Raw genomic sequence first — 57,671 nt, forward strand, 5'->3', positions numbered from 1 at the left:
AAATAGCTGACCTACATTTGTTATTACAATCTATTTTTATTGCAAGCTCTATTCCAGTTACAAACTATAAACCAGTTGCGGCCTAATATCCATTGCAACGCCTTGAAAATAAATACCTTAAAACTTTATTCGTAATACTATTTTATTGAGATAGATCAAGGTGTTTAGTTTACTTGCTAAGCTAAGCGGCAATAAATTGGCATCCCTAAAAACAAAAGCGGCAAACTCTTAAAGTTTGCCGCTTAATTAAGCGTGTTTATTAACTGCTAAAATTAAAGGTAATTAGCTATTAATTCCTCAGCTATTTGTACGCTATTTGTTGCAGCACCTTTGCGGGTATTGTCACTCACAACCCACATATTTAAGCCATGCGGATGTGAAATATCAGCACGAAGGCGGCCAACATACACAGTATCGTTACCACTGGCATCCGATACAGCGGTAGGGTAATCCCCTTCGTCTTCAATAAGCTCTACACCTGGTGCATCGTTTAGTAATTGTTTTACGTGTTCAAAATCGTATGGCATACGAGTTTCAATGTTAATTGACTCTGAGTGGCCAAAAAATACAGGTACACGCACACATGTTGGGTTAACCGCAATGGTAGTATCGCCCAAAATTTTATGTGTTTCGTTTACCATCTTCATTTCTTCGCGGGTATAGCCGTTATCTTCAAAGGTATCGATTTGCGGAATAACATTAAACGCTATTTGCTTAGGAAAAATCTCGTTTTCCATTGGGCGTGCATTCATTAAATTAGCAGTTTGTTTTGCCAGCTCGTCTACAGCTTGCTTACCTGCGCCCGATACAGCTTGATAAGTAGATACATTAATACGGTCAATACCGTAAGCGTCGTAAATCGGTTTAAGCGCTAGCATCATTTGTATTGTAGAGCAGTTAGGGTTAGCAATAATGTTGCGGTTTCTAAAATCCGCTAGGCTTGATGCATTTACTTCAGGCACTACCAGCGGTACTTCAAAATCGTTTCTAAAGTGTGATGTATTATCAATTACAACACAGCCAGCATCGGCAGCAATTGGTGCGTACTTTTGTGAAACACTGCCACCTGCCGAAAACAAACCAATATGCGCTTGGCTAAAGTCAAAGCCTTCAACGTCTTGTACTTCAATTACTTCACCACGAAACTTTATGTCTTCACCCGCGCTGCGGCTGCTTGCCAGTAAAAAAAGTTGATCAACTGGGAACTTACGATCTTCTAATGTTTCAATGATCTGACGACCAACTAAACCTGTGGCGCCAAGTACGGCAACGTTATATTTTTGCGACATATTTTATCCTCTTTAAGCACTGTTAAAACAACACTGCTAGTTAAATTAGTTTGCGGTATTAAAGCCAAGCTGAGCTAATGAGTTTAATTGCTCTTTGCTGCCATGCACTTTTAAAGTGCTAAACTCGCGTCTTACAGGATAGTTTTTACGTAAACTATCAAAACCGTCATTAGCTAAATTACGTAGTAAAATGCCATCATCTCGTCGTACGTCATAAATTAAATGAACTAAACGGGCAATATCGGCTTCAGTAAAACTAGGCTCAAGTGTTATTGAAGTAATAGCGGGTGTAGGTAAAAAATCAGCCAAAGACTTTTCACCCGTTACCTCTTTTAAGTTGCATAAAGCGTGGTACAACATTTGAGTACCTCGCGCTTTACCCTCAAGGGTATGCCCTGCAATATGCACGCTTGCATAACGAACATGATCAAGTAACGACGTTAAAATATTAGGCTCGTTTTCCCATACATCGAGCACTAAGTCTAAATCGGCCCCTTGCTCCATTAAGGTCAATAAAGCCTGGTTATTTATTACTTCACCACGGCTAGCATTAATAACGGTTAAACCCGGTTTTAGCGCACTTAGTCGCTTTTCATCCATTAGGTGCAGTGTTTTATGCTCGCCAGATTTAATAAGTGGCACATGAAAACTCACTGCATCAACACGCTCAAGTAGCTCATCTAGCGCTACATGTTCTGCTAATAAGCCTTGCTCATGTTTAATTGGGTCACATAATAAAACATCAACATTAAGCGCTTTAAGTTTTTTAGCTAAGCAGCTGCCAATATTACCAACCCCAACAATGCCTATTGTTTGCCCACTAAGTGGCTTAGCGTTCTCTTGGCTTAATGCAAATAAGCTACTTATTACATACTCTGCAACGGCTATAGCGTTACAGCCTGGCGCACTACTAAAAGCAATGCCTTTGTTTTCAAGTAGCTGTGTATCAATGTGATCGACACCAATAGTGGCCGTGCCTACAAAACTTAATTTGTTAGCCTGCGCAAGCAAGCTACTATTTACTTTAGTCACTGAACGCGTAAGTAGCACATCTACATCTACTAGCTCTTGAGGCGATAAATTTCGACCATCAAAGCGTGTTACCTCACCAAAGTCTGCAAAATACTGCTCAACTAAAGGCATGTTTTGATCGGCAAGAATCTTCATTGGGGAGTCCGTATGACAAAATGAGGCGCTATTGTAACGAACAACTTAGTCTTTACACAAACTAAAAAGCCGAGCAATGCTCGGCTTTTTAACTATAAAGAGAAAACAAATTAATCTTTATACTTACTCATAACTAATGTGGCGTTAGTGCCACCAAAACCAAAGCTATTAGACATAACAGTATTTAGCTTTGCGTCACGGCGCTCAGTTACAATATTAAGGCCTTGTGCTTGTTCATCTAGCTCATCAACATTAATTGATGGCGCTACAAAATCGTTTTCCATCATTAAAATAGAAAAAATTGCTTCATGAACACCCGCAGCACCTAACGCATGACCTGTTAATGATTTAGTCGCGCTAATTAGCGGCGAATTACCACCAAACACTTCTTGAATTGCGCCTAGCTCTTTAACATCACCTACTGGCGTAGATGTACCGTGGGTGTTTAAATAATCAATTGGCGCATCAACACCTTGCATTGCTTGGCGCATACAACGAACCGCACCTTCACCTGACGGCGCTACCATGTCGTAGCCATCAGATGTTGCACCATAACCAACTATTTCAGCGTAAATATGTGCGCCACGAGCAAGTGCATGCTCAAGTTCTTCAACAACAACAATACCGCCACCAGCAGAAATAACAAAACCGTCACGGTTAGCATCGTAAGTGCGCGAGGCTTTTTCTGGTGTTTCGTTATATTTAGTAGAAAGTGCGCCCATTGCGTCAAATTCCATGGCCAGTGTCCAGTGTAGTTCTTCACCGCCACCAGCAAAAATAACATCTTGTTTGCCAAGTTGAATTTGTTCAACAGCATGGCCAATACAATGTGCAGACGTTGCACATGCAGAGCTAATTGAATAGTTAACACCTTTAATTTTAAACGGTGTTGCTAAACACGCCGATGTTGTGCTCGCCATAGTACGCGGTACCATGTATGGACCTACACGCTTTACGCCTTTTTCGCGTAAAATGTCAGCAGCCTCTACTTGCCACTTTGAAGAACCGCCACCAGAGCCTACTAATAAACCTGTGCGCTCATTAGATACTTGCTCTTCAGATAAACCGGCATCTTCAATCGCTTGCTTCATAGAAATATAAGAATAAGCAGCAGCATCACCCATAAAGCGCATTGCTTTACGGTCTACGTGTTCTTTGACGTCAATATCAATTTTGCCAGAAACATTACTACGTAAGTTGTAATCTGCAAATTCTTGGTTAAAAGCGATACCACTTTTACCCGCTTTTAATGATTCTAATACTTCTTCTTTATTATTACCGATGCTTGATACAACACCGATACCCGTAATTACGGCTCTTCTCATGGGTAATTCCCTTAGCTTGATACTAAATTACTGTTTATTTTACGCTGTTTTTACTCACTAAGTGGTCAGCTTTCTAGCGTACACCTGTACTCTGAATTTATTAGCTTATAAATAACGCCAGACTATTTCAAAGAAAACCCGTAAAATAATTAAAAAATACTGTCTAAAAATTTAAAAAAGTCATGATCAAAAACGCCCAAATACACTTTAATGAAGTAGGCACGCCCGTAGCCGATAACTTTGACGATGTTTATTTTTCAAATGATGACGGCCTCGCTGAATCTCACTATGTGTTTTACCAACAAAACAATATACAGGCGCGGTTACAAAATCATGACCAAGCACATTTTGTTATAGCCGAAACCGGTTTTGGCACGGGCTTAAATTTTTTAAATGCGTGGCAACACTTTAATGACCACATTGGCAGTCAACAAGTTCAAAATCAAGTCGCTAAATCAGTAAAGCGCTTGCATTTTATTTCATTTGAAAAATACCCACTAAGCGCAAACGACTTAGCAAAAGCATTACGTGCATGGCCTACATTAAAAAACTTAAGCAAAGAGCTTGTTAGTTCCTACCCTATTAATTTAGCTGGCTGTCACCGGGTAGAGTTTAATAATGGGCAAGTTATTCTCGATTTATACTTTGGCGATGTACTTGAGTCTATCAACACCATGAGCTACCCGCAGTCGGGAGTGGTAGATGCGTGGTTTTTAGATGGTTTTGCACCGAGCAAAAACCCAGATATGTGGCAACAAAGTGTGTTTAATGCCATGGTAGATATTTCGCGCAAACACGCAACACTTGCGACATTTACCGCCGCAGGCTTTGTAAGGCGTGGTTTAATCGCTGCAGGCTTTAATATGCAAAAAGCCAAAGGCTTTGGCCGCAAACGAGAAATGCTTATAGGGCAACTTGGTTCAGCAAATAGCGCACACTCATCACCCCCGTATTTTGAACAAAGTACAAGTGAACTTACCCATGTGGCGGTAATTGGCGGCGGCATTGCAAGCAGCTGTATTTTACAAAGCTTAGCAAAACGCGGTATTTCAACTACCTTATTTTGCCAGGACGAAAAGCCTGCCATGGGCGCATCGCATAATATACAAGGCGCTGTATATCCGCACTTACAAGCTAAAAACTCACCGCACAGCGAACTATTTGCACACAGTTTTTTATACGCAAAACGCACCTACGAACAACTATTAAATAATGGATTTAGTTTTGATCATGATTGGTGCGGTGTTTTACAGCACGCAGTAAAAAAGCCATTAGCAGATAAACACCAAAACCTTGAGCAAAAGCAGCTTTGGCCAGAGCAGTTAATGCGCAATGTGACAGCCTCACAAGGTGATAAATTAGCAGGTGTAGAAACAGGTTATTCAGGCGTATTTTTTGAACAAGGTGGCTGGGTAAACCCGCCACAATTAGTAGAGGCAATGTTAAAAGCAGCCGACTCTGTTAACCCATTTACTCACCATTTTAATTGCCGCATTGAACAGCTCAATAAAACAGTAGATGGCTGGTACTTAATCGCTAATAATACACAGTACGGACCTTTTAGTGATGTAATTGTGTGTGCCGGCGAGCACAGCGATGCATTTGAGCAAACTAAGGCACTCCCTATCGTTGGAGTACGAGGGCAAGTATCCCATATTCAAGCAAGCGAGCAGTCAAAACAGTTAAAAACGGTGCTGTGCCATAAAGGTTACTTTACCCCAGCTTATTTAGAGCAGCATTGTATGGGCGCGACATTTGAAAAAAACACCAAAAGCCGCACTGTAACTGAAAAAGACAACCAACTTAATCATCAGCAACTACTTAGCTTTTATCAACAAAGTGAGTTTGCCACTACACTTGGCAGTATACACTCCGCTAAAGCCGCCGTGCGCTGTACATTTATAGATCACCTCCCTATGGCTGGCCAATGGTGTGAGCAAAGCGACTACACCACCGCATTTGCCAACTTGCGTTTGGGCAAGCGTTATCAATACACACCACTAAATAAGCCACAACAAGGGCTGCACATATTTACCGGTTTTGGCGCTCGGGCTTTATGTAGCGCCCCTTTGCTAAGTGAGCACTTTATAAGTACTTTAAATAACGAGCCACGCCCTTTAAGCGAGCGTGTAAGCCAAGCTATTCACCCTGCACGATTTATAGTTAGGGACTTAATACGCAATAAAATTTAAATGACAACATAATATTTTCCCGTAAAATAAAGCATGAAAAAGGAATTTATATATTTTAAAAGGATGAAAATGAAAGCTTTAATCTGTGTAATAGCATTTTTGTGCTTAATACCCCTAAACGTATTGAGCCAAACCGTTACCGAAGTTCCGCTGCCAGAAGAATTTATTACAACCATGGATGTAACTGGCGAGTATCCATTGGTACGTACTGGGTATTTGGCCTCTTCTATTGCTGCTATCTCAACGTTTTATCAGCAAACACTGGGAGAGCCAATCAAAACTACTGGCGGTAACACCTACCAAACCCTCTATTACGATTATCAAAATCATAAAGTGCGCATTAGTCTGTACCATCATAACTTTGTTACCGAAGTCAGTATTATGGTTGAATAAAACACCAAATAACTTCATATTTTAATGCCCAGTTCAGGCTCTTATTTTATTTGTAATTAATTTACTTTTTTCAAGACAAATTAATTACTTTACCCTTTAAAACTCTATGAGTACCCCAAGGTCTATTTGTACACACCCTTTACACTAAATTGAGAAGGAATTGATTATGAGTAAGACTTTAATTATTGGCGCAAGTGGTCAAATTGGTAAAATGGCTACCGAACTACTTTTAAAAAACGAGCAAAGCGTTGTTGCACTTGTCAGAGACAAAAGCAAACTAAGCGATTTAGATAGCTCTTTTTTAAGCATTGTTGAACAGGACTTAGAAGGTGACTTTTCACATGCGGTTAATGGCTGCGACCAAGTGATTTTTGCTGCGGGGTCAGGTGGTAGTACAGGCACAGACAAAACAGTACTTATTGATCTATGGGCTGCAACAAAAGCAGCAACATACGCCAAAGAGCACGGCGTTAAGCACTTTATTATGGTTAGTTCAATTGGCGCCGATGATCCCGATTCGATTGAAAGTGATTTAAAACCATACCTAGTTGCAAAACATATGGCAGATGAGCACCTCATAAATAGTGGGTTAAACTACACTATTGTTCGCCCGGGCACATTAACCGACGAAAGTGCTTCATTAAAAGTAACAACAGAGCGTCCAACCGACCGTTCAAATGCAAAAATTAGCCGTGAGAATGTAGCTAACGCACTATTACACATTTCCACTAACGCATTTAATGGTAATCGCATTTTTGAGCTATTTGATGGTGAAACCCCAATTAAAGCCGCTGTTAAATAATTTACTTTGCCCCTTATAAACGTGTTTGTAAGGGGCATTATTCAACCTGTACAACGACTACCCCACACTCTGCAAATTTAACGCAACCACCCTAAAGCATGTAAACAAAAAGTATATATTCTAAACCTACGACAAACCCCACCCGTTCCTATTAAAATAACAAGAAAAACAAACACTTCTTCTACAATTTAATAAAAAACAATATGTTAAATTTATCAGCGGGCAATTTTTATTCAGACTTTTTTACTAGTTCTATAGCGTAAAATGCTAGAAACCCCTTATTTTATCTGGTAAATTAGTGCGGTGTATAAAACAATAATAAAAATTCCATAATGGAAATTACACGATTAAGGACATAGCGTGAGCGCCTCGTTTAAAATTATTTTTAATGGTCAGTTACATCAAAATGCTGACATTAGCACTGTTCAAGATCAACTTTGTCAGTTTTTAAAAATCCCCCATAACGTTGCTGTAAAATTATTTGATGGAAAAGCTTATGCCCTCGTTAAAAACCTATCGAGTATTGATGCAGTTAAAACTGAGGTTCAATTAAAAAACTTTGGCTTAATCACTAAAGTTGAGCCACATGCAAAAATCACCGCGGTTGAAAAACCAGCCCTAAGTAAACAGCTGATTGTTACAAAAAACGACTCTGCCATAAAAGCCGCAACGAGCAAGATTAAAAGCATAAGCCCGCTTATTAATAGCCCAGCTAAATTGCCAAAAATAGCATTACAAAGTGCATTATTTTTTTGTTACAGCTTATTGTTTATCTGTATTATTTGCGCAGCTGTTATAAGTGTAAATACACTGCAAAAAAATATAATTAGTAAACCTGTCGATGTGCTTCCGACATTAAGTTACTCAAATTACAAACAGTACCTTAATAATCAAAATAATCGCACCGAGGTTGCTATAGAAAATAAAGACGATATAGAAAATCTTCAAAAAGAGCCGCAACAGCATGTTAATAGTTACTTTGCGAGCTTTTCATCACTAATAAATAACTACGCAGATATATTAAATCAGCCCAACATAGAAAGTATGGGGGGTGAGAAGTTGAAGCAGCACCTGCAAGAAATTGACGCGCTCGGAGACACACATTTATTTTGGCAACAACTAATAAGCTTAGCGAAATCGCTTAATAACGATGCCCATTTAATGAGCCTACTTGCTAATAATGACCCAAACAAAATTCAGTGGATTAATGCCGTTGACTGGATAAGTCAAAGCTATATTAGACAACAGCAAAATCAGCCAAAGGCAATACAATCAACGCCTACTGACACAATGCAAACCGATTCGCCCATTCTCGATCTCACTCTACTCATTAGCTTAATGTCGTTTTTAACACTCATTATTATTAGTATTAAAATGAAAGTAAGATCGATAAAAATGAAGCTAGCCGCAATAAGCACAGAATAAATTAAACCCATAAAAAAACCGCCAACTTGATTGCTCAAATTGGCGGTTTTTTATGATTTTTAAGTAACGAGCTTAAAAACCTGTATTGGTGGAGCTGGGGGGATTTGAACCCCCGTCCGAAAAGCCTCGACCGTCGGTACTACATGTTTAGTATTGTCATTTAATTAACCTTTAAGTCCCGGACAAACACGGTAAGTAAAGGCGAGGCTGCTTAGTTTTAACGCTTCAACCCCAGCCAGGGTTTCCGTCGCGATCAGGTGTTAGGGTGACACTCCAAAATCCAGTCCACAAGAATACATGGAAGGAGCGCTAGCCAGCCTAAGCTGCTAGAGAGTAGTTATCGTCGTTTGCGATTACTTTAAATTGCGGCTTTTTTACGAGGCAAACCGCACCTCGACATGCACCTCAGGCTTCTTGAATTCCGTCGAATCCTAATCAGCCCCTGAAATATGAATTTCTTTCAGTGAGGCCAGTATAACTGAGTAAACTACTGATATTCAAGGGGTGCGGCACTTTTATTTTAACTAAGTAAATCAACTGAACAGTAAATAAGCACAAACGCGTGAAAATGCAAACTAATGATGAACATTTACTTAACAAGTCGATTAAGTTGTGCTCAAATAAGGAGTTAAATTTTCGTAAAGGTTTGAGCCTTTAGTTGTAAAATTAAAAAAATAATAACAGGCATATTGTGTAGGGAATAAATAAATGTCGGTGTTTTTACTAAATAAGCAAACAGGTGAAGTGTCGCTCTCTTCACACCCAATTGATAGTGGGTTTCCTGTTACGGGAGCTCAACTTATAGAGCTCCTCGAGCAATCAGATTACTGCGAGTTTGAAGTGCTCTCTGGTAACATCGGTAAGTTATTTTCTCCCAGCAAAAATTATCAGCAAGAATCATTAGTTATAGCCAAGGCAGCGGACGCAACAATAGCTATTAGTGTTGATGAAAAAAACATGGTTGCAGAGGCCATTATTACTACAGCCAAGGGCGGTGCGCTTTTGTCTATGGAGGCTGCTCAAGCTGCTTTGGCTGAAGCAGGCGTAAAAAAAGGGATCAGTCCGCGAGCACTAGATACTTGTTTAGGCCAGCAGTTTTCTCACTCATCGGGTACATCTTATCGTGCAATCGTGGCGCATGGCCGCAATCCTAAAGAAGGCACAGATGCAAAATTTGTTCGCCTTTGTTCTACCGCGCAAGACCGAGTACTAAGTCCACAAGCTAAAGAAGGTGGTAAGGTTGATATGAAAGACCTTGGCGCTATTATCACAGTAAAGCCAGGTACGCCTTTAATGCAGCGCGTTAGTGCTACCCCCGGTGAAGATGGCTATACAGTTTTTGGTGATATGATTAAAGCAACGCCAGGTAAAGAGCATCAACTTCAGCCATTTGACGGCACTAAAATAGACCCAAATAACCCGAATATTCTCATTGCAGACTGTAAAGGTGTACCTGTAGCCTTACCTCGCGGTATGCGTGTTGATGATGTTTTATGTTTTCATAATGTTGATGTTAGCACCGGCCATGTTGATTTTGATGGTAGCGTTATTATCTCTGGTGATATTAAAGATGGCATGCGCGTAAAAGCAAATGGCGATATTACCGTATTAGGATTTGTTGAGTCAGGCATAGTAGAAAGCCAAAGTGCTGTCACTATTATGCTTGGCGCTATTGGCAGAAACCGCGAAAACGAAGAAGCATTTACCTGTAAGATAACAGCGCAGCGTACTATTTCGATAGGTTACGCTCAATATTGCCACATTAAAACAGCGCAAGATTTGTTTATTGAGCGCCAAGCTCTGCACTGCGATTTAAGTGCTCGGCGTTTAATTCGTGTAGGCAAAGCAGGTAACCCGCGCGGTAAAATTATTGGCGGTAATATACTTGATGCAATGCGTATTGAAACGGGAGAGTTAGGCGCGCCAGCGGGTACCAAAACCCGTGTGTTTTTAGCTCAAAACTGGCATGAGTTGCGCTCAAAACAATCGCAAATAATTGATTTTGAGAAGGTACTAGCTAGTAAAACCTCAGCCCTTAAACAAGCCAGAGAAAAAGCGGTAAAAATTCCTGCTCCTGCTCAACGTCAACAATTATTAGATAAAATAACAGTTAATGAGCAACACATTAAAACTCGGGCTTTACATGTACAAAGGCAAAAAAGATTGGTGAAACAAAAAATTGCTCAACTGCTAGCAACTAGCCGCCTAAAAATAAATGAAATAATGCACCCGGGTGTGGAGCTTAAAATAGCAAAAGACACAAAGCAGTTTTCGCGTATTTACCCGCCCCACTTAGTTAGGCTCTCAGAGGGAAAAATTACTCAGTCGTTTTAACTTCTGAGGTAGTTTCATCCTCTTGTGCGTCACTTTCTGGCAGTGGCGCTAAAGGCCAGCCGCCCAGCTCTTGCCATCTATTTACTATTAAACAATACAGCTCGGCGGTACGCTCTGTATCGTAAAGAGCAGAATGCGCTTGGCTGTTATCAAATTCAATTCCGGCAGCTCTACATGCTTTAGCAAGTACCGTTTGACCCAGTGCTAACCCCGCTAGCGATGTGGTATCAAAGCTCACAAATGGATGAAATGGCGTACGTTTAATATTATTACGTTCAATGGCTGCATTTAAAAAACCGTGATCAAATGCGGCATTATGCGCAACCACAACTGAACGTTGGCAGCCTGCTGCTTTTTGCGCTTTGCGTACAGCTTTACATATTTCTTTTATTGCTTCGTCTTCAGGTACTGCACCACGTAATGGGCTAAATGGGTCTATGCCATTAAATTCAATAGCCGCTTGTTCAATGTTTGCCCCTTCAAAAGGCTCTACGTGAAAGTGCACGGTATGATCTATGCTGAGTAACCCTTCGTCATCCATTTTTAATATTGATACAGCAATTTCTAGAAGTGCGTCGGTTTCTTTATTAAATCCGGCCGTTTCTACATCAATAACAACAGGGAAAAAGCCACGAAAGCGTTGTGCGAAAAGTGTTTGCTCAGTATTTGCCATAGTCTTCTTGGTTTATGAGGATAAGCTCACTATTATGTCAAAAGTGGGGCCTACTCGGCTAGGGCTTTATAAATTATTTAATTTATATATTGTAGGCATGCTATTTGCTTTTAAAATATTGCTACCCATATTGGTTATTAATTTAGCCTAACTTTTGTAGCACGCCAAAATATTGGCTTAGTTGATTAAGTGGAGCATTTTATGAAGTTTAAGTTGTTATTTATTAGCGTTAGCCTAGGCACAGCTTTATTAAGTTGTAGCTCACACGCGGCTATGCGCCAGTACAGTGCAACTCAAGATAACTCAAATTGGGAAGTTGTAAAAACAACCCGCCTACAATGCCAGTTAAATCACGAAGTTCCCTACTACGGGGAAGCAATATTTAAAGCATCTGCAAGTAAAAATAAAAACTTAACCTTTAATTTAGATATGGTTGTTCGCCCCGATAATTATAATATTGCTGGGTTAAAAGCAGTGCCGCCGGCATGGCGTGCAGGCTTGCCAGCTCGTGATATTACCAATATGAAGTTACTTAAAAAGTTTGACGGTGAATTAGCTAATAAACCCGCATGGGAAATGCTGACTGAGCTTGAAAAAGGGTTCCACCCTACTTTTTATTACCAAGACTGGCAAAATAGTGCCGATAAAATTGCCGTGGGTATTTCAAGCGTTAATTTTAAGCAAGCTTACTGGGCTTTTTTGCAATGTCGCGATGAATTACTGCCATACAGCTTTGAAGATATTTCATTTACCATAATGAATTACCAGTCAAATAGCAGTAAGCTCACTAAAGAGTCGCAAAAACGCTTAGACAAAATTGCTGAATATTTAAAAAATGATACAAGTATAGAATCTATAAGTATTGATTCTTACACCGATAGCTATGGCGGACGATGGAATAACCTAGACTTATCACGTAAGCGCGCAAAAGCGATTAAAGACTACATGGTAAGTATTGGTGTTGACGAAGCAAAAGTAAAAACAACTGGCTTGGGCGAAAAACGCTTTGTTGATACAAACGAAAACATTTTAGGGCGCGACAAAAACCGCCGATTAATTATTCAAATTGCAAAAATGTAATGCTGCTATTTTAATTTGCTTCGTTTTAATACTGTATCGCCAAATTGAAATAGCGCTAAACTTAAAAATATAATTACGGCCCCAATAATAAGCTCTTGGCTTAAAGGTTCATTATTTAAAAACGCACCTAGTGCTAATGCAAAGCTAGGCGTAATTAAGCTGCTTAGTGCAACGGTACTGGCATTTAAATTTTGCAGTACATGAAAATACGCCAGCGCCCCTACAATTGAGCCAAAAATGCCTAAGTAAGCAATACTCCACAACGAACGTGCATTCCAAAGCGTTACACTAATTTGCCCATCCACCAGCCACCATAAAACAGCAAATAATGGAGTTACAAATACCAATGCGCCGAAAGTAGTCGCCATAGGGTGAATCGCTATTTTTACGCGCTTGATCATAACGCTGCTTAAGCTAAATAAGGTGACCGCCAGTAGCACGTATAGCAAGCCAACCCCTTGCGTTTGAGAGGTTTGTAATTGGTTATAACTAACAAAATATAATCCAATTAAAGCAAAGCTAAGCCCAATTAACTTACTAGGGCTAAATTTAGGCTCGTTAAGTAACCTTTGAGCTAAAAAGCCAGAAAGGATTGGCGCTAAACCAAATACCAGGGAAATAATACCAGAGGGCACAGAAGTAGCCGCCATATAACTAAGCGACATCCCGCCAAATATACCCACACTCGAATACGTATAAAGCACACAGGCGTTTTTATTCCACGGCACACGAATATTAGCAATAGCCACTATTAAACCTGCTACAAATAAGCCTATGATCATTCGCATTAAAACGGCAAGAGTTGGCGCTACTGTTTCGCTACTCCAAACAATACCAAGTGGTGTAGTGCACCAAATAATAACGAGCAATAGATAAGATAGTTTTACTGGCACACGCCATTCCTTTGCACTTTTAAATAGCCTTATTAGGTAAATTATACGTCTGTAGCTAACAGCGAGTACATATATAAAACGCTAAAATACAGCTGTACATTCAAACTTACATATAAATGACAGGCAATTATGACAAAACTATTTATGTTTAGTGAAACTAGTTATATCTTGAGTGCCTCTCACACATTTTAGGATAGTTAAGTGCTTAAAAATAAAACAATAGGTAGCATGTTAATTGTTGCAGGTACCACTATTGGCGCAGGAATGCTGGCGTTACCAATAGCCTCTGCAGGACTTGGATTTAATACTGCACTCGCGCTAATAATAGCGAGCTGGTTATTAATGACCTACACCGCCTTACTCATGTTGGAACTTCATCAACATGCGCCAAGAGACGCAACGCTCAATACTTTAGCTAAAAAGTGGCTTGGAAAACGAGGGCAATACATTGCTAACTTTTCAATGGTATTTTTATTTTATGCACTGTGCGCTGCATACATTGCAGGTGGCGGAGCGCAGTTACAATCGCGTATAACCACTGATTTAGATATAAACATAGCCCCACAAGTTACCTCTATTTTTTTGGCGTTTGTTATAGCCGTTGTGGTAACACTGGGTACCAGTAAAGTAGATAAGTTAAACCGTGTACTATTTAGTATAAAAATTATCGTGCTAGGCAGTTTGTTTTATATGCTCACTCCCTATGTACAAGGTAAACACTTACTAGAAATGCCTGTAGAACAAGGGCTTATTTTATCAGCATTACCGGTTATTTTTACTTCGTTTGGGTTTCATGGGTCTATTCCTTCTATTGTTAAATATGTAGGCCTTGAAACTAAAGTACTGCGTAAGGTCATGATTGCAGGTGCCGCTTTACCGTTAGTTATTTATATTTTTTGGCAATTGCTAAGCCAAGGCATCATGCAGCAAAGCGACTTATTAAGCAGTAATGGCTTAACAGGTTTTGTAAGCAGCGTGGCAAATATTGCGCATAACCCACATGTTACTACGGCTGTGACCTTATTTGCCGACTTAGCTTTAGCGACCTCTTTTTTAGGCGTAAGTTTAGGGTTATTTGATTTTTTTGCCGATGCCCTTAAAAAAGGTGACAACACGTCTGACAGAATTAAAACAGCGCTAATTACGTTTATTCCGCCATTGGGGTTTGCACTATTTTACCCGCAAGGATTTATTATGGCACTAGGCTACGCCGCGATTGCACTTGTTGTACTTGCAATCTTTTTGCCGGTATCTATGGTGTATAAACAACGAAGTGCAGGCACCCTCTCAGGCTATAAAGTTCGCAGTGGTAATGTTGGATTAGCTATTGCTGGCTTGTGTGGCGTAGCAATTATTTCAGCCCAGTTATTACAAATGATGGGAGTTATACCCGCTATTGGTTAATAACGTAGCCCCTTAAACGTTAAGGGGCTATATTTAACCGTTTAAAATACGATTGATTTACCCCGCCCAGATTTTTCAGATGCAGCATCTAGCTGCCCATTTTTATTAATAATAACCTGCAAATCACCAAAACGACGCTCATCTAGGGTGTAACCCATTTTTATAAGCTCTGCTTTTGTATTTTCACTAAGTCCTGCATGTGTTCTGATCACATTTTTAGGCCATAATTGATGGTGAAATCGAGTACTGTTCACAATATCAGCTGCGCTCATATTAAATTCAACCGCATTTAAAATAGATTCATACACAGAGCTAATTATGGTTGTGCCGCCCGGTGAACCGGTGACCATTTTTACGGTGTTGTTTTGTAGTAAAATTGTTGGTGTCATAGAGCTAAGCATACGCTTATGTGGTTGTATTTCGTTTGCTTTACCGCCAATAGCACCAAATGCATTCATAGCACCTGGTTTGGCACTAAAGTCATCCATTTCATCATTTAAAATAAACCCAGCGCCTTCTACTACAACCCCACTGCCAAATCCTAAATTAATGGTGGTTGTGTTTGCTACGGCATTGCCCATTTTATCAATAATTGAAAAATGCGTAGTTTGCTCGCTTTCTTTAAGGCCTGGTTTTATATTTTCGGTGGTAGAAATAGCCGTTAAAGAAATACTTTCACTACGTTGCTCAAGGTAATTAATATCTGTAAGTGCTGACACTGGCACATTAAAAAAGTCGGGATCGCCCAAGTACTCGGCTCTATCGGCAAATACGCGCTTACCTATTTCAGCAAGTAAATGCACATATTGCGCTGAGTTATGAACTACACCCATGTTTGGCTTTTTAAGCTCATACATTTTTAGCCACTGCAAAATAGCAATACCACCTGAGCTTGGTGGCGGTGATGTTAATACTTCATAACCATTCCACTTGGCCTTAATTGGTATGCGTGATTTTGCGGTATAGTTTTTTAAATCAGCTTGGGTAATGATTCCACCGTGCTGCTGCATAAAGTTCGCGATAATACGCGCAGTTTCGCCTTTATAAAACCCATCTTGGCCTTTGTCTCTTATGCGCTTTAATGTCGCTGCTAGCTCCGGCTGTTTAAATACTTTATTCGCTTTTATGCCTGCAAAATATTTTTCAAAATTCACGTTTATTTTTTGCTTTTGCAAGTTAGCAATATACCGCTCTACTCCATTGGCTAACTTAGGTGGCACCTTAAAGCCCTGCTCTGCCAACGTAACCGCAGGCTGTACCAAGGTTGCCCATTTTAAAGTGCCGTGTTTTTTATGGGCGAGCCACATACCTGCTACGCTGCCTGGTACACCACTGGCATGAATGCCATAAATAGATTTATTTTTTATTACATCACCTTGTGCATCTAAGTACATATCGCGGTGAGCTGCTTGCGGGGCTGTTTCTCTGTAGTCTATAAAATCGCTTTTACCCTCTTTTTGAATAAGCATAAAGCCACCACCACCAATATTACCGGCTTCGGGTAAAGTCACAGCAAGTACAAATTGCGCTGCAATTGCGGCATCTACTGCATTACCACCTTGTTCTAATATATTTTTAGCTGTATCGGCGCTAAATGAATCTGGCATTGCCACTGCGCTTTGGCTTACTTGCTCAGCCTGTAAAGTAAAAATACAGAGCTGGAATAAAAATACACTTTTGGTAAGTAACTTAACTGGTGAAAAAAATAACCCCATACAACATCCCTAATTTTATTTTATATTTTTAAAACCACATTTATGCACACCACCAAAGGCTAGGTCAATGTTTATACAACTAAAGTTTATTTAAAGGTTAGAGGTTTTTGCTATACATAACGGCCTCTAAATTACCGTGTTCATCGGTATGCGCGTAGCTTTTTACAAATACCATACCTAGCTTTTGCATTACCTTAATTGAGCCGGCGTTTTGAGCAATTGCAATGGCAGTTATCGTTTTTATATCGGGTTGTTTAGCAAGTTCATTACATAAAGCGGTGGCGGCCTCAGTTGCATAACCATATCCCCAACTGGCTTGTTTAAAACGCCAGCCTATTTCTATGTCGCTAAAATCTGGAGTTTGTGTAAAAAAATGCATGGGCCTTAATAATACCCAGCCTATAAATGCGTTATCTTCTTTTAATGTTACTTTCCAAAGACCCCACCCTTTGTTTTCATTCCTATAGGCGAGCATTCTAGGAATCCCTATTGTTTTAATTTGCTCTTGTGTTGTGGGTATACCCCGGTTTATATATTTCATAACAGCAGAGTCTTGGTCTAGCTCAAACAATAGCGGCCAGTCGTGTTCGTTCATTAATTGAAAATTTAATCGCTTTGTTACAGGTGTGTTCATTTTCATTGTTCTATAGTTAACGTGAATTAATTATTTGTCTCTAAGGAGAGATAGCACATGAACAAATTAGCAGGTTTAGCTTTATTAGGCACTTTAATTACACTTACCGGTTGTGAAGACGCACAAGAAGTGAAAGAAGATGCAAAAGATAAAAGCGCTCAAATGCAAGAGCAGCTTGGTGATACATGGGATGACGTAAAAGATAAAGCCAATGAGCTTAAAAATGACGAGTCATTAAATGAGCTTATGGAACAAAGCAAAGCTATGGGCTTAGACATGTATGACGATGGCAAAGAAATTGCGGTTGATGCATGGATAAAAAGTAAAGAAGCCGCTGGCGAACTAACTGAAAAAACTAAGCAAAAAGCACAAGAAATTGCACAAGAAATTGAAGAAGCACGCGAAGCGCATTCTCAAGAGCAATAAGCTTTAATAGTTTTATTATTAAAAAATTAGTGCTTTACAAAAAAGGCTGTAAATATAACTATTTGCAGCCTTTTTAGCTTTATATACAAAGATGTTTGAGCTATAAAATTAAATTGCTTCTTCGTCTTCTTCAGCGGTACGAATACGTACTACACGCTCCACATCAGTGACGAAAATTTTACCATCGCCAATTTTGCCTGTTTGAGCTGTTTTAACAATAACTTCAATAGCACGCTCTACGTCTTCATCTGTTAATACAATATCAAGTTTTACTTTAGGTAAAAAATCAACCATGTACTCAGCACCGCGGTAAAGTTCTGTATGGCCTTTTTGACGACCAAAACCCTTTACTTCGCTTACTGTCATACCCGTTATACCCACATCTGATAAGGCTTCGCGTACGTCGTCTAATTTAAATGGCTTGATGATGGCTTCTATTTTTTTCATGTTCACTACTTTTTAAAGCTTTAGTTGCCTCGATTTTAGACAATCATGGAGTTCATAGCAAACAAAGCGATTGAATTCGATGATAAAACAATCAGTCATGGTATAATTAAATTAATAAACCTAGCTATAATAACAAGCGCAGTAAGAGAGAATACGATGAAAAAGTACCAAAACGGTTTAACTTTATTAGAGCTAATGGTAACAGTGGCCATAGTTGGTATTATTGCCTCAATAGCACTTTGGGACAGCAGTGATATGCTTGAGGAAAACAGAGCGGAAAATTTTTTACTCGAGTTAAAAAGAAATATTGCATATGCACGCTCACAAGCAGCGAGCACAGATGAAATAGTAATTGTATGTCCTGTTCCCAGAGCAAAAACACTTGGCACTTCCAATCTCACATGTCAAAGTGGTTGGGGCTCAACTAATACTGTGATCTTATTTATAGATGCTAATAATAATGATAACTATGATAGTGCAAATGATAGCCTGCTGCGAGTAATGCCGGATGTGTCTTCTAATGACAAAATAAAATTCACTGGTGATAGCTATCTTCGTTTTGATACTAGCGGACGAATTACAACAAATCTTACCGACCCAAAAGTTGATAAGCTGACCGGTTTTATTTATTGTCCGAATAGTGATAACAAAAACAATAAAGCACTTAACGTATCGGTCTCTGGTACAGCTTTTTATCGTGGTGACACTGACGAAGTCTGTGTAAAAAACACACAGGGTTAGCTTGTTATATTTGTGTCATTTACTAGACTGAGTTAATCATTTATTAATTCAGGTCTTCAGGGATGAGATTATCAATATCAAAAAATAAAGGAATAACACTTCTCGAATTAATGGTATCGATGGCTGTTGTTAGTGTTGTCAGTCAATTATCTATGTGGTTTTACCCAGATTTTTTAGCTAAAAACCGCTTAGATAACCACGTAAACCTTCTACACCGAAACATAAATTATAGTCGTTTATATGCTATTGAGAATGGCACTTACGTCACGCTTTGCGCACTAAAAGGCAGTCAATGTACAAAGGACGAATGGGATGGTCAAATGTCACTGTTTATCGACAAAGATAAATCAACGACCCTAGATGATGACGAGTTACTCTTAAGTACTATCGAGGATGTCCATGATGCTGATACTTTAGAGTACCCCCGTAGCGCTATTACTTTTCGCCCGGATGGGTCTTTAAATGGCTTTCAAAATGGGACTTTTATATATTGCCCCAATAGTGATAAAGCCAATCTCGAAGGATTGGCTTTATCTGTAAGTCAAACGGGTAGAATTCGTATTAAATCAACTGATAAATGCCAAAAAAAGTAATTTAAATTATCTTCCCCAGCAGTAGTCAATATCTGCTCCCTTGTTTGTTTTTGCCCCTTGCGCGCCTTTAGTACCTATATCAGTTATAGATAATGCAGTGCAATCACCATCTCCTTCTACCGGCCCTGCCACAGGTTTTGCAGTGATTGTAAAAGCATTCTTATTCATCACTTTAATCGTTAATTCAAAATGTTTATTCTCGGTTTTACTTTGTAGACCTAAATCAGTAAATTCCTCTGTATATTCCCTATTATCAACAAAATACTGTTCTTCCTTGTTTGCTGCATCTAATAATGCTGCAACTGCCTCCGCACGCGAGGCACGCTTTACATACTCTGTATAATTAGGCAGCGCAATTGCTGCAAGTATGCCGACGATAGCAACGGCTATCATCAGCTCAATTAAGGTAAAACCACGTTGTTTTTTTATCATTTAAGCCACCTTAATCATCTTCATTCTGTATGTTTTCATCATTTTCTTCACGTTTATAAATATAGGTCTGCTGAGTTTTAAAGCCAAAGCCAACTGTGTCATCGTCATTAACTAATTGTACTGTACCATCTACAACGGTTAAACCCGGGCCCATAATCTCAACTGGCTTCATTGGGTTTTCGGCATTTTCACCTTTAATACCAGGGCCAATAAGGTAAAACTGGCTTTCTTGGGTTACTTCGATCGTAGGGTTATCGTCACACATACCGTCACCATTTCCATCAGCACACGATGGGCCTTCGCCAAAATAAAGTTGGGGCGTATCTGGCACCTCAGTACTTGTAGCGAATTTCAAATCGTCGTAAACTTTAGTACCGTAGTGCAAATGAAATGCATAAAGGGAGCCTCCTCCTCCACTGAGTGAACATTGATTTTTAGTTGATGATTCAGATGCAGGTGTGAAAGATGTAAAATAAGCAACTCCACCAACAACGTTTGCCGCAGCTAACGACTTTTCTCCAGCTGCTAGACTGTAACGCCACCCTTTAAACTTTCCACCTAACTTGGCTTCTAGTTCAATAAAACTTGCTTTATTGTCTAGCGCATTACCAAATGGGTCATCATTCATATTCATTAAGTCAGCTGGCTTGATAACGGAAGGCTCTGTGCCTTTAAATGATTGCGTAACCGTATTTTCATCTCTTATCATAAACAATTGATCTGAGGTTTTAGTATCATTAGGGTTCGTTCTTTTACCACTACCAATGACAATAGCATCATAAGGGGTATCTAAGCGGGTAGTTTCACCCCCTTTTATTGTCACCTTACTAAACATAGTTCTAGCAACTAAAGGCTTGTAAAAAAAACGCCTATCGACTCCAACACCTAGCTCAGCCAATTTATGATGGCTAAAGTTTGCGGTTTTATCACCAGGCATATCGATGCGCCAGATATCCCCCCCAGTGTCTGCTGCATATATTCTATCAATATAGCCATCATAATCAGAATCCAATAAAGTTACATCGGCTGCCATGCTATGTTTACCATTAAAATTGCCATCATCAAGCAAAGACCATAATCTATTTCCATTGTTTGCATCAACAATATATACATTATTGCCCACAGAATCTTCACCTGAACCTGTATCTTTATTCTCATCGTACCCACCACCAAAAACGAGTACTGGTTTATCCCCAAATGCTCTAATAAATGCTACCTGTGGTTTAGACCAAGTTTGGCCAAGCTTAGCAAATTTTCCTTCACCACCTTGTATTGTCCATTTTAGTTTAGGGTCATCTGGGTCAGTAATATTAAAGCCGTAATAGTTTCTTCCACCACGTCGCATGCCAGCAAAAGCCCATACATTATCTCCTTTTGTCGCATCTACAATACCATCGTTAACATTATCACTATTGAGACTATCATTTTTAGAGTACACACTAATAGGCCCGTCCATGCCATAAAGCTTACCTGTATCCTCACTACGTAAAGGCTTAATAATATAGTACAGCTCAGAGGGGATGAACGCCCAGCTTTCAGTTACTTTATTATTGTTATTATCGTCTTTAAACATATGTAAAAAGCCGGCATTAGTACCAATCAATATACGTATGTCGCCATTACCATAGTCGATTGCCACGGGCTTAGAATGCAAAGGATCGCCAAAAATATCACTACGTTGATCTGTGTTAGAGCCATCGTTATCTTCATCATCAACATCGATCCCCATAGCCCACTTTATATCTGAACTGGCTAGGCTAATAGGGTTATTGCTGACTAAATCTAAAATATCACTCACAGTGCTGGTCGTAAGTTCAACTATATCGCCTTGCTTGTCTGTATAGAGGTTACGCCTATCTTCAGCAGGTGATCCTGTTAGTGAAGACAATTGGTAGTTTACCCCCCCTTGTGCTACTGAGTTACCATCAGCAGATTGGCCATCAGGTAACCAGAAAGTTTTGGCATCAGTGTCAATTAAACCATCATCACCTAGTGCGGGGTTGTTTTTAGCGTCTATTATAGTATTACCAGACACTTTTAATTTTTTTAAGTTACCACGCCAACGTGTAGATTTATCGGGGTAAAACATAGAAAAATAGATTGCATCCCCGCTTCGGGTTTGATCAACATTATTGCTACTAAATGAGGGTGCTATGAAAGTAGCGTTTTCTTTTCTAATTTGAGAAATTGTATTTGTTAGCGCAGAGGAAAGTGCAGTCGCTGATTTTGCTTCAAAATAATCCCCCCCTCCAACTTTAGCTGCTTCTTCTAAAAGTTCGAGTGCATTTTCACCCATTCCATCACCAAAACCTATAGTGAATAGCTTTCCCGTATCAAGAGTTTCAGAAGTTTCAGGGTATAAGTCAACAGATGTAGTCTTTGTACCATATAAAATTTTTGCTAATGCTACTAAATAACTTTTGTAACTTCCAAAAGAGCTCCCATTACTTCCAAATACATCTTTATGTTCATTTTTTATACTGTCGTCCGCTTCATCATCATTTTGAGGTTCACCATCTGTTATAAGGATAATATTGATGGAATTGTCACAGCGCAGTGGACTTCCTTGATCCTGTTCGAAAGGTGATGTGTACCGGTTATTTTTATCAATGCTTTTATCTCTGTCGTTAATACTCTTCGCAAACCTAAGCCTTTGTCCTGTAATATATAAATATGCTTCCCATAAAGTTTCTGTTAATGGAGTTGAGCCGTTCGCAGGAAGTTTATCGATTTCATTGATTAGCTCCCCTTCATTTGCCCCTATTCCTGCAAGTACATAGCCCCCACCTGGTTCTTTACCTGCATTATAATTAAAACGCATTAAACCGAAATCAATATCTTCATTACTCTCAATTAAACTTTTTACAGCACTTTTCGCAACCTCAAGCCTTGTACTACCTCCATCAACACAACTTGGTTGATAGTTTGGGTTGTTTCTACTCCCACTATTAATATAGCATTGTTCGTTATATTCTCTGTACCTACTTTTACTTTCATAACACGCCCCCAATTGCTCATATGAAGCATAATATCCAAACCTCCAGCTCCATTTCAGCCTCTTTATATAACATTGTTGGCTTGTACCTGGTGAAGAAACCTTCTCGTCCATGCTTCCGGAAGTATCAAAAATTAATAATACTCGCGGTTTTTCATCTAACTCTACATTTTTATTTACGTAAATTTCGATATCCTCAGCAGTAGCTAGTGAACTAAAAGTGAAAACCAATAAAGTAAATATATTCCTATACATAATTTCCATCTTAAATCCCCTTTCCTATACTCGCCATTTCTTGCGCAATTCCTGTAACTATAGTGAGAGAGTGCTTACTTTTAGAGCCATACTCTATAGTAGTAGCCACTTGAATCATGTTGCACGAAACCCCTGCAGTATAACTATAGCTACGAGGGCAATTAAGCTCTAAGGAACCACGATTCATGTTCGTCATTATGCTTTTCATATCGTGTCCTGCCTCTGTAATGTCTTTCTCGAGTATATATTTTTTATTACCGTCACTATCAAACTTACCGGTATCTGTTTTTGTTTCATCTCGAGTAAGAAAAAAGTTACTATCAGCACCCTTTTTAGCTTCTGACGCAATCACTCTTAGCACTTCCCCAATCAATTGGTTTTCAGCAACTTCTCGCTCTTGCGCTGCATTGGTAATTTTTATATCAACCGTACTACTACTCATAAGAGTAACTGCGATACCGGTAACAGCTATCACCATAATTAATGCTGTTAAAAGCACAACTCCTTGCTGCTTACTTGGTAACAACTTTAAATCTTCCATAGATTACCTCCAACATTACTTAAACGAATAGTTGTTGTAAAAACAGTTCTTCTATAATTATCATTAAAATTTAACTCTCGCTTTCCAGCTCCCTCACCTAAAATATATTTTTGATTTTTAAGTTTAATCCCCGGGTCTGGTTGAAGTGCACGGATTAATAAAAAAACTTGCACCGTCAAAATACCTTTGCGATTTTCCCATTCAGCAGCAGTGATTGTGCTGGCGCTTTTATAAATATCAACTCGACTGTCGCTATTCGTGTCTAATCCAAACAAAAAACGCATATTTTCGACCCCTTCCATTATCGTTTCAGAGGTCATTTTTCCATTTACTAATCGTTTTCGTCTTAATGCGGGAACTTTTATTTTTTGATTATTTACTAAATATTCTTCTTCTTTAATATAATAAACGTGATGACTGTATGGCCAAATAGTTGCATTGATATTTGTCGGGGTATATTTGCCGGTTACAAAGCGTGCTTGTTCTTGTTCTGCGATAAAATAATTTATTTTATCGCTTGTAGTATTGGTACCTGCAACAGCATCATATTGAGGATCACCCTGTAAAAACTTAAGCTGAAGTATATCGGTCTCTTTATTATCAGGAGGAATAATGCCATCGTTTATGCAATTCAGGTTATCTTCACTCTTGGTTGTTTTTGCATAAATAGTGCGAAAATTACTACTACTGATTAAATTTGGAAAGCTGCCATTATTAACTCCCTCTGAGCAATCGCCTGCTACCCCCATCGCGGTTACCGTTGTGTTTACTGCGGTAAATGAATCATCATAATAAGTGCCCCAAAAGCCGACTTGCTCTATATCGCGCTGCATAATATTAATGGCTAAACGACCAGACTCTTGTAGTTCGCCTATCGACATTGTGTCTTTCGTAGTTGTTTTCATACTGATAAAAGTAAACATGACACCGCTCAAAATCAAACCACCAATAAATAGTGAAATCATAACCTCTACAAGAGTAAACCCTTTTTGCTTCATGTTAACTCCTGACATATATATAACTTGTTAAAACTACTAAACGGCGTTTATTGTTAGATTTATCACCACAGGTAACTTTTCCTGTAACTGCATTCGCGTTAAACTCTTGGCGGCCTTGCCATGATATGATTACTTCAATATTAAACCCTTTGCCTCCAGTATCAGCCACTGAAGTTGGATTTATACATATTGTCGCATCATCTAAAGTCCCTGTATTTTCACTAGCTCGAATGGCACGCTTCCACTGTGTTATATCTAATTTTGCTATATCAGAAGAGCTACATATTGCACCAAAGCAACTCGAGTAAGTATTACTATTCGCTGAGCTTTTTATAACGCCTTTGTAATCTTTTATTATATCAATGGTATCATTTGCTCTAATGCGCTGAATAATATCATTACCTAATGCCACCGCGGCTGCGCGTTGCATAGAGTCAAAGCTTGCTTGTTTAGCTTTTGCTTGCAGTGCAACGGCACCTAATAAGCCAAAGCTTAAAATAATAAATGCAATTAGCACTTCAATTAAAGTGAAGCCTTTTTGAGGTTTTTTGTGAGGTGAATGCATAGTAAAACCAAATAAATTTTATCTGATTATAAGTTTATGCATTAAAAAATAAGATGCAATGAGTACTAGGATAAGCGGCTATATTTGTTGATAAACGGTTAACAGCTACTAATTTAAAATATTTTTTACCGCTTTTAACTCGCGCCTGCTTACTGTTAATTGCTGAGCACACCCTGTAAGTTCAACACTATGTACGCCAGCACTGGGCGTATGTAAAGCCAAAAGCTTACTTTTATTAACCAATGTATTTCTGTGTATCCTTAATAACTGGGTAGGATAAAGCTGTTCGAGCTGTTTTAAACTCACCTCTATTAGCGCCTCGCCGTCATTAAATACCATATTTGTGTATTTTTCTTGGGCGTTAAAATAAAGCACATTATCAAGCTCAACGCTTTTTAAGGTACCCCCTAATTGATAGCTTATTTTAGTAGATTGCTGTTTTTGCATATGTGCTTTATTTAAGCGCCCTACTTGCTCTAATGCTTTGTTAAGGGAGCTCTGCGTCACGGGCTTTACTAAATAGCCTGCGGCACTTAACTGCAGCGCATCAAGGGCGTGTTCTGGATGGGCTGTTACAAATATAATCGCAGGGGGCATACTCAATTTGTTAAGCAGCCCTGCCACTTCTAGCCCATTAAGCGTTGGCATATCAACATCTAAAAACACTAAATCTGGCTGAGTTTGATTAATAAGGGTCAGCGCTTGAGCGCCATTATCCGCCTCACCTAGTACCGTTATGTCGTTATTAATTAATAGTAAGCGCTTTATTCTGCCACGTGCGAGTGATTCATCGTCAATAATTACAACGTTCATTTGTTATGCTCAAATTGTTTAGGGATCACCACTTTTACTCTAAATATATTATTTTTATTGGTTATAGAAAGCTGGGCTTTATCTTTGTAGTACATAGCAAGGCGCTGCTTAATGTTCTCAAGCGCCATTCCATTATTAGGCCGTTTTGAAGCGTTACTCAGGGTAATTGGGTTAGATACAATAAGGGTTAAATAGCCTGTAGTCACATGTAGCTCTACCGTAATAGTAGCCCCAGTTTCACTTGTCTCTACTCCATGGCACACTGCATTTTCTATTAATGGCTGCAATGTTAAACAAGGAATGCTTATATTTGGCAATTGTGGAGGTATTTGCCAATTAACTTTTAACCGGTTACCAAAACGCCATGTTTCTAATGCTATATATTGTTTTGATAGGGTCAGCTCATCTTCTAAAAGAACACGCTGGCCAGAGCGCATAGCTGCTTGAGAAAGTGCTGCAAGCGCTAAAATAGCTTGCTCTGCGGCATCAGCATCATGATGAGTCAGCTCCGCAGCCGTATTTAAGCTGTTATACAAAAAGTGCGGTCTAATTCTCGCTTGTAGTGCATCAAGTTCGGCGCGCGAAAGCGCTTTTGTTTGCTGCTCTTTTTCGAAATAGATTACTAAAAATTGCACAAACAAAGCCGTTATTAAAAATACAATAAGGCAGTTGCGCAGTACAAAATATAAGTAAGTTTCTTGATTAGTAACGTCTAAAAAGTAACGAGCACACAAAAAGCTAAATAAAGCAGTGCTTAGTAAAAACGTAGTGAAAAAGGCAAAAAGTTGGTTTGTGTGTGACTTTTTTTGTAAAAAATCTCTACAAAAATATAAAGCAGAAATACTAACTAAAACAGTTAAGTGTAAAAATAAACTAATGACACCAAGCCCTTGCCAACTATCCCCTTCAACAAAAGGGGCAAACGCTAAAATAGTTGCAATAACTTGGGTAACAACTAACGAGGCAAGTACACCTCGCTCATTAAAAAGAGCCGAAAAAAGCAATGCATCAATTTGAGGCAACTTGCTCATAACGGCTCTCCTTGTAATCTAAATAGTTAATTTATATAGATTAACGCAGCTCAACAGGAACAGCAAATACGATATTTTCTTCTTCCCCTGGGTTTTCTACAACCTGCTCACCACCCAGCTCTTTCAAGCGTGATATAACTTGTTGTACAAGTACTTCTGGGGCAGATGCGCCAGCGGTAACACCCACAGTTTTTGTACCATTAAACCAATCAGCTTGAACATTGGTTGCATCATCAATCAGGTATGCAGTAGTACCCATTTTATCAGCAAGCTCTCGTAAACGATTAGAGTTAGAGCTGTTTTTAGCACCCACAACTAAAAGCACATCAACTTTATCAGCTAAATCACGCACCGCATCTTGGCGGTTTTGTGTGGCATAACAAATATCATCTTTACGCGGGCCATCAATGGCAGGAAACTTCTCTCGCAGAGCATCAATCACATCAGCAGTATCATCTACCGACAGGGTTGTTTGACTGCAGTAAAATAAGTTTTCAGCATTTTTAACGTTAAGTTTGGCAACATCTTCTGCGGTTTCTACTAAGTAAATACCACCCTTCTCGTTGTCATATTGACCCATAGTACCCTCAACTTCAGGGTGACCATGGTGACCAATTAAAATGCATTCAATTCCCTTACGGCTAGCGCGGGTCACTTCCATATGTACTTTAGTAACTAATGGACATGTTGCATCAAACACTTTTAAATCACGGCGCTTCGCTTCAGAGCGTACCGCTTGCGACACACCATGGGCGCTAAAAATAACGATGCTGTCGTCAGGTACTTGATCTAGCTCTTCAACAAATACTGCACCGCGGTTTTTTAAACCATCAACCACATAGCGGTTATGTACCACTTCGTGACGAACATAAATTGGCTTTTCAAAAATATCTAAAGCGCGCTCTACAATGCTTATTGCACGGTCAACGCCCGCACAAAAACCTCGTGGGTTAGCTAATAAAATATCCATTAGCCTTGCACCTCAATAATGTCTACTTCAAACGTTAAACGTTGACCCGCTAGTGGGTGGTTAAAGTCTATTGTTACCGACTCACCTTGCACTTCACGAACAAGCCCTGGTAACTCAGTACCGTCTGGCTGAGTAAAAGCAATAATAGCCCCTACTTTAGCCGGTGTTTCTGCACCAAACTTACTGCGCTCAACGTAATAAATGTTATCTGGATTAGGCTGGCCAAAGGCATCTTCTGGCTCAAGTTCAAATGTTTTACTTTCACCAGCAGTTAAACCTAACAGGCATTTTTCAAAGTTAGCCGTTAAGCTACCATCACCCATTGTTAATTTTGCAGGTTTGTTATGAACCTTTGTAGAGTCTGCGGCAGAGCCATCTTCTAACTTAATAGAAAAATGAAAAATAACTTCTGAGTTTTCACCAATTACAGCTTGGCTCATGCTTTATGCTCCTTCGGACTTTCGCCTGTAAAGGCATCAAATAATAATAATGCGGCACCAATACAAATTGCGCAGTCGGCAATATTAAATACTGGAAAATGCGAGTTTTTATAAAACACATGTATAAAGTCAATTACATAGCCATATGCAACACGGTCATATAAATTACCAATAGCACCGGCAAGTACTAATGCATAGGCGCTACACAGTATTTTATTCGTCGCCGGTAAGCGTTTTAGCCACCAAACTAATAAGGCACTAATGGCTATAGCAATAAAGCTTAAAAACCATCGCTGCCAACCGCCCGCTTCGCTTAAAAAGCTATAGGCTGCACCATAATTATGTACGTAAGTAATACTAAAAACGGGTAGTAAATTAATCGACTCTTGATAAGCCATGGTATTTACAACAAGTGTTTTGCTGGCAAAGTCTATTACAAGTAGTAATAGACTTAACCAAAGCCACACTAAACCACTTTTTTGGGCTAGTTTGCTCACTAAGTAAAGCTCCTAAGCGAATTGACGCTTTTCACCTTCGCCGTCAACATTGCTTACACAACGACCACAAATTTCAGGATGAGCTGGGTCTGTGCCTACATCATCGCTGTAGTGCCAACAACGTTCACATTTAATTGCATCTGTTGCCGCTACGCTAATGTATAACCCTTCAACCTCAGTTACTTGAGTGTCGCTTGGCTGACTTTCAACTGCAGATACTGTTACCGCAGAAGTTAGTAATACAAAGCGTAGTTCATCACCTAGCGCAGCTAGCTTATCTGCAAGGTCTTTATTTGCATATAAATTAACACTTGCTTGTAATGTAGCACCAATGACTTCTTCTTTACGTGCTGCCTCTAGTACGCGGTTTACTTCATCACGTACATTTAGAATTGCCTGCCAGTCATCGTTGCTAAATTGGCTGTTGGTTGGCGCTTGTAAGCCGTCGTACCATACCGATGTGAACACATAATCACTACGCTCGCCTGGTAATGCTTCCCAAATCTCTTGTGCTGTAAAGCTCATAATTGGCGCCATCCAGCGCGTCATTGCTTCTGCAATGTGGTAAAGCGCAGTTTGACAAGAGCGGCGTGCATGGCTGTCGCTTTTTGCTGTGTACTGACGGTCTTTAATTACATCTAAGTAGAACGAGCCAAGCTCACCGGTACAGAAGTTCATTAGCTTTTGCGTTACTAATAGCATTTGGTAGCTATCGTAAGCGGCTAAAATTTCTTCCTGTAATTGGGCTGCACGGCCAACAATCCACTTATCAAGTTCAACCATGTCATCAACAGCAACTTGGTCTGTTTTAGGATCAAAGCCACTTAAGTTAGCTAATAAGTAACGGCTTGTGTTACGAATACGACGGTAGCGATCGGCAGAGCGTTTAAATATTTCATCCGATACGGTCATTTCTGCAGTGTAATCGGTAGAAGCAACCCATAAACGTAAAATATCAGCACCTAGTTTATTCATCACATTTTGTGGTGAAATAACATTACCTAGCGACTTAGACATTTTACGGCCGTTTTCATCAACCGTGAAACCATGTGTAAGCACTTGCTTATAAGGTGCATGGCCGTTAATCGCAACCGATGTCATCATTGATGACATAAACCAACCACGGTGTTGATCTGACCCTTCAAGGTATAAATCAGCTGGGCCTACTAAATCTTCACGTGCATCTACTACACAGGCATGCGATACGCCTGAGTCAAACCATACATCTAGCGTATCTTGCACTTTCATGTACTGCTTGGCATCTTCTTCACCAAGTAATGAAGCTGGCTCTAGGTCGTACCATGCTTGAATACCTGACTTTTCTACAAGCTCTGCAGCTTGTTCAATAAGTGCTTGTGTATTTGGGTGTAATGCACCGGTGTCTTTATCAACAAACAAAGCAATTGGTACACCCCACGTACGTTGGCGCGAAATACACCAATCTGGGCGGCCTTCAACCATGTTAGAAATACGGCTTTCGCCCCACTCAGGTAACCATTGCGTATTTTTAATTTCGCTTAGTGAATCTTGACGTAAGTTAGCCTGATCCATGCTTACAAACCACTGCGGTGTAGCACGGAAAATAATTGGCGTTTTATGGCGCCAACAATGTGGGTAGCTGTGCGTAAGCGCATGGTGATGCATTAACGCACCGCGTTCTGTTAGTACGTCAATTACGCTGGCGTTTGCTTTAAATACGTGCTGACCTGCAAATAATTCAGTGTCTGGTAAATAAACACCATTAGCACCAACGGGGTTTGCTACTTCAAGGTTGTAATTTAAGCCTGCCGCGAAATCTTCTTGACCATGGCCTGGCGCAGTATGAACAACACCCGTACCTGAGTCAGTAGTAACGTGATCAGCAACAATTACAGGTACGTCAAAGTCATAAAACGGGTGCGCAACGTGTAAGTTTTCAAGTACTGCACCTTTTACATAACCAAGTACATGGAAATGATTAAAGCCATAACGGTCCATAGCATCTTTAACAAGCTCTGAGCCTAAAATTAAACGCTGCTGTGAGCCTTCATCATCCACTTGTACAAGTGCATACTCTAAATCAGCGTGCACGGCTACTGCACGGTTAGCTGGTAATGTCCATGGCGTTGTAGTCCAAATTACAGTACCTACACTACCTTGGCCTTTGTGACCATCCGCTAAATCAAACGCATTTACTACGGCATCTTGGTCAGCAAATGTAAAGCGTACGTCTATTGCTGGCGATTGTTTATCTTGGTATTCAACTTCTGCTTCTGCTAATGCAGAGCCACAATCTGTACACCAATGTACAGGCTTTGCACCTTTATGAAGATGGCCATTTTTAATAATACGGCCAAGCACGCGAATCGCGTTTGCTTCAAAATCAAAGTTCATTGTTAGGTATGGCTTGTCCCAATCGGCAAACACACCTAAACGTTTAAAGTCTACTTTTTGACCTTCAACTTGTTTTTTAGCGTATGCACGGCATTTTTCACGAAACTCGCTCGCGGTTACTTTAACGCCTGGCTTACCTACTTTTTTCTCAACCATTAACTCAATTGGTAAACCATGACAGTCCCAACCAGGTACATAAGGTGAATCAAAGTCAGATAAAGTTTTAGACTTAACAATAATGTCTTTTAAAATTTTATTTACTGAGTGGCCTAAATGGATATCGCCGTTTGCATACGGAGGGCCGTCATGCAAAATAAAGGTTTTTTTACCTTTTTTAGCGCTGCGAATTTGACCATACAGGTCGTCTTCATACCATGCTTTAAGCATTTTTGGTTCACGTTGTGCCAAATTGCCACGCATTGGAAACTGTGTTTCCGGTAAATTCAAAGTATGTTTGTAGTCGCTCATTAATCCTACTTTCCGTATCTATCGGCTACCTAATTTAAACCAAAACACTGCTTTGCGGCGGCAACATCGGTTGCTATTTGTGCCGTTAACTGTGTTAATGTCTCGAATTTTTTCTCATCACGGAGCTTTTGAATCAGCTCCACGTGCATAAATTGTCCATAAATATCTTGTGCAAAATCAAAAAGGTGAACTTCTAATAAAGCACGAGTTCCATTAAATGTGGGTTTATTACCAATATTGGCAACCCCAAAAACTTGTTTTCCTGCAATGTTTGCTTGCACTGCAAACACACCATTAACAGGGCAAACTTGGCGCTTAAGCGCAATGTTTGCCGTTCTAAAACCTAATTCGCGGCCTCTTTTCCAGCCGTGTATTACTCGCCCAGAAATAGCATAATTATGCCCAAGCATTAATTTAGCACTTGCTAAATCGCCAGCGTCTAAGGCTTCACGTATCAAAGTGCTGCTTACTCTAGCATTTAATTGACGAAAACTCGCGGTGCTTTTTACATCCATGCCCGCTTGTTTGCCCATGCTAAAAAGCAAATTAAAATTACCCTGGCGCTGTTTACCAAATTTAAAGTCATCGCCAACTGTTAATGCTTTAACACCTAACTTTTTAACTAAAATATCATTTACAAATTGCTCAGCATGCATGTTGGCAAATTGCTGGTTAAAGCTAATACAAATAACGCGCTCAATACCTAAATTACTCAGCAAACGCAATTTATCACGTAACCGAGTAAGCCTTGCTGGCGCATTATTTTTGGCAAAAAACTCTTGAGGTTGAGGCTCAAACAACATAACTGTACTTGGTAAATTATGTGCTTTAGCGTCTGCTAATAGCCCCTTTAACACTTCGCCATGGCCTAAATGCACACCGTCAAAATTACCAATAGTCAACACACAACCATAATGTTGCGCTCGAATATTGTGTATACCTCTAATTAACTCCATGCCACCTAATGCCTTTTTCAGCGAGTATTATTAACGACTTTAAATCGTTCAAAACCACAGGGCTGCCGATTATAATCTTTTTTTTAGTTTGATTCAGTAGTTGCTACACTTTTTATTGTATTTAGTCTAACACCTAGTAAAAACAACACTGCAAAGTAACTTATTGCAGCAATTGCTAATAGTGCAACTAGCAACATTACTTGTTCAGTAAAATGCCATGTAGCCCAGTAGTAATGGCTACTTACATACCAAGTTACCGCTCCCATTACTAAACTTGCTACCACACACTTTAAGGTAAAACGCATACTCATAGTTGAAAACTGATATACATTTTCTTTTTTTAGCTGCCTGTAAAGTAAAAACGCATTACAACTGGCCGACATAGACGTTGCCAAAGCAAGCCCTAAATAACCAATAAATGGGGCCAGCATAATGTTAAACACCATATTGAGCACCAAAGTAATAATACCAATACGCACAGGCGTTTTGGTGTCTTGGCGCGAATAAAAACCCGGAGCTAATACTTTAATCAGCATAAAACTAACAAGCCCTACCGAATAAGCAACAACACCTAAGCTTACTGCTTTAACGTGGTCTACACTGTCTTGTTTGAACGCTCCGTGATCAAATAGCACTGTAATAATCAGCGGGCTTATAATCATTAGTCCAACCATTGCCGGTATGCCTAAAAAGATAACAAACCGTACCCCCCAATCTAACGTATGCTGAAAATCGCTCAATTTTTTACTGCTATGCAACTTAGAAAGTGCAGGTAAAATAACCGTCGCAATACCTATACCAAACAAACCCAAAGGAAACTCAATAAGCCTATCTGAGTAATATAACCACGCTATAGAACCTGTCATTAGTAAAGAGGCTATCATGGTATCGAGTAATAAATTAATTTGGCTTATTGACACGCCAAATAATGCTGGCAGCATAAGCTTGCGTACTTTTTTGACGTTTTCGTCTTGCCAAGCCCAACGCGGGCGAGCTAGCATTTTTGCGCGATACAAAAACGGCAACTGAAACAGCAATTGCACCACGCCACCAACAAATACACCAATAGCTAACGCATAGGCGCCAACACTAAATTTATCGTGTAAAAAAATAGCACAAGTAATAATTGAAATATTAAGTAAAACAGGCGTAAACGCAGCTACTGCAAAGCGATTATAAACATTCATAACAGCGCCACTAAGTGCAACCAAACTTACAAATAACAAATACGGAAAAGTAAGTTTTAGTAACGAACTGGCAAGCTCAAACTTTTCGGCATTGGGGCCGCCTTGCCACCAATCAATAAACCAACCGGTGCCAAATAATGCCGCTATTACTGGTGAAGCAACCACACCAAAAATAGTCACAATAAGTAAAATAGTGCCCAACGTGCCCGCAGCCTGCGCAACAAACAAACGCACTTTATCATCGCCTTGTTGCTCTTTAATTTCGCTTAGTACAGGTACAAATGCCTGAGCAAAAGCTCCTTCGGCAAATAGTCGACGTAAAAAATTTGGGATCCGGTTTGCAAATAAAAAAACATCAGCTGCGGCACTTGCGCCTAATAAGTTTGCAACTACGGCATCTCGTACAAGCCCTAAAATACGCGATATCATTGTCATAGCACTTACAATCATACCGGAACGAAATAATCCTTTTGACACCTTAAACCTACTTAAAAACCTTTATTTAGCGCAATTATGCCACAGTCTTTTTTATAAATCGCTTTAAAGCACTAGGCTGGGCGTCTGTGCTTTGTTACAATAGCGATATTAACTGCTAAAGCGGCAAATTGATGTTCGTTATAAGGAGCAGTTTTTCTTGGATTGTTAAATTTAAATTGACATTCATGATAAAAACAGGCATATTCCACGGCCTTTAATTTAAGCTTTATTTAAGATTGTTAGGAGCAAACCTTGGCTAACATCAAGTCTGCAAAAAAACGCGCTATCACTAGCGAAAAAAACCGTCAGCACAACGCAAGCCGTCGTTCAATGATGCGTACTTACTTCAAAAAAGTAACCGCTGCTATTGAAGCTGGCGATAAAGAAGCTGCACAGCAAGCTTTCTCTGTTGCTACACCTATCCTAGACCGTTACGCAACTAAGGGTCTAATTCATAAAAACAAAGCAGCTCGTCATAAGAGCCGTTTAGCAGCTAAAATTAAAGCGCTATAATTTGTTTTATGATTTAAAAAACCGGCTTAAGCCGGTTTTTTTATATCTAAAATTTAGCAATAACACTTAATAGTGTTAGCAATCCGCATAAATCCATAAATTTAGCTGATTAAAATATCAGTGGTTAAACGCTTTCTAAGTCTGGGTAAAACTTTTTCAACATCGCAGCTATTTTTTTAGGGGTAAATGGCTTAACCACAAATCCCTTAGCGCCTTTATCAATGGCTTCTTTTACATTTTCCACAGCTGAATGGGCCGACACCATTACCACATTGGTTTCAGGACTAATTTCATTAATTTGAGCAATTAACTCTTTGCCATCACCATCCGGTAATTCAATATCTAAAAAAATCATATTGTAGTTAGCTGCTTGGCACTCACTAATACATTGTTTAGCCGTTGAAGCCTCTTTAACGTTTTCTATTCCTAAGTGCATGAGCGTTTGGCTCAAAAAACTACGCACTGTGCTAACATCATCTACTATTAAAATCGATAGCTGCGTATCCATGTATGTTCCTCGTAGGCTAAAAGCATTGTATAAGTTATTATATAACTAGATATTTAATCATTTTATTATAGAGACCTACGCTCAAAAGGCCAGATTTGCTTTATGTCAAACAACACAAAAAAACAGTCATTGCTCGGTAAAACGCCACAAAAAAGAAAAGCCCCTTCAAAAAAGCCTCAAACTCGGGTTAATACAGCCCAACCAGCTACGGCTAAAACAGCATCAACAAAAAACGAAGTATCCACTAAATCTAAAAAAGGCTTATTTTTAACCCTTGGCATTATTTTTATAGTGGCACTGGCATTTCCCAAACCAACCCTACTCACCTATAAAAAATTAGGTATGGTTAGCGAGAGCGTGTACTGGTCGGGCATATTTGGTTATGGCACTACATTATTTGACTCACACCTACACCCGCAGCTAGATGAAAAGCGCAACGCCCTTTATTTATGCGCGGATCTGGCAAACCCGCAGAGCTGTCAAAAATACCAACTAATGAAAAATAATGGGTTTATAAGCGCAATCGCAAGTTACTTTTAGCATTAAAAAAACTAATCTGAAAATTTAAAATTACTTGGTTGAAAGGTGTGCAAAAGATCAACATAATGGCGCTCCTTTTTTCAACAACTGAACTATTGAAACGACCATGCTAAACGAGCTAGATTGGCTTTTAAACACTATATTACTTGCACTAGGTTTAGGTGCATTCTTTATTAACCATATAACAATACTGCGTGTTGCAGCGATTAGTGCTTGTGGTTTGTTATTTTTGTCTTTTAGCTTGGATTTAATGTCGTCGAGTGTTATTTCGAATATGAGTTTAGTATTGATTAATACGTTTTACTTGTTCAAGGTTTATACTTTTGGACAATTCAACGTAACGCAAAGTTAACATTTCTCCTTAGAATATTTTATAGCCCAGCTTAGATGGGCTTTTTTATTTGAAAAACTAAAGTACTTGGGAAACCGATTGAACTAAGATAAAATTTACCACGTATTAATCCCTATTTAGGTCTTACTATGCCTTTATCTGATTTCGATTTATTTTTATCTTCTATGGAAGATGTAAACCCTATTAACCACGATACAGTAACTCCTATCGCAAATGGCCACAGCGCCAGCCTTGCTCAACAAGAAAAACGTAGAGCCGCTGAGCTAAGCCTTGCCAATGATGAAAATTACTTACAGACTGAATTTGTTGAGCTGCTAGATCCACTTGCTTTACTCAGCTTTAAAAAAGATGGCGTACAAAGTGCGGTGTTTAAAAATTTACGCTTAGCAAAGTACCAGGTAGACGCCACATTAGACTTACATGGCCAGCTGCTTAAAAATGCACGAAATACACTCTTTAACTTTGTAACCGATTGCCACCAGCGAAATATCCGTGTAGTACTCGTACGCCATGGTATTGGCATAAAGAATAAAGCTAAACCTGGTATATTAAAAAGCTATGTTAATAAGTGGCTGCAGGAGCTTCCTGCGGTATTAGCTTTTCATACTGCGCTTAAACATCATGGCGGAAGCGGGGCAACATATGTGTTGCTTAAAAAAAGTGATGAGAAAAAACATGAAAACAGAGAAATACACGCTAAGCGTTTTTAATACAAAAAGCTAACTCCCCCACATTTAATAAATAAAATGCGCTTGCTGTGTACTTTTGAGGTTTAGGATTCATTTAGAGGCAATTGACTTGCAGAGTGATATTTTAAGCCAGAATAACGCTAAGCGCTACTTTACTAGCTTAAAGCCCAGTAGTGATAACTAAAGCTAAGCTGTAGGTTACCTGCTTAATATCTAAAACTAACTTCTAGTCAGTTTGCGTTGTTTGCTCGCTTTGTTTTTTACTTTGCGGTATTTGATCTGCACTTGCTTGGTTAAACCATGCCGATACACCCAACACAATAATAGAAACCACAACTAAACTCAGTTTTACGCCACCTTGACTCGATTTCATACGTTACTCTTATTATTTTTATTTTAGGTTTAAACTTTACAATAATTAAAATTACAAATGTTAACAAGCTGTTTTTTAAACTGTTTGGCTATCTATTAATAACCTTTTGTTCTATTAACTCGATTGTTTAGCTCAAGCCCGCTATTTAAGCGATTAACATTGTCTGCTATTTGCTCTGTAACACTATTTAAGTCAGATATTGCTGCGCAATGTGGAGTAATAGTCACTTTAGGGTGCTGCCAAAATGGGTGAGAGTTAGGTAGTGGCTCCTCGGTGAATACATCAAGGGTTGCCGATCTTAAATTATCTGAATCTAGAGCTGACAATAAATCTGGCTCTATAACATGCTCCCCCCTTGCTACATTTATTACGCAAGCATGCTTAGGGAGCTTTGCTAATAGTTGTGCGTTTATAATTCCTTTAGTAGCCTCAGTAAGTGGCAATAAACACACTAAAAAATCTATTTGAGGCAGCATTTCTTCAAGCCCTTGTGACTCAGTGTACAGCTTGACCTGCCCACTCTTTTTAGCCGTTTTAGACCATGCGCTTAGCGTAAAACCATTAATGAGTAACTTATCTGCGCAGGCTTTTCCTAATTCACCAAAACCTAAAATACCCACATGCTTATATTTATAGGCGCGTTTAGGCTTCCAGTTACTTTGTGATTGTTTAACAAAGTATTCTTGCAAGCGCAGCTTTTGAGCTAATACATGAGTTAATACATATTCTGCCATATCATCAGCTAGCTGTTCATCAACAATACGCACCACATCTACACGCTCATGCAATAGCGACATATTAATACTGTCTACACCTGCGCCAAATGAAGAAACGGCTTTTAAATTAGGCAATTGTTGCCATAAATCATTTGGGGCATTCCAAGCTAGTACAAACTCCACTGCATTGGGGTTTTCGCACGATGGCCATTGCTCAATAGTTTCATTAGGTAACAATTCAGTTAGCCTTGCTATTAATTTTGTATTATCGCGCCCTGAAATGGCAACCAAAACCGACATGTAAACTCCTAATAAACTTTAATATTTTCATCTTCATCATTGAGTAAATTTACTACTGGTTATTTGCTCTTTAAAAAGTCACACAACTGCAAAGTAAATGTCACACCCTTTTTTTACTCTAAACAGCATGGCGAATAGGCCAAACTGTAAACGAGGTTAATATGATAAGCGTTGATAAAGTAATAGCAGCAAACTTACCACAATTAGAGAGCTCCCCTAAAGTAAAAGGTTTAGTTAAAAAAGGACTTGGCTATTTATTGCATGAACAAGAGTTTGTTGCATTTGGAGATGCTTACCCACACTTACAGGGATTAGAGTTTGTTGAGCAAGTACTTGATGAACTAGATTTTGATACCCGCTACAAACCTAAACAAATTGAGCATATTCCTACTGAGGGTAAATTAGTTATTGTTGCTAACCACCCCATTGGCTCTCTTGATGCCTTAGCATTGATTAAAGTGCTCTCAAGCGTAAGGCAAGATTTAAAAGTGGTTGCTAATCGCATGCTAATGTCGGTTACGCCTATGCATTCCTTATTGCTCCCTGTAGATAACCTATCAGGTACCAGTAAAAAACAAGAGTTAAGTAATATTCAAAAACATTTAAAAGATGGAGGTGCTTTGTTAATTTTTCCTGCCGGAGAAGTATCTCGACTGAGCGCTACCGGTATTAAAGACTGTAAATGGAATAGTGGGTTTTTACGCATGGCTAAAAAAGCTAATAGCCCAATTTTGCCTATTTTTATTAAAGCTAAAAATAGCCCATTATTTTATGGCACATCTATGATTTACAAACCTTTAGCTAGCTTGTTACTCGTAAAAGAAATGTTTAAGCAGCGTCAAAAGTCGTTAGAATTTGAAATAGGCGCGTCTATTCCTCCTGAGTCATATTTAATAGAGAACTTAAAAGATAAAGAAATCGTTAATTTAATTCGCAAGCAACTCTATCGCCTTACCACTAAAAAGCCATTACCACTAAAAACGCAAACTCCCATTGCTATACCTGAGTGCCGAAAAGAACTTAAAAAAGCCATAGAGCAATGCCAGTTGTTAGGCACCACTCAAGATGGTATGCATATTCATTTGTATCAATACACGGGCAGTTCCCCTGTATTTAGAGAGTTAGGCCGGTTAAGAGAAATAGCTTTTAGAGCCGTAGGTGAAGGCAGCGGCAAGCGACGCGATATAGATAAATACGACATGGATTATCAACATTTAGTGCTTTGGGATCCCACGCAATTAGAGCTTGTAGGAGCGTATCGCCTTGCCTGCGCAAAAGAAATAATAGATAAACACGGCCGAGAAGGTTTATACACCGACAGCTTATTTAGCTACACAGAGGCGATGAAGCCCTACTTAGATCAAGGTATTGAACTTGGCCGCAGCTTTGTTCAGCCAAAATATTGGGGGCGCAAGAGCCTAGACTACTTATGGTATGGCATTGGCGCTTTTATTAAAAACTACCCACAGTACCGCTACTTATTTGGTGCTGTAAGTGTTTCAAACACATTACCCGATCAAGCTAAAGCTATGTTAGTTCATTATTACCAACACTATTATATGAGTGATGAAGTACTCGCTACGCCTAACAACGAGTTTAAATTAAGCGAACAATCACTCACGCAGTGCCAAACCGTGTTTAGCGGTAGCGATTCAAAAGAAGACTTTGTAGAGCTAAAACACGTACTGGCAAATATGGGTGCTCAAGTGCCAACCCTATTTAAACAATACACTGAGTTATGCAAACCAGGCGGGGTTAAGTTTTTAAGCTTTAGTATTGACCCTGATTTTAACAATTGCATAGACGGCTTAGTGTTAGTTGATTTGCAAAACGTGAAAGAAAACAAAGCAAAACGTTACCTAAGCTAGCGCTTTGACCTTTTGAAGTAAACGCAGCGAGTACCTATTCGCTGTGTTTATTTACCAACTTATTAGAGCCTACTTAGCGCTAAACAGTTTCTATAAAAATACGCGACAGTAAGTTGCGGTAAATCCCTTCAATTTTTAATAAATCATTTATAGGCACATGTTCGTTAACCTGATGAATAGTGTTGTTTCGCACACCACACTCTATAACTTGAGTGGCGTTATTGGCAAAAAAGCGCCCATCTGATGTTCCGCCACTGGTGCTTAAAAGTGGGTAACTGCCTGTTTGCTGATAAATGGCTTGTTCAACTTCGTTGATTAAACTCCAACCCTTTACTGGAGCAGTATAATAAGGCTCGCATGGACGCTCCCACTCAATACTAAATAAACCCTTATACTCGCTAAGCGCAGCTGCAATAATGTGTTTTACATCGTCACTTTTGTAACCGTGGCTATAGCGTATATTAAAGGTAATTTCGCACTGGCTTGGGACTAAGTTATCAACCTCATTGTTAATATTAATGCCGGTTACCTGCAAGGTAGTTTTAGAGCTTTGCTCATCACGCGGCCATGCTAAATTACTTAAAATAGATACTATATTACCCGCGATATGCGCTGCATTAATGGTGTTTTCTGGATAAGCAACATGTCCCGCTTTACCTAACACTTTGATACGCGAAGAGATAGCACCACGCCTGCCATTTTTTATTGTATCGCCAACCACACTATTGCTAGTTGGCTCGCCAACTATACAAGCATCTAGCTGTATATTATTATGCGCTAAGCTCGCTGCAATAGCCTGCGAGCCATACATCGCCTCTCCTTCTTCATCAGAAGTAATAAGCCAATAAAAGCTGCCTATTTTATTTTTAGCATTATTTATTAACGCTTTTGTAGCCCCTAACATGGCTGCTACGCCGCCTTTCATATCGGCTGCGCCGCGGCCATAAACAGCATTGTTGACAATATTGCCTGCAAACGGAGGACTCAACCAATTACCCGATACAGCAGGTACAACATCTATATGGCCAGAAAAAGCCACACATGGCCCCGGAGAAAACTTAACATGGGCAATTAAATTTGTTACCCCTTCACACATAAACTGCTCACAACTAAAACCAAGCTCGGTTAACTCATTATTTAGCCAATCGATAGCCCCACCCTGATTAGGCGTAACAGATTCAAATTTAATAAGTGTTTGTAAGTTTTTAACTACGGGGCTTAAAAGCTCTTTAGTAGGTGCTTGCGCGAGTTTTACATGAGGCATAATAAATACACAAAATAACTAAAAGACACGTTATTAGAGCCTGCTAATATGACCAAACAATGTCAGAGTTAATACAGTGTTGTGACCATTAATAGTCTGGCTATGTCAATTACTTGTCCCATTTTTCAGCTTAACTTTAATCTAAATCAATAAAGCAGTTCACAAGGTTCAAACATTTTTGAAACTTTGATCTAGAACAGGTTTTTATTTGCAATGCCCTGTAATAATGGCGTCAATCAAAAGACGTTCTTGGAGCACAACATGAAAAACCAAATTAGCATTGCATTACTTACCTCTTTACTCGCTATTACCCCAGCGGCACACGCTAACTTTAGCGTAAATGTTGGCGCTATAAACGTAAACCCAGATAACAGTAGTTCAGCCATTAATGAAGCCCCTGCTCTTGGCCTTAAAGGTGACTCAGATACACAGCTTGGTATTACAATAGATTATGCATTTAACGATACTTGGGTATTAGAGCTAATTGCCGCTACGCCGTTTTCGCACGATGTAAACGGCGCGGGTGGTTTAGCAGGCAATAAAATTGCAGACATAAAACAATTACCCCCTTCGTTAGTAGCGCAATATCATTTTTTAGATAGCAGCTACGCGTTACGCCCATTTATTGGCCTTGGAATAAACTACACTACATTTTTTGATGAGCAACCTTCACAAGCTCTTAAAACAACTCTTGGTACTAATGATGTAGAGGTAAAATTAGATGATTCATTTGGCTTTATTGCACAAGTGGGCGCTAATTATAAAATTGATGAAAAATGGGGTTTACACGCCATGGTATCGCTCATCGATATTGATACCGACGCCACAGTTTATGCAAATGGCTCTAAAGCACTCACATCAACGGTTGAGCTAGACCCTGTCGTAGCTATGTTCGGTGTAAGATATAATTTTTAATATATTAGTGATTCAAAATAAGCCCTATTACAGGGCTTAATTTAGCTATTATTCTGTGTGTTGAAGGCCGAAAGGCCTTATTTTAAAGGCAATTAACGCGGCAAGTTATTTACCTTTTTTTGCTCTAGCATTTCTTTCCAGTGCATAATTTCTGGAGGCAAAATAGGCGCTACTCCATCAAAACCTGCCACTTCTAGCATTTCTTCGATGGTCACTATTCCTTTTTTAGTTTTAAATACACCCCGTACGTATGCTATGGCGTGTAAGCCTCGCGCTGAATGAAACTTTTGTTCAATATAAAAGTATTTGTGGTCCCACCCCACCAACTTTGTGCTAATGGTATAACGCTGCATTGGCTTAATATCGCGAATATAAGTAATGGCTGTCGCGTTTACAATTGGAAACCAACGGCGTTTCATCACTTGCTTTAACAAGCCAATTCGTTCAATCATCCAAGTACGCGATAAATCCATCATAGCTAAATAACGAGAGTTAGTGAGGTGTAAGTTTATATCACAATCGGTAGGGAGTGCTTTGTAATCTATATCAACGGTATCGAGTAACTGCTGATAATCACGATTACGTTTAATTTTAAAAAATAATAAAAGAAGTCTAATATATAAGTTCACGAGAAGGTCTTACCAGTATAAAGTTAACTGAGTGTAACATAGCCACTTGTTAAGGCGAATGTTCTGTTTTAATCTCAATCTATAAATATAAAAAAGTATTATTATGAAATTTAAATTAGCCGCACTACTTTCTACTTGTTTGCTATGTATTAGTAATAACGCCCTTGCCGATTTTAACTTAAACGGAAAAGGCACAGTAACTTACCCTACCGGCATTGAAAAGCCATTTAACTTTGGCTTTGCGTGGCAACAGCAAGTTGGCAAATTTACTATAGGTGACAAAAGCTACAACATGTCGCAGCTACCTAATTCTTACTCTGTTGCTATTACACTTTCAAAAGACGATAGCCAAGTATGGGTGCAAGAGTTTAACAACGGGTTTATTAAAGAATTTGACTGGCAAATAGGTAAGCATAAGGTGTCATTAAAAAAGCAAAAATTTAGTGATGTAGTAAAAGGAGACTATGTAATAGAGCTTAACGGGCGCAGTTACTTTTTTACCCGTAATAACGCAAGCATAGTAATTAACTTTGATGAAAGCGGCATAGAGACCATTGCCATAGATGGCGTTACCAAAAATATGGGCACTAAAAACTAGTGCCCATGCCTATTATTACACCTTTACGGTTTTACGATTAATTCCGTAATCACGTAGTTTATTAGCCACTGCCGTGTGGCTTAACCCTAAGCGCTTAGCCAATTGGCGCGAACTTGGGTAGGCAGGATAAAGCTTACGCAGTAATGTTGCTTCAAAACGTTTTACGGCTTGATCTAATGAGCCTTCAAAGTCTGATTCTAAATACCCTAAATCATGCGTAAAAGTAGGCAGCTGCAAATGTTCTACGCGAAGCTCGCTATCATCAAGCAACGACACTGCGCGGTAAATTGCATTTTCTAACTGGCGCACATTACCAGGCCATGGGTAGTCTTGTAAAAAGCTTAAACACTCCTGCGATAAAAGCGGTATGGCGTGGCCATTTTGCTGCGCGTATTTTTGAATAAAGTGCTCTGCAAGTGGACCTACATCGGCTTTACGGTCTCTTAGCGGTGCTATTTCAAGCGTTAATACGTTAATTCGGTAGTATAAATCTTCTCTAAATACACCTTCTTGAACCATTGCCGGTAAATCTTTTTGGGTAGCGGCAATAATGCGCACATTAACTTTTACTTCGTTTTCGTCGCCTACTTTTCTAAAGGTGCCATCTTGTAAAAAGCGCAGTAACTTAGTTTGCAACTGAGTAGACATTTCGCCTACTTCATCTAAAAATACAGTACCGCCGTCGGCTTGCTCTAAAACACCACGTTTTGGCGCTGTATTTTCTTCGTAACCTGCATAGCCAAACAGCTCAGACTCAGCCACATCATCAGGAAGCGATGCACACGAAAGTGCTATAAATGGTTTAACCGAACGATTAGAAGCATAGTGACAAGCACGCGCTAATAACTCTTTACCGGTGCCGGTTTCACCTGTTATTAATATCGGCGCTTCTAACTGCGACATTTTACGTGCTTCACGCACTACACGGCGCATAGCCGTACTAAAGTTATGAATAGTCGCAAAGCTTTCTTGGCCGTAACGTCTAAACGCGCTAACTTGCTGGCCTAATCTACTTTGCGATTTTATATTAATTACTGCACCGGCTAATACATCCCCTTCCCCACCTTGTGGTACGGCAATAGGCAATATATCAGCAATAAAATCTTCACCAGCCACATCAACTCGAGTTGTTTGCCCTAATACTTCTTTACCCTCTAGCCAACGTGTAAAGTTAAACCCTTTGAGTAGATTATTGATGTTTGCGCCAACCACTTCTTTTTCACTCAGCTGTAAATCTTTGCAGGCAGCATCGTTACATAAGCGCACCCAGCCTTTAGCATCAATCGAAATTACACCATCAGGCAAGGCGCGTAGTAAGGTATTTAATTCGTTGTGCTCTCGCTCAGACGGTAAAAATGCAGTTGTTCGCACATCATGCACGCCATCAATTAAACGAATAGAAGGCATAATTTTTTGAAATTGCTCAAACTCAATTTCAGGAAAGCTCACATACATACGGCAATTTACCGAATCTACCTCAATGCCTTTTAAGTCAACATCGTAGTTAACTAAAATATTTAGGATCTCTTGGGCAATACCGACCCTATCAGCACAGTGAATATCTAAACGCATACATCCTCAAACAAGGAAAAACTATATTAATCGAATAATACGCTAACTCAGGGAGTGAATACAGCTTATTGTAAACAATTTTGGACAAGCGCACGGCTATTTGAGTTTAAAGGCACAGTGCATGCCTTAATACTAAAAAACCCCCAATAATTAGTATGTCCAACTATTGGGGGTCTCATTGAATTAAGCTGCGATTTTAAAAACAACTAACTACTTTTTTATGGTTAACCTAACCTCTAGTTAATTAGTTTTCAGGGTATGGCGTCCAATCGCCACCATCTAACTGAATATAAGGGCGCTTATTAACATACATCATAATCGTCCCCTCATTTTCAGCAACTTTAGGCGCTTTAGGCAAATTTTCCAATAGATTCACAACGCTATTATTTCCGCCAAATAAATCGGTTTTCAATGTTTTGCTAACTATCTCAGAAAGTGCAAAGTAACTGGTTGATTCATTGACTACAATTTGCGAATAGTTTTGCACATCAGAGCCAATAAATTTAATAGCAACAGGAACAGAAACGATAGCTGGACTAGGGATTTCACGCAGCCCTGAAAATTGTACTTTGTCACCTTTTAAGTTTGCGCCATGTTCTGGGACTATCATCAGCATGACATTACGCTCACTTTTTTCCAGCTTTTTAATAAAGCTTTTTATATCATTAAATAAATTTTTATGCCTTATTGAATAGGTATCTTTACTATTAACTCTTGGCTGGTTCTCTAACTGATTACCATCATGTAAACTTGTAGTATTGTAGTACATAGCACAAGGTTTACAGTCATTTGATTGCTCTAACCAAGCGTTTAAAACAGCTTCGTCAGAGTAAATAGGGCTATCATCAAAACCTCTTAGCGCAACCGGCATTGAATCAATATTAAATGGCGTGCTATCTAAGCCACCAAACTTACTTATTAAGCCTTTAAACTCATCAAAATGGCCATCGTGATTCATGACCACATTACTTTTATAGCCTAATTTTTCTAAGTTTTTAAACAAGTGGCATTGCTCAGGCGCGCTCTCAAATAAAGCGGTTTGGCTTGTTTGCCCACAACTGGCTCTTAATAAGCGAATAGCCGCAGGACCAGAATACGATGTAGCCGAATTAAAATCTGAAAACACCACATCAAAGTCACTGTATAAATCATCAAGGCTAATACCTATGGTTTCTAAATCAGCCATAGCCATTGAGCAAATATTTAAAACAATAACATCAAACATTTCACCATTATATTGCTGCGGAAACTGGCTGGTTAATAAACTTTGTTGCTGATAAAAATCACGTAATTGCTGGTCGGGCGATTGTGCTGCTTGAGTTACAACTTGCGCTTGTGATCGAGCTTGAGAGTTGGTTTGTACGTTATTAGCCGCTACTGGCTGGGCAGCAAAGTCATTGTTAGTTTTTACACCTTGCCAGCCTACAAATATTAGTCCTATAACCGTGACCGTTGTAAAACGTATCCACTGGGAGGTATACCAAAAACAGACTGTAATAACAAAAAGTGCCAATAGCATATCAATATTTATAACTCTGGCGATTAACTCTATAAAGTAACCAAAGCTAAAGTCTTGTACATTGCCAGCTTGCTTGGTTAACCGGCTTATTGGGGGCAACCAAGAGTCTTTGTAAAGCAACACAATAGCGATAACGCCGCCAAGCCAATGTTTAACTTTATTAAACAGCGGGTTTGAATAAGTAATGGCAAAAAAAGCCGCAAGCGCAGCATTTGCAAGTAAATCAAAACCAATTACACCGTAATAAAAAAGCGCAAACTTAACTAAAAAATAGAGGTTCCACACCCCTAAGCCTGATAATTTCACTGTTTACCCTTCTTTATTCTGTTTGGTTTGTAAGGTTCAAGTACTTCGTGCTTAAAAGTAAGTTGAGCGTAATACTTTTTTAATTTTTTAAATGCTAATGTTCCAACCATACATAACAGTATGCCAACTAACATAGCCAAAAATGCAGTAATTAATAACTGATTAATACTCATGATTCACTCTTTAAACGCATAGCAAACGGCACCGCGTCTACTCTATCGTTACTTTTAAATTCTGGCGTTTCAATATCACTTTTAAATTCTGGCGTTTCAATATCTTTAGTCACACTTTGTGCAATATTAGGGGCAAATTTATAACTGTCGTTTTCAGCTAGTTGTGCTGAATAATCAACAATTTTTTGTCCACTAAAAAGGCGCCTTAACTGTTTACATTCTTGTTGGATATAAAAATGATCAGAAATTATATTTTGCTGAGAGAAAAAGTCACTCGTTTCTAATTTAAATAAGTGTTTAATCGCATTATTTACATCGTTTTCGCGACACGCGTGCAAATATAAATAAACCGTATTATCTACCAAGCTAAATACATCACCTTCACGCTTAATATGAAACAAATGTAGCGGATGTATAGGGTCTATTCGAGGTAAAAGCTCAAGTTTAACCAATACACCACTTACACCTAAGTTAACTGCAGAGTCACTATGCACTTCCACTTGCTTGGTAAATTCAATAAAAGGTAAATACCCTTTTGAAAACGTGTTTTCAGTAAACTTTAATACATGCTCAACAGAGGGCGGAAGTGGCCTAGAAAACTGAAAGCCTTGAATAGATTGAATTTGCGATAACAACCTTGAGGGCTCTGAAAAACTATACAAAATAAGGTTTACACCGAGTGTTAAAAACAAACATTCATCTTGGTGACGGATCACACCATCAACATTTTGGATAACCAACTTAAGCCAACGACCGCAGTTTTTTCTAAGCTCAAAGCATTGCTTACCTAATAAAGCTAAGTCTGTGTAACGTGTAACTGCAAACACTAATGTTGCCGCTTCAAGCTTCGGCCCTTTACTAAAAAGTTCTGTGTTGTCTTTTACTGTTTTATACTTTGAAGGAAGTTTAGTTCCCTCAGGTATCGCACTTTGAACAATCCACACATCATATTCATCGGCGAACACACCTGCTGAATGTGTTTCTTTTTCAGCTATATTGTTTTGCTGTACAACATATTGCCCGTCGCTTATCGTTAACTGATATTGCTGCGATGCCACAATACCCGTGCTGTGGTGCCAGTAGTCATATTCTAGTACTCGCATTGCCGAGTCATTATCAACATACACAAGACCATCAAGCGTCGTATTTAGGCGCCTGAATAAAAAACGCGTGTTAACAACATCTGGACCCGATGCAATAAATAAAACACACGCGCCAGTTTCACTGCTAAATTTTTTATAAGCCTGAACGCAGTTAATTAGCTGCTGCTGCGAAAGTGAGGCTAAATCTGCAGTATTAAAATGAACCAAAACCAATGAATTATTTAGGTGTTTATAAGCATTTAATTCTTTAAGTGTACTTTTAATTATTTGTTCTTTTGGCCACTCTCGCGTATCTGCAGAAAACGAAAACGGATGTACTCTATTTTGATCGTATGCGTGATTAATGTTTGCAGAAAAGGAACTATCAAAAAATGTTTCTATTTGAGAAGAAACAATATAAATATCAGTTGTTGATGATTTATTAATTGAATGTAATGCCAGTTCAGTAGCAAAGTTATCCAAAGGGGCTAAAATAGCATATATCGATGCAGGTTTCAGCTCTGCTACCGAAGGCTGCAAGCCTGAAATGTTAAAGTTTTGCACTTAATTTGGCCTATAAAAAATACTTTTTTACTAGTTTTACCTGCTATTCTATATATAATAGACAAATATTGTCCACATTAAATAAAAATAATAAACTTAACCAAACAGGTAACAATGCATAAATTAGCGACTAAAAGCTCTCAAACGTTAACATCAAATGATATTGAGAACTTAGCTCGCCGCTTTGGCGGTAAAAGCGAAGATTACATTGAAATTGTAAATAAACAAAAAAATAAACAAACAATAAAAAAATACGCATTACTCAACGAAATTGAACGTGCTATAAACGTATAAATAAAAATTAAATCAACAGGTAAACAACCCCTTGCAAAGAATTTTCCTTAAAGGCATTAAAGGCGGCACAGGTGCTACATCTATGGTTGCCAACTTATCCTGCGTATTAAAAAGGTCAGGCTCTGATGTAATTGCTATAGATTTAGACTCTAAAAGCGATTTAGGCCTGCACTTTGGTTTACCCTGGAAATACAGCCAAGGCTGGAGCAATGTTGATAATTTTGAAGAGGCGTTACAACACTTTCATATAGATAGTGACGGCATCGTTTTTTTGCCATTTGGGGATAAAACTACAAAAACGGCAGATATATTCAACACCGTTAACAATTGCAATAAACTGGATTATAAGAATAACACTTGGCTTATTTTTGATTGCCCAGCCCACATAGATATTACGCTCTACCCCTTAACAAAAAATGATATCGTTGTAGAAATTGTTAACTGCGATGCTATTTGCCACAGCCTAATTTATAAAAAACTACAAAAGCTAAAGCAGGCAGATAACCAATGGAAGCACTTCTTTTTAGTTAATCGCTACAATAGTGCATCTACCCTTGAGTTTGATTTGTTTTCTTTGTGGCAGTCTACGCTTCCTTTAGTGGCCCCTTTTTTCATCAACAGTGATGAGGTAATTAAAGAATCTACTGCGTATCGTAACGTGGCCCTCAATTGTGCGCCATACAGTGTTGCTAACGATGACTTTGAAACACTCGCTGGCTGGCTAGTCAGTAAATCGGCACTGTAAGTATGAGCTTTTCACTTTTTTACCAGCGACCTATTCATAGCACTTTATATCTTTTGCTGAGCATTTTTTTTACTGAAAAGTTAGTGCGCTATATTTTATTTAAATTTCATAGCTATTTTAATCAGCACAAAGTGAATGTAATTGAAGCCTTTTTGATGCCTTTTATTACACTAATTAGTTCTCTTTTTATCAATATTAGAGACCATAAAATTAACTTTGAATTAGTGCTTTACGATTACTACCCTCATTTGCGTTTACCTTATCGTACTTTTATTTATTCAAATATTTTGCGCTTTATTATTCAAAGTGTTTTTTTGCTGTTTTTTAAATATAAACCTAAAAAAAGCTCAGTAAGAAAACGCCTTTCAGAGCAATTTTACAACTCTGTTAGCTACTCGTTAAGGCAACTACGCTGGTTTGATTTAAAATTAGGCCGATTATTAAAGCGTTTACTCTCTAAAAATAATAATAAAACTAAAAAAAGCGCGTTTAAAACAATGGCAGATGCCAAGATATGGCAAAACAAGCTAGTAAAATATGTTGTTGTTGCCTTTATTTTATTTTTGCTCGCTATATTTATAACTATTCCCTTTAGCTTGGAAGCCCAGGCTGTATTTATTAGCTTTATTTTAATTGTTGCCTATGGTCTAAAGCGCGTTAAAGGTCAGATGGCGACCATAGTTATGATCACTTTATCGGTGACCACATCGTCACGGTATTTATGGTGGCGCTACACCGAAACACTTAATTGGGACGACCCTTTAGCACTTACTTTGGGTGCAGGTTTATTACTTGCTGAAACGTACGCATGGCTGGTGCTTATATTGGGCTTTTTTCAGACCATAAATCCACTTGAGCGAAAACCAATACCACTGCCTGAAAATACTGACTTATGGCCTACGGTTGATGTTTACATTCCTACTTATAATGAACCGTTAAGTGTTGTGCAGCCAACAACACTGGCAGCTATGAGCATTGATTGGCCAGCTGATAAACTAAATGTGTATATTTTGGATGACGGCAAACGCCCTGAATTTAAAGAGTTTGCACAGCAGGTTGGCGTTGGGTATTTAACACGTCCAGATAATAACCATGCTAAAGCCGGTAATATGAATAGCGCTATGCGTTACACCGATGGCGACTACATCGCTATTTTTGACTGTGACCACGTACCTGCTCGCTCATTTTTACAAATGACCATGGGCCAGTTTTTAAAAGACAGCAAAGTGTGTTTAGTTCAAACACCGCATCACTTTTTCTCAGCCGATCCCTTTGAACGTAACTTAAACAACCACAGCCAAATACCTAACGAAAACATGCTTTTTTATGGGCTGATACAAGATGGTAACGACATGTGGGATGCCACCTTCTTTTGTGGCTCGTGTGCGGTTCTTAAACGAGAAGCGCTGGACAGTATTGGTGGCTTTGCATTTGAAACTGTAACCGAAGATGCTCATACAGCTTTGCGTATGCAGCGTGCAGGTTACAAAACAGCTTACATAAATATACCTCAAGCAGCAGGCCTTGCTACCGACAGCCTATCGGCTCATATTGGCCAACGTATTCGCTGGGCCCGTGGTATGGCGCAAATATTTAGGCTCGATAACCCAATCCTCGGCAAAGGGCTCGATGTTGCGCAGCGACTTTGTTATTTAAATGCCATGCTGCATTTTTTATCTGGTATTCCACGTATTGTATTTTTAACCGCTCCTTTGGCGCTTATTTACTTTAACGCCTATATAATTTATGCCCCATTTTTAGCCATTTTTATTTACGTGGTACCTACTCTTATACAAATAAAAGCAACCAACTCACGGATACAAGGTAAATATCGTTACTCTTTTTGGGGCGAGGTTTATGAGTCAGTTCTTGCTTGGTATATATTAAAGCCAACTACCGTTGCACTAATTAACCCTAACAAAGGTAAGTTTAACGTAACCGAAAAGGGTGGCTTAAATGATAAAGAGCACTATGACTGGGGGATTTCTAAACCCTACCTTGTGCTTTTACTTATCAATTTAATTGGCATGCTCATTGGTGTATTACGCCTAGGCTTTGGTGACCCAACCCAAGTAGGCGTATTACTAATTAGTATGGGATGGGCAATTTACAATATTATAATTTTAGGTGCTGCGGTTGCGGTAGCCGCCGAGGCAAGACAAGTAAGGCAATCTCATAGAATAAAGGCCAATTTCCCCGCAGGCGTGCGCTTAGCTAATGGCCATACATTAAAAGTTAGAATCACTGATTATTCTGATAACGGGGTTGGTATTGAAACTGAGCATGCTCATTTATGTCGCGTAAACGATAAAATAGAGCTGTTAATGAGCCGCGGAAATAAACAATTTTCGTTTACCACCTATGTATGTAATACCCGAAAAAAACAAATTGGCTTAACCTTAAAAGATCTTTCTTTAGATAAGCAAAAAGCATTTATACAATGTACTTTTTCGAGAGCCGATGCGTGGCTTGATTGGCAAAACAACTTTCGCCATGACCGCCCCTCTTACAGCTTTAAAGAAGTACAAAAAACCAGTTTGAGAGGATTTAGCAATTTATTGTTTCATGCTCCAAAACCATTACAGCCTTTTGTAAAGTTAATGACAAAAATCGCTGTATATGTAAATACTTTCACCCCTAAAAAACCAATAGTGCATAATAATTATGATTAAAAATTTGCTTAATACATTTCTAATACTGTTTATAACATGCAGTGCATACAAAGCATGTGCTATTGAGCCTATGCACGATAAATCTATGTTTATTAATGGCTACCCCGAAAGCGCTCAAGTTTCTAGCTTAAGGCTAGATTTTGAAGCGTTAGGTTTTAACGGCTATAAGTTAGATGGCATAAACAATAATTCTCGTGTTGATTTTACTAACCGAATTGATAAATTAAGTACAGATTTACAGCTTAATTTTTCGTATACAAATTCGCCGTCATTAATTGCTAACGTATCGCATTTGAAAGTATATTTTAATGAGAATTTAGTGACTGTTTTACCCATAAACGAGCAGCTTAGCATTGTAAAAAACACCGTTAAACATAGTTTAAAACTTAACGCTAAGTATATTCAAGATTATAACCAAGTACGCTTTGAGCTTGTTGGTTACTACGACTTACGCTGCCAAGACTACTTTAGCCGCTCTATTTGGACCGAAATTAATAAATCGAGCAACATTACTTTAAATCAAAAGCAACTGGCTATTGATAGCCGCTTAGAGTATTTACCAGAACCATTTTTTGATGCAAAAGATTACAGTAAATTAAGCCTTCCTTTTGTATTTGCAAAAACGCCTAATACTAAAACCATTGAAGCAGCGGCAACACTTTCTAGTTGGTTTGGTGCGCAAGCTGATTGGCGAGGTGCCGACTTCCCTGTTGTTATAAATAAAGCATTAGAGCAGCACAGTGTAGTATTTATTACTAACGACTCAAAACCCGACTTTTTAAAAGACTACCCGGATGTTGAAAAACCGACAGTAGAGATTATTTCAAGCCCTGTTCACCGATACAGTAAAATGCTACTTATTTTAGGCCGCGATGAAGAGGACTTAAAAACAGCGGTAACGGGTCTTGCGTTTGGTCACAAAGTCATGACCGGACGAAGCGCAAGTATTGAAGCAATTAATCAACTTCCACTTCGTAAAGCTTATGATGCTCCGCGCTGGTTACGTGCCGACAGACCAGTCCATTTTGATGAGCTAACCGACTTTGATACACAGCTTCAAGCGCAAGGGTTAAACAATGGCCCAGTAAAATTAAATATACGTTTTGCTCCGGACTTATTCACATGGCGTGAAAAAGGCATCCCTATAACTCTGCAGTACCGTAGTACACCTGAAAGTGAAGCGTTAGACTCGCGTTTAAACATGCTAATAAACCAAAAGTTTATTAGTGGTTACTTACTAGATAACGACGAATCTACACTTAATACAACAAAAACCTTATTGCCACTTATTGCAAATACTGACACCACCCAAAATGCCGAAAACTTTTCGCTAAATGGTATTAACTTAGCAACCCGTAACGAGCTAAATTTTGATTTTAGATTTGGTGTGCTGAAAAAAGGAGAATGTGCAATTGCCCCTCCTGGTGGTGAGTTTGGTGTTATTGACGGTAATTCAAATATTGATGTGAGTGGGTTTGATCACTACATTGCCCTACCTGATTTAAACGTATTTGCAAATAGTGGTTTCCCGTACACTAAATATGCCGATTTACAACAAACGTTAGTGCTTGTAGATCAACAGCCTTCTGCAAAATCGTTAACTTTATTATTTAACCTAACAGGTCACTTTGGCGCAATAACCGGTTACCCAACTCATAGAATGAGTGTTGCACATTTAAATCAAGATGCTGACTTAGATGATAAAGATATAATCGTTATTGCAAAACCAAGCAGTGTTGCAGATGAATTAGAACAGGATGCGCAAACAAACATGCTACTTAGTAATAATCAGCGCGCTATTAAACAAGCCATATACAATGGGGCTTACGATGAGCAAACAACAGAACAGATTCAAGTAAGCGTTAAAAGCAGTGGTGATATGGCAGTCATTACAGCGTATCAGTCACCTTTTGACTCTGAGCGCTCTATTGTGTCGCTTAATGCAACTTCTGAAAAAGCATTCGCACTACTCGACAATGCGCTTATGGATTCACAATTACTAACGCAGCTAAAAGGCAGCGCCGCGGTTATAAATTCGCAAGGCGTTAAAACAATTAAAACAGATGAGCAATACTTTGTAGGCCACATTCCTGTGCATACTTTAGTGTGGTTTCATTTATCTGATCACCCGTTTATTTTAGCCTTACTGTCTGTATTAACGCTGTTACTAATTTCATTTATATTATGGCGCTTACTACAAGCACTTACCCATAAACGTTTAGCTGAAGGAGATAAGTAATGAGCTTATTTAACCGAGCATTATTAATTGCTGCTTTTTTTACCTTTTCCGTATCAGCGCAAACGCAGCAGTGTGAACCATGGCAAGGCTGGCAAGTATTTAAAAATCATTTTATAAGTGATGATGGCCGCGTTATTGATTTAGGTTCTAAGCAAAATATAACAACGTCAGAGGGGCAATCATATGCGCTATTTTTTGCCCTTGTTGCCAATGATAAAGCAGCCTTTGATAATATTTTAGATTGGACGCAAGAGAACCTATCTGAAGGTGATTTAAGCACCCGTTTACCAGCATGGCAATGGGGCGAAAATAGCGATAAAACCGGTGAAATTTTAGACTCCAACCCAGCGTCTGATTCAGACTTATGGATAGCTTATAGCCTTTCGCAAGCGGCTATTCTTTGGGATGAGCGTCGTTACAGTATTTTAGCCGCAGTTATGGCGCAGCGTATTATGCGCGAAGAAACCGCTTATATTTCTGGTTTAGGTTTAACTTTATTACCTGCACCTGCTGGGTTTGAATTTAAAAATGACACTTACAAATTAAACCCAAGTTACTCTCCTTTATTTATTTACCAGCAATTTAGCAAATTATACCCACACTCTCCTTGGCAACAATTACATGAGGGCTCTGCAAAACTGATTTTAGATACAGCCTACAAAGGTGTAAGCCCAGATTGGGTTATGTATAGCCCAGCCAAAGGGTTTTATTATGATAAAAAAGTGCCAGACCTTGGCAGCTTCAATGCTATTAGAGTGTACTTGTGGGCTAGCATGATGGCTGAAGACGCACCTTATAAAAAAGAGCTAACCGCCCAATTTTTGCCGTTTTTAGAAGACATTAACAAGCGCGGTTATGTGCCTTTAAATACTTATGCAACTTCAGGTAAAACACAAAAACGTGGCCCTTTAGGCTTTAATGCAGCACTTTTGCCTTTATTAGCATCGCAAGCTAATGATTCATTAGTTATGGCTATTCAACAAAAATTGATGGTAGATAAATCATTTACCCAAACACGCTACTACGACAGTGTGCTAAACCTATTTGGTAATAGCGCGCTTAATAAGCGTTTTTCAATAACAGCAGACGGGACGCTACGACCAGCATGGAGCACTGAATGCCGTTAAGGTTTGCCCTAGCTTGTACATTGGCCCTTAGCTCAGGGTTAAGTGCCAATACAATCAATGATATTGATACACAGTCTGTTGATTGGCTATTAAGCCAAATAAATATTGGCGAAGCACAGCAAAATAAAAAGCTTATTGAAGACAGCTTAGAAAAACTGTTGGCGATTGCCCCTTCCAGAATAGAAACACAGTGTGCATTAGCGCGATACGACTTTGCTGATAAACAATACAGCAAGGCAAATCAGCTACTTAATAAAATAAATACAGGGGGGTCAATACAACATCCCTGTGTAGCTCAGCTCAGTGCACTATCAAAAGCCGAAGGTGTTGATAAAGCACGCATTCAGGAGGCTAAGTTATTAGCTCGAGCTGGTAGGTATGATCAAGCAAGAGCTATTTATAATTCATTGTTTAAAGGTGTATACCCTTCTTTGAGATACGAACTAGAACACTTAAGTTGGTACTCACAAGACGATACACAATGGCAAAGCGTAACAAAGGGTTATAAAACCTTATTAAAAGCTTATTCGAATATAGGTCAAGTAGAAGTTCCGTATGCACGGCACTTGCTGAAAAAAAGCCCTACAAATAAAAAAGCTATAGATATTTTAAGCAAATACGGAGCAAGTCCTACCTTTATTAATGAAGTCGAATTTATTTGGCTTGCAACTTTAAAAAGTATGGATCTTACTCAAAATACAGTTGAGCAGTATCAGCGCTACTTCACTGTTTATCCGTTTAGTAGTAAGGGTAAGCTACAATATGAAGACTTCCAAAGAGATTTAAAAGTAAGACAAGCCTTACTTGCTGATCCTGCATATCAGCTTTGGCGTAAGGGTGATCGCTTACTCAATGCAAAAAAATTAAAAGAAGCTGAGCCCTTGCTACTAAAGGCTTTAAAAGGTCGTCCAACCGATAAAGAAGTGATGCGCAGCTTGGGATATTTGTATCTAGCCAAAAGCGAGTATAAAAAATCGTATTACTATTTTTTTACCGCTCAAAAATACACACCTAACTTTGATGAGCGTGAAGGACTTAAAGAACTCGCAACTGTCGCGAAGTTTTGGCAGTACATGGCTGAAATGGAAGGCGCCATAGAGCAATCCGACTTTGAAACTGCACAGTTAAAACTAAAACTAGCTGAGCAATTAAATCATGACCAAGAAGCTTTTCTTTATAATAAGGGCTTATTGTTAGTTGCTCAAGGAAACTACACACAAGCAGCGGCCGCCTATCAAGGCGCACTAAAAACAAACCCTTTATATGAAAATGCTTTACTTGGCTTATTGAATATTGCGCAGCTTGATCAAAACCAAAAATCAATTAGCAATTTTTATAACTCATTAAATGCTAAGCAGCGAAATTTAATATACCCCTCTTATGCAACTGCAATTAGTAATACTCTAAGAGATAAAGCGAGTGAGTATACTAATGAGGGTGATCTAGTAAAAGCAGAAGAATTACTTAAACAGGCAATTGAACTTTCACCAGAGCAACCTTGGCTTTATTATGATTTAGCCTTTATATACCAACAAAAAGGTCTTACCCAGCAAGCACGTAGTTTGTTTAATAATGTATTGTG

The 57,671-nt window shown here is 39.0% G+C and carries 53 protein-coding genes and 1 other RNA gene (1 of these 54 only partly in view); 23 read left to right on the plus strand and 31 right to left on the minus strand.

All coding sequences use genetic code 11. The annotated features are described in order from the left end of the window. Positions 1-272: 272 nt before the first annotated feature. The 3 genes from PESP_RS11955 to fabB all read right to left on the minus strand — a co-directional run bounded on the left by PESP_RS11955 (position 273) and on the right by fabB (position 3,781). Complete coding sequence (locus PESP_RS11955; RefSeq protein WP_089348206.1) at positions 273-1,289, minus strand: aspartate-semialdehyde dehydrogenase; 1,017 nt, start codon at positions 1,287-1,289, stop codon at positions 273-275. Between the two features lie 45 nt (positions 1,290-1,334). After that, positions 1,335-2,456: a 4-phosphoerythronate dehydrogenase gene (locus tag PESP_RS11960; protein WP_089348207.1), complete on the minus strand. Its 1,122-nt coding sequence runs from the start codon at positions 2,454-2,456 to the stop codon at positions 1,335-1,337. A 110-nt stretch (positions 2,457-2,566) separates the two neighbouring features. After that, positions 2,567-3,781 carry a beta-ketoacyl-ACP synthase I gene (fabB, locus tag PESP_RS11965; protein WP_089348208.1) on the minus strand — a complete coding sequence of 405 codons (1,215 nt, stop codon included), beginning with the start codon at positions 3,779-3,781 and terminating at the stop codon, positions 2,567-2,569. A 182-nt stretch (positions 3,782-3,963) separates the two neighbouring features. On the opposite strand from fabB, the gene mnmC reads away from it, so the two are divergent. The 4 genes from mnmC to PESP_RS11985 all read left to right on the plus strand — a co-directional run bounded on the left by mnmC (position 3,964) and on the right by PESP_RS11985 (position 8,593). Then, positions 3,964-5,973, plus strand: a complete 2,010-nt coding sequence (mnmC, locus tag PESP_RS11970; RefSeq protein ID WP_089348209.1) for a bifunctional tRNA (5-methylaminomethyl-2-thiouridine)(34)-methyltransferase MnmC2/FAD-dependent 5-carboxymethylaminomethyl-2-thiouridine(34) oxidoreductase MnmC1 — start codon at positions 3,964-3,966, stop codon at positions 5,971-5,973. Between the two features lie 69 nt (positions 5,974-6,042). After that, the gene (locus PESP_RS11975; protein ID WP_089348210.1) at positions 6,043-6,366 is read left to right on the plus strand and encodes a hypothetical protein; all 324 of its coding nucleotides are present in this window, start codon (positions 6,043-6,045) and stop codon (positions 6,364-6,366) included. A gap of 166 nt (positions 6,367-6,532) precedes the next feature. Beyond that, complete coding sequence (locus PESP_RS11980) at positions 6,533-7,168, plus strand: SDR family oxidoreductase (RefSeq protein ID WP_089348211.1); 636 nt, start codon at positions 6,533-6,535, stop codon at positions 7,166-7,168. A 360-nt stretch (positions 7,169-7,528) separates the two neighbouring features. Further along, positions 7,529-8,593, plus strand: coding sequence for a hypothetical protein (locus PESP_RS11985; RefSeq protein ID WP_089348212.1), 1,065 nt, complete (start codon positions 7,529-7,531; stop codon positions 8,591-8,593). Between the two features lie 86 nt (positions 8,594-8,679). Here the strand turns inward: PESP_RS11985 and ssrA are convergent. Beyond that, positions 8,680-9,036: a transfer-messenger RNA gene (gene ssrA, locus PESP_RS11990) on the minus strand. Positions 9,037-9,301: 265 nt separating this feature from the next. Between ssrA and PESP_RS11995 the strand changes: the two genes are divergently transcribed. Continuing rightward, positions 9,302-10,927, plus strand: coding sequence for a flagellar assembly protein A (locus PESP_RS11995; protein ID WP_089348213.1), 1,626 nt, complete (start codon positions 9,302-9,304; stop codon positions 10,925-10,927). Here the strand turns inward: PESP_RS11995 and rnt are convergent. Next, positions 10,911-11,600, minus strand: a complete 690-nt coding sequence (gene rnt, locus PESP_RS12000) for a ribonuclease T (protein ID WP_089348214.1) — start codon at positions 11,598-11,600, stop codon at positions 10,911-10,913. The two genes, PESP_RS11995 and rnt, sit on opposite strands and share 17 nt — an antisense overlap. Positions 11,601-11,801: 201 nt before the next feature. Between rnt and PESP_RS12005 the strand changes: the two genes are divergently transcribed. Beyond that, entirely contained in the window at positions 11,802-12,680 is an 879-nt protein-coding gene (locus PESP_RS12005; RefSeq protein ID WP_089348215.1) for a flagellar protein MotY, read from the plus strand. Positions 12,681-12,685: 5 nt separating this feature from the next. Here PESP_RS12005 and PESP_RS12010 read toward each other — a convergent pair whose 3' ends face one another. Further along, positions 12,686-13,573, minus strand: a complete 888-nt coding sequence (locus tag PESP_RS12010) for a DMT family transporter (protein WP_089348216.1) — start codon at positions 13,571-13,573, stop codon at positions 12,686-12,688. Positions 13,574-13,774: 201 nt separating this feature from the next. On the opposite strand from PESP_RS12010, the gene PESP_RS12015 reads away from it, so the two are divergent. After that, positions 13,775-14,977 (plus strand): aromatic amino acid transport family protein, encoded by a 1,203-nt coding sequence (locus tag PESP_RS12015; RefSeq protein WP_089348217.1) that lies wholly within the window; start codon positions 13,775-13,777, stop codon positions 14,975-14,977. Between the two features lie 41 nt (positions 14,978-15,018). Here the strand turns inward: PESP_RS12015 and ggt are convergent, their stop codons facing one another. Together ggt and PESP_RS12025 are read right to left on the minus strand one after the other, a co-directional pair. Then, positions 15,019-16,692 (minus strand): gamma-glutamyltransferase, encoded by a 1,674-nt coding sequence (gene ggt / locus PESP_RS12020; protein WP_089348218.1) that lies wholly within the window; start codon positions 16,690-16,692, stop codon positions 15,019-15,021. A 97-nt stretch (positions 16,693-16,789) separates the two neighbouring features. Continuing rightward, on the minus strand, positions 16,790-17,332 hold the full coding sequence (locus PESP_RS12025; protein WP_089348219.1) for a GNAT family N-acetyltransferase: 543 nt from the start codon (positions 17,330-17,332) through the stop codon (positions 16,790-16,792). 51 nt (positions 17,333-17,383) lie between these two features. Between PESP_RS12025 and PESP_RS12030 the strand changes: the two genes are divergently transcribed. Further along, positions 17,384-17,752, plus strand: coding sequence for a hypothetical protein (locus tag PESP_RS12030; protein ID WP_089348220.1), 369 nt, complete (start codon positions 17,384-17,386; stop codon positions 17,750-17,752). A gap of 108 nt (positions 17,753-17,860) precedes the next feature. Here PESP_RS12030 and PESP_RS12035 read toward each other — a convergent pair whose 3' ends face one another. Further along, entirely contained in the window at positions 17,861-18,199 is a 339-nt protein-coding gene (locus tag PESP_RS12035) for a P-II family nitrogen regulator (RefSeq protein ID WP_004588371.1), read from the minus strand. Between the two features lie 156 nt (positions 18,200-18,355). Between PESP_RS12035 and PESP_RS12040 the strand changes: the two genes are divergently transcribed. Then, a complete protein-coding gene (locus PESP_RS12040) occupies positions 18,356-18,940 on the plus strand; it encodes a GspH/FimT family pseudopilin (RefSeq protein ID WP_089349166.1) in 585 nt (194 codons plus the stop codon). Positions 18,941-19,002: 62 nt separating this feature from the next. After that, on the plus strand, positions 19,003-19,533 hold the full coding sequence (locus PESP_RS12045; protein WP_089348222.1) for a GspH/FimT family pseudopilin: 531 nt from the start codon (positions 19,003-19,005) through the stop codon (positions 19,531-19,533). 6 nt (positions 19,534-19,539) lie between these two features. Here the strand turns inward: PESP_RS12045 and PESP_RS12050 are convergent, their stop codons facing one another. From PESP_RS12050 to murJ, 13 genes are all read right to left on the minus strand, one after another. Next, on the minus strand, positions 19,540-19,965 hold the full coding sequence (locus tag PESP_RS12050; RefSeq protein ID WP_089348223.1) for a type IV pilin protein: 426 nt from the start codon (positions 19,963-19,965) through the stop codon (positions 19,540-19,542). Positions 19,966-19,975: 10 nt separating this feature from the next. Then, entirely contained in the window at positions 19,976-23,224 is a 3,249-nt protein-coding gene (locus tag PESP_RS12055; RefSeq protein WP_371862709.1) for a PilC/PilY family type IV pilus protein, read from the minus strand. 1 nt (position 23,225) lies between these two features. Next, positions 23,226-23,756 carry a pilus assembly PilX family protein gene (locus PESP_RS12060; protein ID WP_089348224.1) on the minus strand — a complete coding sequence of 177 codons (531 nt, stop codon included), beginning with the start codon at positions 23,754-23,756 and terminating at the stop codon, positions 23,226-23,228. Further along, the gene (locus tag PESP_RS12065; RefSeq protein WP_089348225.1) at positions 23,744-24,754 is read right to left on the minus strand and encodes a PilW family protein; all 1,011 of its coding nucleotides are present in this window, start codon (positions 24,752-24,754) and stop codon (positions 23,744-23,746) included. Before PESP_RS12065 ends, PESP_RS12060 begins: the two co-directional genes overlap by 13 nt. Before the next feature lies 1 nt (position 24,755). Then, complete coding sequence (gene pilV, locus PESP_RS12070; RefSeq protein WP_089348226.1) at positions 24,756-25,319, minus strand: type IV pilus modification protein PilV; 564 nt, start codon at positions 25,317-25,319, stop codon at positions 24,756-24,758. 108 nt (positions 25,320-25,427) lie between these two features. Beyond that, positions 25,428-26,132 (minus strand): LytR/AlgR family response regulator transcription factor, encoded by a 705-nt coding sequence (locus PESP_RS12075; RefSeq protein WP_089348227.1) that lies wholly within the window; start codon positions 26,130-26,132, stop codon positions 25,428-25,430. Continuing rightward, positions 26,129-27,163 carry a sensor histidine kinase gene (locus PESP_RS12080; protein ID WP_089348228.1) on the minus strand — a complete coding sequence of 345 codons (1,035 nt, stop codon included), beginning with the start codon at positions 27,161-27,163 and terminating at the stop codon, positions 26,129-26,131. Before PESP_RS12080 ends, PESP_RS12075 begins: the two co-directional genes overlap by 4 nt. A gap of 40 nt (positions 27,164-27,203) precedes the next feature. Continuing rightward, positions 27,204-28,133, minus strand: coding sequence for a 4-hydroxy-3-methylbut-2-enyl diphosphate reductase (gene ispH, locus PESP_RS12085; protein ID WP_089348229.1), 930 nt, complete (start codon positions 28,131-28,133; stop codon positions 27,204-27,206). Next, a complete protein-coding gene (gene fkpB, locus PESP_RS12090; RefSeq protein ID WP_089348230.1) occupies positions 28,133-28,573 on the minus strand; it encodes an FKBP-type peptidyl-prolyl cis-trans isomerase in 441 nt (146 codons plus the stop codon). Before fkpB ends, ispH begins: the two co-directional genes overlap by 1 nt. Beyond that, the gene (gene lspA, locus PESP_RS12095) at positions 28,570-29,070 is read right to left on the minus strand and encodes a signal peptidase II (protein ID WP_089348231.1); all 501 of its coding nucleotides are present in this window, start codon (positions 29,068-29,070) and stop codon (positions 28,570-28,572) included. Before lspA ends, fkpB begins: the two co-directional genes overlap by 4 nt. Positions 29,071-29,082: 12 nt before the next feature. Then, entirely contained in the window at positions 29,083-31,911 is a 2,829-nt protein-coding gene (ileS, locus tag PESP_RS12100) for an isoleucine--tRNA ligase (protein ID WP_089348232.1), read from the minus strand. Positions 31,912-31,940: 29 nt separating this feature from the next. Continuing rightward, on the minus strand, positions 31,941-32,867 hold the full coding sequence (gene ribF, locus PESP_RS12105; protein WP_089348233.1) for a bifunctional riboflavin kinase/FAD synthetase: 927 nt from the start codon (positions 32,865-32,867) through the stop codon (positions 31,941-31,943). 83 nt (positions 32,868-32,950) lie between these two features. Beyond that, entirely contained in the window at positions 32,951-34,489 is a 1,539-nt protein-coding gene (gene murJ, locus PESP_RS12110) for a murein biosynthesis integral membrane protein MurJ (RefSeq protein ID WP_371862710.1), read from the minus strand. A gap of 294 nt (positions 34,490-34,783) precedes the next feature. Between murJ and rpsT the strand changes: the two genes are divergently transcribed. Next, positions 34,784-35,044, plus strand: coding sequence for a 30S ribosomal protein S20 (gene rpsT, locus PESP_RS12115; RefSeq protein WP_004588355.1), 261 nt, complete (start codon positions 34,784-34,786; stop codon positions 35,042-35,044). Between the two features lie 124 nt (positions 35,045-35,168). Here the strand turns inward: rpsT and PESP_RS12120 are convergent, their stop codons facing one another. After that, on the minus strand, positions 35,169-35,552 hold the full coding sequence (locus PESP_RS12120) for a response regulator (protein WP_089348235.1): 384 nt from the start codon (positions 35,550-35,552) through the stop codon (positions 35,169-35,171). A gap of 102 nt (positions 35,553-35,654) precedes the next feature. Between PESP_RS12120 and PESP_RS12125 the strand changes: the two genes are divergently transcribed. The 3 genes from PESP_RS12125 (at position 35,655) to smrA (ending at position 37,154) form a co-directional block, all read left to right on the plus strand. After that, a complete protein-coding gene (locus tag PESP_RS12125) occupies positions 35,655-36,092 on the plus strand; it encodes a hypothetical protein (protein WP_089348236.1) in 438 nt (145 codons plus the stop codon). 106 nt (positions 36,093-36,198) lie between these two features. Further along, positions 36,199-36,444: a hypothetical protein gene (locus PESP_RS20610; protein WP_089348237.1), complete on the plus strand. Its 246-nt coding sequence runs from the start codon at positions 36,199-36,201 to the stop codon at positions 36,442-36,444. Positions 36,445-36,572: 128 nt separating this feature from the next. Continuing rightward, complete coding sequence (smrA, locus tag PESP_RS12135) at positions 36,573-37,154, plus strand: DNA endonuclease SmrA (RefSeq protein ID WP_089348238.1); 582 nt, start codon at positions 36,573-36,575, stop codon at positions 37,152-37,154. Positions 37,155-37,359: 205 nt separating this feature from the next. On the opposite strand, the gene PESP_RS20455 is transcribed toward smrA, so the two are convergent. Together PESP_RS20455 and PESP_RS12140 are read right to left on the minus strand one after the other, a co-directional pair. Next, complete coding sequence (locus tag PESP_RS20455; RefSeq protein ID WP_164504422.1) at positions 37,360-37,506, minus strand: hypothetical protein; 147 nt, start codon at positions 37,504-37,506, stop codon at positions 37,360-37,362. A gap of 95 nt (positions 37,507-37,601) precedes the next feature. Then, a complete protein-coding gene (locus PESP_RS12140; RefSeq protein WP_089348239.1) occupies positions 37,602-38,522 on the minus strand; it encodes a 2-hydroxyacid dehydrogenase in 921 nt (306 codons plus the stop codon). Between the two features lie 161 nt (positions 38,523-38,683). Here PESP_RS12140 and olsF point away from each other — a divergent pair, with 161 nt between their 5' ends. Continuing rightward, a complete protein-coding gene (gene olsF, locus PESP_RS12145) occupies positions 38,684-40,390 on the plus strand; it encodes a bifunctional ornithine lipid synthase OlsF (RefSeq protein WP_089348240.1) in 1,707 nt (568 codons plus the stop codon). A gap of 79 nt (positions 40,391-40,469) precedes the next feature. Here the strand turns inward: olsF and dapE are convergent, their stop codons facing one another. Next, the gene (gene dapE / locus PESP_RS12150; protein ID WP_089348241.1) at positions 40,470-41,654 is read right to left on the minus strand and encodes a succinyl-diaminopimelate desuccinylase; all 1,185 of its coding nucleotides are present in this window, start codon (positions 41,652-41,654) and stop codon (positions 40,470-40,472) included. 261 nt (positions 41,655-41,915) lie between these two features. On the opposite strand from dapE, the gene PESP_RS12155 reads away from it, so the two are divergent. Then, complete coding sequence (locus PESP_RS12155; protein ID WP_089348242.1) at positions 41,916-42,569, plus strand: OmpW/AlkL family protein; 654 nt, start codon at positions 41,916-41,918, stop codon at positions 42,567-42,569. A gap of 92 nt (positions 42,570-42,661) precedes the next feature. On the opposite strand, the gene PESP_RS12160 is transcribed toward PESP_RS12155, so the two are convergent. Continuing rightward, entirely contained in the window at positions 42,662-43,198 is a 537-nt protein-coding gene (locus PESP_RS12160; RefSeq protein ID WP_089348243.1) for a thioesterase family protein, read from the minus strand. A 103-nt stretch (positions 43,199-43,301) separates the two neighbouring features. Here PESP_RS12160 and PESP_RS12165 point away from each other — a divergent pair, with 103 nt between their 5' ends. Continuing rightward, positions 43,302-43,796 carry a hypothetical protein gene (locus PESP_RS12165; protein WP_089348244.1) on the plus strand — a complete coding sequence of 165 codons (495 nt, stop codon included), beginning with the start codon at positions 43,302-43,304 and terminating at the stop codon, positions 43,794-43,796. Between the two features lie 15 nt (positions 43,797-43,811). Here the strand turns inward: PESP_RS12165 and tyrR are convergent, their stop codons facing one another. The 4 genes from tyrR to bcsE form a co-directional block, all read right to left on the minus strand. Next, positions 43,812-45,368, minus strand: coding sequence for a transcriptional regulator TyrR (gene tyrR, locus PESP_RS12170; RefSeq protein WP_089348245.1), 1,557 nt, complete (start codon positions 45,366-45,368; stop codon positions 43,812-43,814). A gap of 244 nt (positions 45,369-45,612) precedes the next feature. Next, positions 45,613-47,193, minus strand: a complete 1,581-nt coding sequence (gene bcsG / locus PESP_RS12175) for a cellulose biosynthesis protein BcsG (RefSeq protein ID WP_089348246.1) — start codon at positions 47,191-47,193, stop codon at positions 45,613-45,615. Next, positions 47,190-47,366, minus strand: a complete 177-nt coding sequence (locus tag PESP_RS20460) for a hypothetical protein (protein ID WP_164504423.1) — start codon at positions 47,364-47,366, stop codon at positions 47,190-47,192. Before PESP_RS20460 ends, bcsG begins: the two co-directional genes overlap by 4 nt. Then, the gene (gene bcsE / locus PESP_RS12180; protein ID WP_089348247.1) at positions 47,363-49,012 is read right to left on the minus strand and encodes a cellulose biosynthesis protein BcsE; all 1,650 of its coding nucleotides are present in this window, start codon (positions 49,010-49,012) and stop codon (positions 47,363-47,365) included. The genes PESP_RS20460 and bcsE overlap by 4 nt, the downstream gene beginning before the upstream one ends. 114 nt (positions 49,013-49,126) lie before the next feature. Here bcsE and bcsR point away from each other — a divergent pair, with 114 nt between their 5' ends. The 6 genes in view from bcsR to PESP_RS12210 are tightly spaced (at most 31 nt apart) and all read left to right on the plus strand, a layout consistent with a single transcriptional unit that may run on beyond the window. Further along, positions 49,127-49,306, plus strand: coding sequence for a BcsR/BcsP family cellulose biosynthesis protein (gene bcsR, locus PESP_RS12185; protein ID WP_089348248.1), 180 nt, complete (start codon positions 49,127-49,129; stop codon positions 49,304-49,306). Between the two features lie 31 nt (positions 49,307-49,337). Next, positions 49,338-50,051, plus strand: a complete 714-nt coding sequence (gene bcsQ, locus PESP_RS12190; protein WP_089348249.1) for a cellulose biosynthesis protein BcsQ — start codon at positions 49,338-49,340, stop codon at positions 50,049-50,051. Between the two features lie 2 nt (positions 50,052-50,053). Further along, positions 50,054-52,723 (plus strand): UDP-forming cellulose synthase catalytic subunit, encoded by a 2,670-nt coding sequence (bcsA, locus tag PESP_RS12195; RefSeq protein WP_089348250.1) that lies wholly within the window; start codon positions 50,054-50,056, stop codon positions 52,721-52,723. After that, entirely contained in the window at positions 52,716-54,962 is a 2,247-nt protein-coding gene (gene bcsB, locus PESP_RS12200; protein ID WP_089348251.1) for a cellulose biosynthesis cyclic di-GMP-binding regulatory protein BcsB, read from the plus strand. The genes bcsA and bcsB overlap by 8 nt, the downstream gene beginning before the upstream one ends. Continuing rightward, positions 54,962-56,089, plus strand: a complete 1,128-nt coding sequence (gene bcsZ, locus PESP_RS12205) for a cellulose synthase complex periplasmic endoglucanase BcsZ (RefSeq protein ID WP_089348252.1) — start codon at positions 54,962-54,964, stop codon at positions 56,087-56,089. Before bcsB ends, bcsZ begins: the two co-directional genes overlap by 1 nt. After that, on the plus strand, positions 56,080-57,671 hold the beginning of the coding sequence (locus PESP_RS12210) for a cellulose synthase subunit BcsC-related outer membrane protein (RefSeq protein ID WP_089348253.1). 2,227 nt of this gene lie beyond the right edge of the window; 1,592 of the gene's 3,819 nt are visible here — the first part of the coding sequence; it begins with the start codon at positions 56,080-56,082; the stop codon falls past the right edge of the window. The genes bcsZ and PESP_RS12210 overlap by 10 nt, the downstream gene beginning before the upstream one ends.

This window comes from Pseudoalteromonas espejiana DSM 9414 (assembly GCF_002221525.1).
Lineage (GTDB): Bacteria > Pseudomonadota > Gammaproteobacteria > Enterobacterales > Alteromonadaceae > Pseudoalteromonas > Pseudoalteromonas espejiana.

What these genes read in the sequence shown, in the direction of transcription:
- PESP_RS12005 (WP_089348215.1), top strand. Translation starts at nt 11,802, where the DNA reads ATGAAGTTTAAGTTGTTATTTATTAGCGTTAGCCTAGGCACAGCTTTA.
- PESP_RS12045 (WP_089348222.1), top strand. Translation starts at nt 19,003, where the DNA reads ATGAGATTATCAATATCAAAAAATAAAGGAATAACACTTCTCGAATTA.
- PESP_RS11995 (WP_089348213.1), top strand. Translation starts at nt 9,302, where the DNA reads ATGTCGGTGTTTTTACTAAATAAGCAAACAGGTGAAGTGTCGCTCTCT.
- PESP_RS11955 (WP_089348206.1), bottom strand. Translation starts at nt 1,289, where the DNA reads ATGTCGCAAAAATATAACGTTGCCGTACTTGGCGCCACAGGTTTAGTT.
- PESP_RS11960 (WP_089348207.1), bottom strand. Translation starts at nt 2,456, where the DNA reads ATGAAGATTCTTGCCGATCAAAACATGCCTTTAGTTGAGCAGTATTTT.
- bcsR (WP_089348248.1), top strand. Translation starts at nt 49,127, where the DNA reads ATGCATAAATTAGCGACTAAAAGCTCTCAAACGTTAACATCAAATGAT.
- PESP_RS12075 (WP_089348227.1), bottom strand. Translation starts at nt 26,132, where the DNA reads ATGAACGTTGTAATTATTGACGATGAATCACTCGCACGTGGCAGAATA.
- PESP_RS12165 (WP_089348244.1), top strand. Translation starts at nt 43,302, where the DNA reads ATGAAATTTAAATTAGCCGCACTACTTTCTACTTGTTTGCTATGTATT.
- PESP_RS12030 (WP_089348220.1), top strand. Translation starts at nt 17,384, where the DNA reads ATGAACAAATTAGCAGGTTTAGCTTTATTAGGCACTTTAATTACACTT.
- ggt (WP_089348218.1), bottom strand. Translation starts at nt 16,692, where the DNA reads ATGGGGTTATTTTTTTCACCAGTTAAGTTACTTACCAAAAGTGTATTT.
- bcsB (WP_089348251.1), top strand. Translation starts at nt 52,716, where the DNA reads ATGATTAAAAATTTGCTTAATACATTTCTAATACTGTTTATAACATGC.
- PESP_RS12025 (WP_089348219.1), bottom strand. Translation starts at nt 17,332, where the DNA reads ATGAAAATGAACACACCTGTAACAAAGCGATTAAATTTTCAATTAATG.
- PESP_RS12120 (WP_089348235.1), bottom strand. Translation starts at nt 35,552, where the DNA reads ATGGATACGCAGCTATCGATTTTAATAGTAGATGATGTTAGCACAGTG.
- PESP_RS12040 (WP_089349166.1), top strand. Translation starts at nt 18,356, where the DNA reads ATGAAAAAGTACCAAAACGGTTTAACTTTATTAGAGCTAATGGTAACA.
- PESP_RS11980 (WP_089348211.1), top strand. Translation starts at nt 6,533, where the DNA reads ATGAGTAAGACTTTAATTATTGGCGCAAGTGGTCAAATTGGTAAAATG.
- PESP_RS12065 (WP_089348225.1), bottom strand. Translation starts at nt 24,754, where the DNA reads ATGAAGCAAAAAGGGTTTACTCTTGTAGAGGTTATGATTTCACTATTT.
- PESP_RS12140 (WP_089348239.1), bottom strand. Translation starts at nt 38,522, where the DNA reads ATGTCGGTTTTGGTTGCCATTTCAGGGCGCGATAATACAAAATTAATA.
- PESP_RS20610 (WP_089348237.1), top strand. Translation starts at nt 36,199, where the DNA reads ATGCTAAACGAGCTAGATTGGCTTTTAAACACTATATTACTTGCACTA.
- olsF (WP_089348240.1), top strand. Translation starts at nt 38,684, where the DNA reads ATGATAAGCGTTGATAAAGTAATAGCAGCAAACTTACCACAATTAGAG.
- smrA (WP_089348238.1), top strand. Translation starts at nt 36,573, where the DNA reads ATGCCTTTATCTGATTTCGATTTATTTTTATCTTCTATGGAAGATGTA.
- fkpB (WP_089348230.1), bottom strand. Translation starts at nt 28,573, where the DNA reads ATGAGCCAAGCTGTAATTGGTGAAAACTCAGAAGTTATTTTTCATTTT.
- PESP_RS12080 (WP_089348228.1), bottom strand. Translation starts at nt 27,163, where the DNA reads ATGAGCAAGTTGCCTCAAATTGATGCATTGCTTTTTTCGGCTCTTTTT.
- tyrR (WP_089348245.1), bottom strand. Translation starts at nt 45,368, where the DNA reads ATGCGTTTAGATATTCACTGTGCTGATAGGGTCGGTATTGCCCAAGAG.
- ileS (WP_089348232.1), bottom strand. Translation starts at nt 31,911, where the DNA reads ATGAGCGACTACAAACATACTTTGAATTTACCGGAAACACAGTTTCCA.
- PESP_RS12060 (WP_089348224.1), bottom strand. Translation starts at nt 23,756, where the DNA reads ATGGAAGATTTAAAGTTGTTACCAAGTAAGCAGCAAGGAGTTGTGCTT.
- PESP_RS12035 (WP_004588371.1), bottom strand. Translation starts at nt 18,199, where the DNA reads ATGAAAAAAATAGAAGCCATCATCAAGCCATTTAAATTAGACGACGTA.
- PESP_RS11975 (WP_089348210.1), top strand. Translation starts at nt 6,043, where the DNA reads ATGAAAGCTTTAATCTGTGTAATAGCATTTTTGTGCTTAATACCCCTA.
- ribF (WP_089348233.1), bottom strand. Translation starts at nt 32,867, where the DNA reads ATGGAGTTAATTAGAGGTATACACAATATTCGAGCGCAACATTATGGT.
- murJ (WP_371862710.1), bottom strand. Translation starts at nt 34,489, where the DNA reads ATGACAATGATATCGCGTATTTTAGGGCTTGTACGAGATGCCGTAGTT.
- bcsA (WP_089348250.1), top strand. Translation starts at nt 50,054, where the DNA reads ATGAGCTTTTCACTTTTTTACCAGCGACCTATTCATAGCACTTTATAT.
- PESP_RS12155 (WP_089348242.1), top strand. Translation starts at nt 41,916, where the DNA reads ATGAAAAACCAAATTAGCATTGCATTACTTACCTCTTTACTCGCTATT.
- PESP_RS12050 (WP_089348223.1), bottom strand. Translation starts at nt 19,965, where the DNA reads ATGATAAAAAAACAACGTGGTTTTACCTTAATTGAGCTGATGATAGCC.
- mnmC (WP_089348209.1), top strand. Translation starts at nt 3,964, where the DNA reads ATGATCAAAAACGCCCAAATACACTTTAATGAAGTAGGCACGCCCGTA.
- ispH (WP_089348229.1), bottom strand. Translation starts at nt 28,133, where the DNA reads ATGGATATTTTATTAGCTAACCCACGAGGTTTTTGTGCGGGCGTTGAC.
- rnt (WP_089348214.1), bottom strand. Translation starts at nt 11,600, where the DNA reads ATGGCAAATACTGAGCAAACACTTTTCGCACAACGCTTTCGTGGCTTT.
- pilV (WP_089348226.1), bottom strand. Translation starts at nt 25,319, where the DNA reads ATGCATTCACCTCACAAAAAACCTCAAAAAGGCTTCACTTTAATTGAA.
- dapE (WP_089348241.1), bottom strand. Translation starts at nt 41,654, where the DNA reads ATGCCTCATGTAAAACTCGCGCAAGCACCTACTAAAGAGCTTTTAAGC.
- PESP_RS12055 (WP_371862709.1), bottom strand. Translation starts at nt 23,224, where the DNA reads ATGGAAATTATGTATAGGAATATATTTACTTTATTGGTTTTCACTTTT.
- PESP_RS20460 (WP_164504423.1), bottom strand. Translation starts at nt 47,366, where the DNA reads ATGAGTATTAATCAGTTATTAATTACTGCATTTTTGGCTATGTTAGTT.
- fabB (WP_089348208.1), bottom strand. Translation starts at nt 3,781, where the DNA reads ATGAGAAGAGCCGTAATTACGGGTATCGGTGTTGTATCAAGCATCGGT.
- PESP_RS12125 (WP_089348236.1), top strand. Translation starts at nt 35,655, where the DNA reads ATGTCAAACAACACAAAAAAACAGTCATTGCTCGGTAAAACGCCACAA.
- PESP_RS20455 (WP_164504422.1), bottom strand. Translation starts at nt 37,506, where the DNA reads ATGAAATCGAGTCAAGGTGGCGTAAAACTGAGTTTAGTTGTGGTTTCT.
- bcsZ (WP_089348252.1), top strand. Translation starts at nt 54,962, where the DNA reads ATGAGCTTATTTAACCGAGCATTATTAATTGCTGCTTTTTTTACCTTT.